Annotated in this window: 59 protein-coding genes (2 of these 59 cut by a window edge); 36 read left to right on the top strand and 23 right to left on the bottom strand. The window is 68.7% G+C overall.

All coding sequences use genetic code 11. The features are described 5' to 3' along the window. Nucleotides 1-834, bottom strand: the 5' end (the start) of a protein-coding gene (locus tag FHS00_RS11885; RefSeq protein WP_183473696.1) for a GcvT family protein. It extends 1,665 nt beyond the left edge of the window; 834 of the gene's 2,499 nt are visible here — the first part of the coding sequence; the start codon lies at nt 832-834; the stop codon falls past the left edge of the window. Between the two features lie 161 nt (nt 835-995). Here FHS00_RS11885 and FHS00_RS11880 point away from each other — a divergent pair, with 161 nt between their 5' ends. From FHS00_RS11880 to FHS00_RS11865, 4 genes are all read left to right on the top strand, one after another. Then, nucleotides 996-1,643, top strand: coding sequence for an alpha/beta hydrolase family protein (locus FHS00_RS11880; protein ID WP_183473693.1), 648 nt, complete (start codon nt 996-998; stop codon nt 1,641-1,643). Between the two features lie 70 nt (nt 1,644-1,713). Further along, nucleotides 1,714-2,571, top strand: coding sequence for a pantoate--beta-alanine ligase (panC, locus tag FHS00_RS11875; protein WP_183473690.1), 858 nt, complete (start codon nt 1,714-1,716; stop codon nt 2,569-2,571). Then, nucleotides 2,568-3,380, top strand: coding sequence for a 3-methyl-2-oxobutanoate hydroxymethyltransferase (gene panB / locus FHS00_RS11870; protein ID WP_183473687.1), 813 nt, complete (start codon nt 2,568-2,570; stop codon nt 3,378-3,380). Before panC ends, panB begins: the two co-directional genes overlap by 4 nt. Before the next feature lie 23 nt (nt 3,381-3,403). Next, nucleotides 3,404-3,964 carry a hypothetical protein gene (locus FHS00_RS11865; protein ID WP_183473684.1) on the top strand — a complete coding sequence of 187 codons (561 nt, stop codon included), beginning with the start codon at nt 3,404-3,406 and terminating at the stop codon, nt 3,962-3,964. 16 nt (nt 3,965-3,980) lie between these two features. On the opposite strand, the gene FHS00_RS11860 is transcribed toward FHS00_RS11865, so the two are convergent. Further along, a complete protein-coding gene (locus FHS00_RS11860; protein WP_183473681.1) occupies nt 3,981-4,181 on the bottom strand; it encodes a hypothetical protein in 201 nt (66 codons plus the stop codon). Between the two features lie 269 nt (nt 4,182-4,450). Between FHS00_RS11860 and FHS00_RS11855 the strand changes: the two genes are divergently transcribed. Next, on the top strand, nt 4,451-5,080 hold the full coding sequence (locus FHS00_RS11855; protein ID WP_183473679.1) for an SH3 domain-containing protein: 630 nt from the start codon (nt 4,451-4,453) through the stop codon (nt 5,078-5,080). 4 nt (nt 5,081-5,084) lie between these two features. After that, nucleotides 5,085-5,960 (top strand): cation diffusion facilitator family transporter, encoded by an 876-nt coding sequence (locus FHS00_RS11850; RefSeq protein ID WP_183473676.1) that lies wholly within the window; start codon nt 5,085-5,087, stop codon nt 5,958-5,960. Between the two features lie 2 nt (nt 5,961-5,962). Here FHS00_RS11850 and FHS00_RS11845 read toward each other — a convergent pair whose 3' ends face one another. After that, on the bottom strand, nt 5,963-6,259 hold the full coding sequence (locus FHS00_RS11845) for a hypothetical protein (protein ID WP_183473777.1): 297 nt from the start codon (nt 6,257-6,259) through the stop codon (nt 5,963-5,965). A 118-nt stretch (nt 6,260-6,377) separates the two neighbouring features. On the opposite strand from FHS00_RS11845, the gene FHS00_RS11840 reads away from it, so the two are divergent. Both FHS00_RS11840 and FHS00_RS11835 read left to right on the top strand, forming a co-directional pair. Continuing rightward, nucleotides 6,378-6,629 (top strand): hypothetical protein, encoded by a 252-nt coding sequence (locus FHS00_RS11840; RefSeq protein WP_183473673.1) that lies wholly within the window; start codon nt 6,378-6,380, stop codon nt 6,627-6,629. A gap of 50 nt (nt 6,630-6,679) precedes the next feature. Beyond that, on the top strand, nt 6,680-7,078 hold the full coding sequence (locus tag FHS00_RS11835; protein ID WP_183473670.1) for a cytidine deaminase: 399 nt from the start codon (nt 6,680-6,682) through the stop codon (nt 7,076-7,078). 108 nt (nt 7,079-7,186) lie between these two features. Here FHS00_RS11835 and FHS00_RS11830 read toward each other — a convergent pair whose 3' ends face one another. The 5 genes from FHS00_RS11830 to FHS00_RS11810 all read right to left on the bottom strand — a co-directional run bounded on the left by FHS00_RS11830 (nt 7,187) and on the right by FHS00_RS11810 (nt 12,936). Then, entirely contained in the window at nt 7,187-9,202 is a 2,016-nt protein-coding gene (locus FHS00_RS11830) for a M3 family metallopeptidase (RefSeq protein ID WP_183473667.1), read from the bottom strand. A 22-nt stretch (nt 9,203-9,224) separates the two neighbouring features. Continuing rightward, complete coding sequence (locus tag FHS00_RS11825) at nt 9,225-10,289, bottom strand: molybdopterin-synthase adenylyltransferase MoeB (protein ID WP_183473663.1); 1,065 nt, start codon at nt 10,287-10,289, stop codon at nt 9,225-9,227. Then, nucleotides 10,286-10,771: a dUTP diphosphatase gene (gene dut, locus FHS00_RS11820; protein WP_183473660.1), complete on the bottom strand. Its 486-nt coding sequence runs from the start codon at nt 10,769-10,771 to the stop codon at nt 10,286-10,288. Before dut ends, FHS00_RS11825 begins: the two co-directional genes overlap by 4 nt. Nucleotides 10,772-10,775: 4 nt before the next feature. Continuing rightward, on the bottom strand, nt 10,776-11,993 hold the full coding sequence (gene coaBC, locus FHS00_RS11815) for a bifunctional phosphopantothenoylcysteine decarboxylase/phosphopantothenate--cysteine ligase CoaBC (RefSeq protein ID WP_183473657.1): 1,218 nt from the start codon (nt 11,991-11,993) through the stop codon (nt 10,776-10,778). Between the two features lie 64 nt (nt 11,994-12,057). After that, the gene (locus tag FHS00_RS11810; RefSeq protein ID WP_183473654.1) at nt 12,058-12,936 is read right to left on the bottom strand and encodes an RNA polymerase factor sigma-32; all 879 of its coding nucleotides are present in this window, start codon (nt 12,934-12,936) and stop codon (nt 12,058-12,060) included. Between the two features lie 108 nt (nt 12,937-13,044). On the opposite strand from FHS00_RS11810, the gene cobU reads away from it, so the two are divergent. The 3 genes from cobU to FHS00_RS11795 all read left to right on the top strand — a co-directional run bounded on the left by cobU (nt 13,045) and on the right by FHS00_RS11795 (nt 15,705). Continuing rightward, the gene (cobU, locus tag FHS00_RS11805; protein WP_183473651.1) at nt 13,045-13,569 is read left to right on the top strand and encodes a bifunctional adenosylcobinamide kinase/adenosylcobinamide-phosphate guanylyltransferase; all 525 of its coding nucleotides are present in this window, start codon (nt 13,045-13,047) and stop codon (nt 13,567-13,569) included. After that, on the top strand, nt 13,566-14,132 hold the full coding sequence (locus FHS00_RS11800; protein ID WP_183473648.1) for a histidine phosphatase family protein: 567 nt from the start codon (nt 13,566-13,568) through the stop codon (nt 14,130-14,132). Before cobU ends, FHS00_RS11800 begins: the two co-directional genes overlap by 4 nt. A 61-nt stretch (nt 14,133-14,193) precedes the next feature. Then, entirely contained in the window at nt 14,194-15,705 is a 1,512-nt protein-coding gene (locus FHS00_RS11795; protein WP_183473645.1) for a YifB family Mg chelatase-like AAA ATPase, read from the top strand. On the opposite strand, the gene gshB is transcribed toward FHS00_RS11795, so the two are convergent. The 3 genes from gshB to rsmI form a co-directional block, all read right to left on the bottom strand. Further along, a complete protein-coding gene (gshB, locus tag FHS00_RS11790) occupies nt 15,702-16,646 on the bottom strand; it encodes a glutathione synthase (RefSeq protein WP_183473642.1) in 945 nt (314 codons plus the stop codon). The two genes, FHS00_RS11795 and gshB, sit on opposite strands and share 4 nt — an antisense overlap. Before the next feature lie 93 nt (nt 16,647-16,739). Further along, the gene (locus tag FHS00_RS11785) at nt 16,740-17,156 is read right to left on the bottom strand and encodes a YraN family protein (protein ID WP_183473639.1); all 417 of its coding nucleotides are present in this window, start codon (nt 17,154-17,156) and stop codon (nt 16,740-16,742) included. A 139-nt stretch (nt 17,157-17,295) separates the two neighbouring features. Continuing rightward, on the bottom strand, nt 17,296-18,183 hold the full coding sequence (gene rsmI / locus FHS00_RS11780) for a 16S rRNA (cytidine(1402)-2'-O)-methyltransferase (protein WP_183473636.1): 888 nt from the start codon (nt 18,181-18,183) through the stop codon (nt 17,296-17,298). Between the two features lie 74 nt (nt 18,184-18,257). Between rsmI and FHS00_RS11775 the strand changes: the two genes are divergently transcribed. Genes FHS00_RS11775 through murJ form a run of 3 tightly spaced genes read left to right on the top strand, consistent with a single transcriptional unit; the run spans nt 18,258 to nt 23,804 of the window. Continuing rightward, nucleotides 18,258-19,442: an ABC transporter substrate-binding protein gene (locus FHS00_RS11775; RefSeq protein WP_183473771.1), complete on the top strand. Its 1,185-nt coding sequence runs from the start codon at nt 18,258-18,260 to the stop codon at nt 19,440-19,442. Continuing rightward, nucleotides 19,402-22,221, top strand: a complete 2,820-nt coding sequence (locus tag FHS00_RS11770) for a [protein-PII] uridylyltransferase (RefSeq protein WP_221188805.1) — start codon at nt 19,402-19,404, stop codon at nt 22,219-22,221. Before FHS00_RS11775 ends, FHS00_RS11770 begins: the two co-directional genes overlap by 41 nt. Then, a complete protein-coding gene (murJ, locus tag FHS00_RS11765) occupies nt 22,218-23,804 on the top strand; it encodes a murein biosynthesis integral membrane protein MurJ (RefSeq protein ID WP_183473633.1) in 1,587 nt (528 codons plus the stop codon). The genes FHS00_RS11770 and murJ overlap by 4 nt, the downstream gene beginning before the upstream one ends. On the opposite strand, the gene FHS00_RS11760 is transcribed toward murJ, so the two are convergent. Next, complete coding sequence (locus tag FHS00_RS11760) at nt 23,801-24,514, bottom strand: rhomboid family intramembrane serine protease (RefSeq protein ID WP_183473630.1); 714 nt, start codon at nt 24,512-24,514, stop codon at nt 23,801-23,803. The genes murJ and FHS00_RS11760 overlap by 4 nt on opposite strands. 78 nt (nt 24,515-24,592) lie before the next feature. On the opposite strand from FHS00_RS11760, the gene trpS reads away from it, so the two are divergent. Next, nucleotides 24,593-25,609, top strand: a complete 1,017-nt coding sequence (gene trpS, locus FHS00_RS11755; protein WP_183473615.1) for a tryptophan--tRNA ligase — start codon at nt 24,593-24,595, stop codon at nt 25,607-25,609. A gap of 228 nt (nt 25,610-25,837) precedes the next feature. On the opposite strand, the gene FHS00_RS11750 is transcribed toward trpS, so the two are convergent. Next, a complete protein-coding gene (locus FHS00_RS11750; protein ID WP_183473612.1) occupies nt 25,838-26,389 on the bottom strand; it encodes a L,D-transpeptidase in 552 nt (183 codons plus the stop codon). Between the two features lie 382 nt (nt 26,390-26,771). Here FHS00_RS11750 and FHS00_RS11745 point away from each other — a divergent pair, with 382 nt between their 5' ends. The 14 genes from FHS00_RS11745 to FHS00_RS11680 all read left to right on the top strand — a co-directional run bounded on the left by FHS00_RS11745 (nt 26,772) and on the right by FHS00_RS11680 (nt 39,485). After that, nucleotides 26,772-27,998, top strand: a complete 1,227-nt coding sequence (locus FHS00_RS11745) for a hypothetical protein (RefSeq protein ID WP_183473608.1) — start codon at nt 26,772-26,774, stop codon at nt 27,996-27,998. Nucleotides 27,999-28,007: 9 nt separating this feature from the next. Further along, on the top strand, nt 28,008-28,463 hold the full coding sequence (locus FHS00_RS11740; RefSeq protein ID WP_183473605.1) for a universal stress protein: 456 nt from the start codon (nt 28,008-28,010) through the stop codon (nt 28,461-28,463). A gap of 81 nt (nt 28,464-28,544) precedes the next feature. Beyond that, nucleotides 28,545-29,114, top strand: a complete 570-nt coding sequence (locus FHS00_RS11735; RefSeq protein WP_183473602.1) for a NifU family protein — start codon at nt 28,545-28,547, stop codon at nt 29,112-29,114. Beyond that, nucleotides 29,114-29,692 carry a tRNA (adenosine(37)-N6)-threonylcarbamoyltransferase complex dimerization subunit type 1 TsaB gene (gene tsaB, locus FHS00_RS11730; RefSeq protein WP_183473599.1) on the top strand — a complete coding sequence of 193 codons (579 nt, stop codon included), beginning with the start codon at nt 29,114-29,116 and terminating at the stop codon, nt 29,690-29,692. The genes FHS00_RS11735 and tsaB overlap by 1 nt, the downstream gene beginning before the upstream one ends. After that, nucleotides 29,689-30,105 (top strand): GNAT family N-acetyltransferase, encoded by a 417-nt coding sequence (locus FHS00_RS11725; protein WP_183473596.1) that lies wholly within the window; start codon nt 29,689-29,691, stop codon nt 30,103-30,105. Before tsaB ends, FHS00_RS11725 begins: the two co-directional genes overlap by 4 nt. A gap of 184 nt (nt 30,106-30,289) precedes the next feature. Beyond that, the gene (locus tag FHS00_RS11720; protein WP_183473593.1) at nt 30,290-31,285 is read left to right on the top strand and encodes a BMP family lipoprotein; all 996 of its coding nucleotides are present in this window, start codon (nt 30,290-30,292) and stop codon (nt 31,283-31,285) included. A 73-nt stretch (nt 31,286-31,358) separates the two neighbouring features. Next, a complete protein-coding gene (locus FHS00_RS11715; protein WP_183473590.1) occupies nt 31,359-32,960 on the top strand; it encodes an ABC transporter ATP-binding protein in 1,602 nt (533 codons plus the stop codon). A 1-nt stretch (nt 32,961) separates the two neighbouring features. Beyond that, nucleotides 32,962-34,083 carry an ABC transporter permease gene (locus tag FHS00_RS11710; RefSeq protein WP_183473587.1) on the top strand — a complete coding sequence of 374 codons (1,122 nt, stop codon included), beginning with the start codon at nt 32,962-32,964 and terminating at the stop codon, nt 34,081-34,083. A gap of 4 nt (nt 34,084-34,087) precedes the next feature. Then, entirely contained in the window at nt 34,088-35,056 is a 969-nt protein-coding gene (locus tag FHS00_RS11705) for an ABC transporter permease (RefSeq protein ID WP_183473584.1), read from the top strand. Continuing rightward, complete coding sequence (locus FHS00_RS11700; protein ID WP_183473582.1) at nt 35,040-35,843, top strand: purine-nucleoside phosphorylase; 804 nt, start codon at nt 35,040-35,042, stop codon at nt 35,841-35,843. The genes FHS00_RS11705 and FHS00_RS11700 overlap by 17 nt, the downstream gene beginning before the upstream one ends. A gap of 87 nt (nt 35,844-35,930) precedes the next feature. Beyond that, a complete protein-coding gene (locus FHS00_RS11695) occupies nt 35,931-36,848 on the top strand; it encodes a sulfite exporter TauE/SafE family protein (RefSeq protein WP_183473578.1) in 918 nt (305 codons plus the stop codon). Further along, nucleotides 36,848-37,597 carry a TIGR02186 family protein gene (locus tag FHS00_RS11690; protein ID WP_425486043.1) on the top strand — a complete coding sequence of 250 codons (750 nt, stop codon included), beginning with the start codon at nt 36,848-36,850 and terminating at the stop codon, nt 37,595-37,597. Before FHS00_RS11695 ends, FHS00_RS11690 begins: the two co-directional genes overlap by 1 nt. Before the next feature lie 97 nt (nt 37,598-37,694). Then, complete coding sequence (locus FHS00_RS11685; RefSeq protein WP_183473572.1) at nt 37,695-37,901, top strand: hypothetical protein; 207 nt, start codon at nt 37,695-37,697, stop codon at nt 37,899-37,901. A gap of 51 nt (nt 37,902-37,952) precedes the next feature. Then, entirely contained in the window at nt 37,953-39,485 is a 1,533-nt protein-coding gene (locus tag FHS00_RS11680; protein ID WP_183473569.1) for an ATP-dependent DNA helicase, read from the top strand. On the opposite strand, the gene FHS00_RS11675 is transcribed toward FHS00_RS11680, so the two are convergent. Further along, complete coding sequence (locus tag FHS00_RS11675; protein WP_183473566.1) at nt 39,460-40,866, bottom strand: 1-acyl-sn-glycerol-3-phosphate acyltransferase; 1,407 nt, start codon at nt 40,864-40,866, stop codon at nt 39,460-39,462. The two genes, FHS00_RS11680 and FHS00_RS11675, sit on opposite strands and share 26 nt — an antisense overlap. Nucleotides 40,867-41,143: 277 nt before the next feature. On the opposite strand from FHS00_RS11675, the gene FHS00_RS11670 reads away from it, so the two are divergent. The 3 genes from FHS00_RS11670 to deoD all read left to right on the top strand — a co-directional run bounded on the left by FHS00_RS11670 (nt 41,144) and on the right by deoD (nt 43,766). Next, the gene (locus tag FHS00_RS11670; RefSeq protein ID WP_183473564.1) at nt 41,144-42,571 is read left to right on the top strand and encodes a methylmalonyl-CoA mutase family protein; all 1,428 of its coding nucleotides are present in this window, start codon (nt 41,144-41,146) and stop codon (nt 42,569-42,571) included. Between the two features lie 111 nt (nt 42,572-42,682). Further along, nucleotides 42,683-43,003 (top strand): H-NS histone family protein, encoded by a 321-nt coding sequence (locus FHS00_RS11665; RefSeq protein WP_183473561.1) that lies wholly within the window; start codon nt 42,683-42,685, stop codon nt 43,001-43,003. Nucleotides 43,004-43,061: 58 nt separating this feature from the next. Next, on the top strand, nt 43,062-43,766 hold the full coding sequence (gene deoD, locus FHS00_RS11660; protein WP_183473558.1) for a purine-nucleoside phosphorylase: 705 nt from the start codon (nt 43,062-43,064) through the stop codon (nt 43,764-43,766). Here the strand turns inward: deoD and FHS00_RS11655 are convergent. The 9 genes from FHS00_RS11655 to FHS00_RS11615 form a co-directional block, all read right to left on the bottom strand. Continuing rightward, nucleotides 43,763-44,608 carry an urea carboxylase-associated family protein gene (locus FHS00_RS11655; RefSeq protein WP_183473555.1) on the bottom strand — a complete coding sequence of 282 codons (846 nt, stop codon included), beginning with the start codon at nt 44,606-44,608 and terminating at the stop codon, nt 43,763-43,765. The two genes, deoD and FHS00_RS11655, sit on opposite strands and share 4 nt — an antisense overlap. Beyond that, nucleotides 44,605-45,384, bottom strand: coding sequence for a succinate dehydrogenase iron-sulfur subunit (locus tag FHS00_RS11650; protein ID WP_183473552.1), 780 nt, complete (start codon nt 45,382-45,384; stop codon nt 44,605-44,607). The genes FHS00_RS11655 and FHS00_RS11650 overlap by 4 nt, the downstream gene beginning before the upstream one ends. Nucleotides 45,385-45,448: 64 nt before the next feature. Next, nucleotides 45,449-45,733, bottom strand: coding sequence for a hypothetical protein (locus FHS00_RS11645; RefSeq protein WP_183473549.1), 285 nt, complete (start codon nt 45,731-45,733; stop codon nt 45,449-45,451). Then, nucleotides 45,733-47,538 (bottom strand): succinate dehydrogenase flavoprotein subunit, encoded by a 1,806-nt coding sequence (gene sdhA / locus FHS00_RS11640; RefSeq protein ID WP_183473546.1) that lies wholly within the window; start codon nt 47,536-47,538, stop codon nt 45,733-45,735. The genes FHS00_RS11645 and sdhA overlap by 1 nt, the downstream gene beginning before the upstream one ends. Before the next feature lie 13 nt (nt 47,539-47,551). Continuing rightward, nucleotides 47,552-47,923 (bottom strand): succinate dehydrogenase, hydrophobic membrane anchor protein, encoded by a 372-nt coding sequence (gene sdhD, locus FHS00_RS11635; RefSeq protein WP_183473543.1) that lies wholly within the window; start codon nt 47,921-47,923, stop codon nt 47,552-47,554. Nucleotides 47,924-47,934: 11 nt separating this feature from the next. Beyond that, a complete protein-coding gene (gene sdhC, locus FHS00_RS11630) occupies nt 47,935-48,318 on the bottom strand; it encodes a succinate dehydrogenase, cytochrome b556 subunit (protein ID WP_183473540.1) in 384 nt (127 codons plus the stop codon). A gap of 234 nt (nt 48,319-48,552) precedes the next feature. Next, nucleotides 48,553-48,756 (bottom strand): DUF1737 domain-containing protein, encoded by a 204-nt coding sequence (locus tag FHS00_RS11625; RefSeq protein ID WP_183473536.1) that lies wholly within the window; start codon nt 48,754-48,756, stop codon nt 48,553-48,555. After that, nucleotides 48,753-49,307: an NnrU family protein gene (locus FHS00_RS11620; protein WP_183473533.1), complete on the bottom strand. Its 555-nt coding sequence runs from the start codon at nt 49,305-49,307 to the stop codon at nt 48,753-48,755. Before FHS00_RS11620 ends, FHS00_RS11625 begins: the two co-directional genes overlap by 4 nt. Next, entirely contained in the window at nt 49,304-50,131 is an 828-nt protein-coding gene (locus FHS00_RS11615) for an HpcH/HpaI aldolase/citrate lyase family protein (protein WP_183473530.1), read from the bottom strand. Before FHS00_RS11615 ends, FHS00_RS11620 begins: the two co-directional genes overlap by 4 nt. 139 nt (nt 50,132-50,270) lie before the next feature. On the opposite strand from FHS00_RS11615, the gene FHS00_RS11610 reads away from it, so the two are divergent. The 4 genes from FHS00_RS11610 to sucC form a co-directional block, all read left to right on the top strand. After that, on the top strand, nt 50,271-50,576 hold the full coding sequence (locus FHS00_RS11610) for a hypothetical protein (protein ID WP_183473527.1): 306 nt from the start codon (nt 50,271-50,273) through the stop codon (nt 50,574-50,576). Between the two features lie 182 nt (nt 50,577-50,758). Continuing rightward, nucleotides 50,759-51,988 carry a PRC-barrel domain-containing protein gene (locus FHS00_RS11605; protein WP_221188804.1) on the top strand — a complete coding sequence of 410 codons (1,230 nt, stop codon included), beginning with the start codon at nt 50,759-50,761 and terminating at the stop codon, nt 51,986-51,988. A gap of 162 nt (nt 51,989-52,150) precedes the next feature. Then, entirely contained in the window at nt 52,151-53,113 is a 963-nt protein-coding gene (gene mdh / locus FHS00_RS11600) for a malate dehydrogenase (protein ID WP_183473521.1), read from the top strand. A 248-nt stretch (nt 53,114-53,361) separates the two neighbouring features. Next, a protein-coding gene (gene sucC, locus FHS00_RS11595) for an ADP-forming succinate--CoA ligase subunit beta (protein WP_183473518.1) crosses the window boundary here: on the top strand, nt 53,362-54,070 show its 5' portion. 485 nt of this gene lie beyond the right edge of the window; the window shows 709 of its 1,194 coding nt (coding positions 1-709); it begins with the start codon at nt 53,362-53,364; its stop codon lies off the right edge, out of view.

Genomic DNA, 54,070 nt, shown 5'->3' with positions numbered 1-54,070 from the left:
CCAGCCGCCGCGCTCTTCGCGCACGTACCACTTGGCGTCGGCGTCGCGCAGAACCGGGTGCTGCTCGTTGGTTTTGCGCCATTCGACCAGTGCCGGGTCGGGCTCGGTGACGATGAACTGGTGTTCAACCGGGATCGCGGGGATCTTGAGGCCCAAAAGCCGCGCGGTGCGCTGCGCGTGGTTGCCGGTGGCGGTGACGACATGCTCCGCGGTGATGACCTGTTGCTCGTCCGAGGGGACGAGGTTGCCGCCCTTCTCGACCATCTTGGTGACGGTTACGCGCCATTCCGAGCCGGTCCACTCGTAGCCGTCGACCTGCCATTTGCGCTCGATCGTGACGCCCCTTTGCCGGGCACCCTTGGCCATCGCCATGGTGACGTCGGCAGGGTTTATGTAGCCGTCGGTGGGGTGGTAGATCGCGCCTTCGAGATCCTCGGTCCGGACCAGCGGCCAGCGCTCCTTGATCTGCGCGGGCGTCATCCATTCGAACGGCACGCCGACCGTCTCTGCCGTCGAGGCATAGAGCATGTATTCGTCCATGCGCGCCTTCGACTGCGCCATGCGCAGGTTGCCCACGACGAAGAAGCCGGCGTCGAGCCCGGTCTCTTCTTCCAACGTCTTGTAGAGCTTGATCGAGTGGTCGTGGATCCAGGTGGTCGCGTAGGACATGTTGAAATAGGGTAGGAGACCGGCCGCGTGCCATGTCGAGCCCGATGTCAGTTCGTCGCGCTCAAGCAGCATCACATCCTGCCAGCCTGCCTTGGCAAGGTGATAGGCGATCGAGGTGCCGATGGCGCCGCCGCCGACGACAAGGGCTTTCACATGGGTCTTCATCGCGCGCACTCCGGACTGGCCTTGCCCGCACCATCGCGCGATTGGCCGCGAAAGCGCGGAGCCGGGCGACATCTCGCGCGCCGAATGCGACAAGCCGCGCCCGGGACTGGACAGGCAGGGGCCGCGCGGCCTGAATGGTCGGACCCGGAGGGAGGACCGCCATGAAGACGCTCGACGTCAGCGAGGCCGCAGGGATCATCGAGAGGATGGATGGCGGGCTGGACGGGCCGGACGTGGTCGAGACCATCGATCTCAAGGGGGTGCAGGCCGCGATGCTCAAGCGCGGGATCCTCTACATCGCCGGCACCAACGAGTTCTCGGACTGGTTCGAGTTCAACTTCGATTTCATCCACGACCGCGCCCCCGACGCGCATGGCTTCCGCATGGCAGCGGGCGACAGCGGCGCGATCTGGCATGCGGGGTTCCTCGAACATGCGCGGATCGTCTACGCCTTCGCCAAGCCGCAGAAGCCCGCCTTCATCATCGGCCATTCGCTGGGCGGCGCCTCGGCGCAGATCGTCGGTGCCTCGCTCGGCGTGCCGAGCCTCTCCTTCGGCAGCCCGCGCACCCATCTGGGGCGCGCGCATTTCGGGCGCGAAGGCTTCGTGCTCAACATCTGCCGCACCGACGACACGCTGTGCCATCTGCCGCCGCGCTTCTTCGGCTTTCGCCATGTCGGCTCGGTGCACTGGCTGAGCCCGCCTGCCGTCGAGGTCGAGGAAGGGCATTCGATCACTAGCTATGCCGAGCTGCTCGAGGCAGGCCCCCTGCCCCCGGGCTTTCCCGAGGCATGGCCGCCAAGCGTCTGAACGCGCGCCCTGAACGGTTGTGAAGCCTCCCGCCCGCCCTTAAAAGACGCGCAGGGTCTGGGAGGACATCATGCATATCTGCCGCTCCATCGCCGCCATCCGCGACGCGGTCGCGGCGTTTCGTGCCGACGGCCACAGCGTCGGGCTGGTGACCACGATGGGCGCGCTGCATGCCGGGCATATGAGCCTGATCGCGGCAGCGCGGCGCGACCATGACCGGGTGGTGGCGACGATCTTCGTCAACCCGACTCAGTTCGGCGACCCCAAGGATCTCGAGACCTATCCCCGCACCGAGGAGGCGGATCTCGCGATGCTCGAAGCGGCGGGCTGCGACGCCGTGCTGATCCCGCGCGCCGAGGAGATCTATCCCGAGGGCGACGAGACCATCGTCGAGACCCGCGACCTTGCCGTCCGGCTGCACGGCGCGGTGCGGCCCGGCCATTTCCGGGGCGTCGCCACGGTCGTCACCAAGCTGTTCAACATCACCCGCCCCGACGCCGCCTATTTCGGCGAGAAGGATTACCAGCAGCTGCAGGTGATCCGCCGCATGACCATCGATCTGCATATGGGCATCGACATCGTCGGCGTGCCGACCATGCGCGAGGCGGACGGTCTGGCCATGTCGTCGCGCAACGTCCGGCTGACGCCCGAGGACCGCGCCGCCGCGGTGGTCCTGAACCGCGCGCTCGACCGGGCGGAGCGGCTCGCGATCGAGCGCGGCAGCCCGGCGCAGATCGAGGCGGCGATCCGCGCCACCATCGCCGACGAGCCGCGCGCCCGGCTCACTGGCCTCGACATCGCCCGGCCGCACGACCTCGCGCCGCTGTCGCAATCGGCCGACACACCGCTGTCGGAACCCGCAGCCATCATGATCTCGGCCCAGTTCGGCGAGGTCCTCTTGATCGATCAGAGGGAGATCGCCCCATGAGCACCCAGACCCAGACGATCCGCCGCACCACCGTGCCGCAGATCGCCCGCCGCAAGGGCGGCGAGCCCATCGTCTCGCTGACCTCCTACCACGCCCATACCGCGGCCATCGTCGACCGGCATGCCGACTTCATCCTCGTGGGCGACAGCCTCGGCATGGTGATGCACGGCATGGAAAGCACGGTCGGCGTTTCGCTCGACCTGATGATCATGCATGGCCGCGCCGTGGTGCGCGGCACCAAGAAGGCGCTGATCGTCGTCGACATGCCCTTCGGCAGCTACGAGGAAAGCCCCGCCATGGCCTTCCGGAACGCCGCCCGGGTGATGAAGGAGACCCAGTGCGGCGCGGTCAAGCTCGAGGGCGGCGCCCGCATGGCCGAAACCATCCGCTTTCTCGTCGAGCGCGGAATCCCGGTGATGGCCCATATCGGCCTGACGCCGCAGTCGAGCCACGTCATGGGCGGCTTCAAGACCCAAGGCCGCGACGAGGAGACCTGGGAGGCGCATCTCGAGGATGCCCGCGCCGTGGCCAAGGCCGGGGCCTTCGCCGTCGTGCTCGAGGGCATGGTCGAGCCGCTGGCCGCCAAGATCACCAAGGCGGTCGACATTCCGACCATCGGGATCGGGGCATCGGCCGAATGCGACGGCCAGATCCTCGTGCTCGAGGACATGCTGGGGCTGAACCCCTGGACCCCGAAATTTGTGAAGGTCTATGGCCAGCTCGGCCCGATGATCGAGGATTCGGTGAAACGCTATGCCGAGGACGTGAAGTCACGCGCCTTTCCCACGGAGGATGAGGTATACCGCTGATATCTCAACCCGAAGGAGCCGACATGCCGAACCGCCGCCACCTGATCGCCCTCGGTCTTGCCGGACTCCTTGCCGCCTGCGGCGCGCCGGATCCGAACCCGCTGTCGCGTGCCGCCCGGTCCGAGCTCCAGCTCGCGGGTATCGAGGTGACGGCCATGGGTGCAGGCTTCGAAAGTGGCGCGGCACGCGACTATACCAGCCGGATCGCCCCCGATCTCGAAGCCGCGCTCAAGCGCGAATTCGCGGATCGGTTGGGACGCGGCGGACAGTGGCGGATGCTGGTCGAGGTTTCGCGCCTCAACCTCGCGGGCGGTACCTCGACGGCGCTGGGCCGAGATCAGTCGCGGCTTTCGGGCGCGGTGCGGGTGCTCGATCCTTCCGGGGCGCTGCGCGCCAGCTACACGATCCAGGTTCTGGCCGGTGAAGCCGCCGAAAGCCGCACCGGCACGCTGGTCGGCGCGGTGGCGAACTCGGCGGGCGGATATTACCGCGAACTGCTGACCGCTTTCGCGCGAGATGCGCGCACGCAGGTGCTGGGCGCGGATCTACCGGGACAGCGGCTGACACGGCGTATCGCCAACTGATCGCGTTGGGGAACGGTCAGAGCTCGATCGGCCCGCCTCGGCGCGGCCGATGACGGTTGCGGGCCAGCGCATGCGAAGCCGCCGCATAGGCACCCAGCGCGCCAAACACCACCATGAGCACCCGCGCGAATGACAGGGTGTCATGCGTGTTGGCGCCCAGGCAGGCGAGTGCCGAGAGCAGCGCGAGCAGGCTGAAGGCGATGGCCCAGTATCTCATATGCGGTCCGTCGGGTTGATCCGTATCGCGCGCCTAACGCCTGTTTCGCCGTGCCGGTTCCCGTTCCGCGCGTCCGATTCGACGCCTGCTCCTCACGCGCGGAGCCCAAGCCGGTCGGCCGTGTCACGGATACGCCATTCGTGAACCGGCTCCGGTGCGGGGCGACTTTTCCCGGCTCCGGCTTCATGGCAATGTCCCCGAACCGGGCGCCCCGCGCGCCTGCCGGGCGCGACGCGCGGTGGCATCGGGACCAGACGGACAAGGCTGACATGACGCATTTCGGACGAATCGTGACGCTGCTCGCGGCCCTCGCGGCGCAACCGGCTTGGGCACAGAGCACGGAGGGCAGCCGACCCCGCCCGCGCCCCGAGGGCCTGGGCGTCGCAACCGCCCCTGCCCCGGCGGCCCCGGCCTCTCCCGAAGCCCCCGCCTCGCCGCCGCCGCGCGAGATCGCGATCCCCGAAGGGCCGACCCGCGGCCCCGAAACCAACCTGCCGCTGCCGCGCTTCGTCTCGCTTTCGACCGATCGCGGCAATGTCCGGCGCGGACCCTCGCTGTCGCATCGCATCGACTGGGTGTTCCTGCGCCGCGACATGCCGTTGCAGGTGACCGCCGAATACGGCCACTGGCGCCGGGTCACCGACCGCGAAGGGGTCGGCGGCTGGATGCATTACGCGATGCTGTCGGGCGTGCGGACGGTGATCGTCGACGCCGAGCTTCTGGATCTGCGCTCCCGTCCGCAGGAAAACGCGACCGTCGTGGCGCAGATCGAAGGGGGCGTGGTGGCCCGGCTGCTCGAATGCCGGCCCGAATGGTGCGAGTTGAGCGCCGGCGGCTACAAGGGCTGGGCTCCCAAGTCGCGGCTCTGGGGGGTTGCCCCGGACGAGCTTCTGGACTGAGCCGGTGACGGCGCGCGGTACGGAAGAGCGGCTGAATCTCTCGGCCGGACTGGCATCCGTCGCGGTGGCGCTGGTGCTGATCGCGGCCAAGCTCTGGGCGCTGTTCCAGACAGGCGCGCTGTCGGTTGCCGCGACCTTGGCGGATTCGGCCCTCGACCTGGCGATGTCGCTCGGCGCGCTCGCGGCAATCGCCTATGCCGCCCGCCCCGCCGATGACGACCACGCCTTCGGCCATACCGCCGCCGAGGACCTCGCGGCGCTGGCCCAGAGCCTGTTCATCCTCGTCTCGGCAGCGCTGATCGGCGGTGCGGCGGCGCATCGCCTGGCCGAGCCTGCCGCGATGCCGGTGCGCGAAGGCGCAGGCATCGCGGTGATGGGGCTGTCGATCGTGCTCACCGTGGCGCTGGTCGGCTGGCAGCGCCACGTCGCCCGCGCCACCGGCAACCGCGTCGTGGCAGCGGATTCGCTGCACTATCTGGGCGATCTGGTCCCGGCGCTGGGGGCGATCGTGGCGCTGTGGACCTCGCGCCGCTTCGGCGTCTCATGGGTCGACCCTGTCGTCGCCATCGGCGCGGCGCTGCTGATGGCGCGTGGTGCATTGGTGATCGGCCGCGCCGCCTGGGACGCGCTGATGGATCGGGCAGTGGATGCCGAAACGGTGGCCGGGATCGAGTCGGTCGCGCGCGGCTTTCCCGGCGTGCGTGGCCATCACGATCTGCGCACGCGCCGCTCGGGCGGGCGGGTCTTCATCAACCTGCATGTCGAGCTCGACGGCGACCAGAGCCTGCACGAGGCGCATGCGATCGGTGCCGCGCTGAAGCGTGCGATCCTCGCACGCTATCCCGGCGCCGACGTCATCATCCACAAGGATCCGGTCTGAGTTCAGTAGCTCGACGGCGGATCGGAGGCCGGGAAGCTTTCGTCCACGGTCTCGTCCTGCAGGTCCCAGCGCCGCGGCGGATCGCGCATTTCCTCGCGCCCGGCCTGGCGCACCGGGCCGCCCTCGTCATGGGCGAAGGCCGCGCCGCCGCCATGATGAGAGGTGCCCTGCATCCGGTCCATGCCCGCTTCGGCCATCCCCCGGATCTCGCCGCGGTAGCGTCGCGCCAGCCAGATCGCGCCGCCCAGCAAAGCCAGCGTCGGCAAGAGCGCAGGCCCGCGCCTCCTGTGATGTCGCATGATGTCTCTCCGGTTGTCGTCCTCGGACGCAAAACGCCTCGGTCTGGACGGCGTTCCGGGAACGCCCTGCCCTCTGCTGACGTTGGACTTGCAGATGCATTTGACCGGAGGCCGCCCGATGTCCGCAAATCCTGATACGCTCGAAGGCCGTCTCCTGGCCCAACGCAAGGTGATCGCCCGGCTGGTGGCCGCCGTCGAGGGCCCGGCAGGTGACGAACTGCGCGAATATATCCGCGATCGCAGCCATATGAGCGCAGCCGAGGAGGACCCCGGCGCCGTGCCCGGCGAGGGTCTGTCGATCGAAGGCGCGCTGGCCGACGAGATGCACCACATCGCCGAAGCCGCCGAGGCGCACCGCAAGGCGACCTGAAGCATCACCGTTTCGCGCGGGATCTGTCCGCCGCTAGTCTGGCAAGGGGAATGGACACTGAGCAGCAGCTATACGCGGCCGCCGTCGATCTGGTGAAGCGTCGCTACCCCACCGGTTGGGGCGGCGCCGCCGCGGTGCGCCTCGAAAGTGGAGACATCGTCACCAGCGTCGCGCCCGATACCGATTTCGACGCCCTGTTCGTCTGCATGGAGCTTAGCGCCTTTCTCGAAGCGCACAAACGCGATCTGAAGGTCACCCATAGCCTCTGCCTGTTTCGCGAGGATGAGACCGCTTCCTTCAACATCCTGTCTCCCTGCGGGATCTGTCAGGAGCGCCTGAGGTTCTGGGGGACCGACGTGCTTGTCGCGGTCACGAACCCGGGCAAAGAATTGTTGTTTCGGCCGCTCGCCGATCTTCAGGCCCATCATTGGTCCGGAGCCTACAGGTGATGACTGCCAAGCTGGATGGGTACGGATCGATACAGCCCCTTGGCAGAGCAGATGTAAAAAGGGGCGCAGAGAACCGCGCCCCTTCCTGCATCTCCTGAGCCACCTTTCTCAGGCCGCCAAGCCCCGCCCGCGCAGCAATGCGTCGACATTCGGCGTGGCGCCACGGAAACGCTCGTAGAGCAGCCCAGCCTCCTCCGAGCCGCCGCGCGACAGCACATGTGCCTCGAGCCGGCGCGCCGTCTCCCGGTCGAAGGGATCGCCTGTCTCGCGGAACGCCTCGAAGGCGTCGGCGTCCATCATCTCCGACCACAGGTAGCTGTAGTAACCGGCGGCATAGCCATCGCCGGCGAAGACATGCGCGAAATGCGGCGTGGCGTGGCGCATGGTGATGGCACGGGGCATGCCGATCTCTTCGAGGATCTCGGCCTGCCGCTGAATCGGATCGGCGGGGGCCGGGCCGCAATGGAACTCCAGATCGACGATGGCGGAGGCGGTCTGCTCGACCGTCGCGAAGCCTTGGTCGAAATTCGCCGCCGCCAGCATCCTGTCCATCAGCGCCTCGGGCATCGGCGCGCCCGTATCCGCATGGAGGGCGAACTCGCGCAGCACCTGGGGCACTTCGAGCCAATGCTCGAACAACTGGCTCGGCAGCTCCACGAAATCGCGCGCGACCGAGGTGCCGGAGACGCTCTCATAGGTCACGTCAGACAGCATCTGGTGCAGCGCGTGGCCGAATTCGTGGAACAGCGTGCGCGCGTCGTCGAATGACAGGAGCGCAGGCTCGCCCGCATCCGGCTTGGCGAAGTTGCAGACGTTGAGGACCAGTGGCCGCACATCGCGCCCGCCCATGCGGTGCTGGTCGCGCATCGTCGTGCACCACGCGCCCGAACGCTTGGAGGGCCGGGCGAACCAGTCGCCGATGAAGACGGCGAGGTGCTCCCCGTTCCGCGACACCTCGAAGGCCCGGCAGTCGGGGTGGTAGAGCGGCGCGTCGATCTCACGCGCCTCGATGCCGAACAGGCGCTGCGCGACCGAGAAGGCCGCCTCGATCATCCGGTCGAGCTGGAGATAGGGCTTGAGCGTGCCGTCATCGATCTCGTGCTCGGCCCGGCGGCGCGCCTCGGCATAGTAGCGCCAATCCCAGGGTTCGAGCGGGCCGTCATGGCCGTCGGCATGCAGCATCTCCTCGTAGATCTGCGCGTCGGCATTGGCCGCGGCCCGGGCGGGCGTCCAGACCGCATGCAGCAATTCGCGCACCGCCTGCGCGTTGCCGGCCATCTCGGTCTCGAGCTTCCACGAGGCGTAGTCGTCGTGGCCCAGAAGCTTCGCCCGCTCCTCGCGCAGCTTCAGCGTTTCGGCGGCAATGGCACGGTTGTCGGTCTCGCCGCCATTCATGCCGCGCGCGGTCCAGGCTTCGAACGCCTTTCGCCGCAGCGCCCGGTCCGGCGAATATTGCAGGAAAGGCACCACCAGCGAGCGGAACAAGGTGATGACCGGCCCCTTGTCGCCCCCCGCCGCCCGCGCGGCGGAGCGCAGCCCCTCGGGCAGATCGGCGAGATCGCCGGGGGAAAGCGGCAGGCTCCAATCGGCCTCGTCCTTGAGCAGGTTCTGCGTGAACTGCGTGCCCAGCACCGAGAGGCGGGCCCGGATCTCAGCCATCCGCTCGGCCTGCGCGCCTTCGAGCCTCGCGCCCGCCCGCACGAACCGGCGATGGGTCAGCATCAGCACCCGCGCCTCCTCATCGCCGAGGTCCAGCGTCTCACGCGCCTGCCACAACGCCTCGATCCGGTCAAACAGCGCGCGGTTGCCGATCACCCAGGACGTGTGGGCCGAGAGCATCGGCGCGAAATCGCGTTGCAGCGCCTGCAGCGCGGGCGAGCTATCGGCGCTGGCCACCGCGTAGAAGGCGCCGAATACCCGGCCCATCGGCTCATCCGCCATCTCCAGCGCGGCGATGGTGTTGGCGAAAGTCGGCGCCTCGGGATCGGCGGCGATGGCCTCGATCGCAGCGCGGGCCTGCGCGATCGCCGCTTCGGCGGCGGGTTTCCAGTGATCGTCCTCGATCCGGTCGAAGGGCGGAAGGCCGAAGGGCGTGTCCCAAGGCTCCAGTAGCGGGTTGGTCATGCGGGTCTCCTTTGCGGGAAACCTATGGGGCGGCGGGCCCCGCTTCCAGCCCCCGCCCACCACAGACCGCGCAGTCCCGGCGCGGCTTCACCCGGATGGTCCGCGTCTCGGCATAGAGCGTGTCGTGGATCAGCAGCCGCCCGGCCAGCGTCTCGCCCGCCCCGGTCAGCCGCTTCACCGCCTCGGCTGCCATCATCGCCCCGACGATGCCCGGCAGCGGCGACAGCACCCCCGCCTCGGCGCAGGAGGGGATGAGCGAGGCGTCGGGCCGCTCGGGAAAGACGCAGGCCCAGCAGGGCGTGCCGCGCGCGGGCTCGTAGAGGGAGATCTGCCCCTCCCACTGGGTGAGCGCGGCGGCGACGAGCGGCTTGGCCCCGGCGACCGCGGCGGCGTTGACGATCTCCCGCGTCGCGAAGTTGTCGGTGCCGTCGAGGACGAGGTCGTAATCCTCGAGCAGATCGTCCGCGATCTCGCTGGTCAGACGCCGCGCATAGGGGCGGATCTCCACATGCGGGTTCTGCGCGCGCAGCTTCTCGGCGGCGGCATGGACCTTGGGCATGCCGATCTGGCCTTCATCGAACAGCACCTGCCGACCGAGATTGCTCAGATCGACCTCGTCGTCATCGATCACGCCGATGGTGCCCACGCCCGAGGCCGCAAGATAGGTCAGTGCCGGACAGCCCAGCCCCCCGGCGCCCACGACAAGCACTCGCGCGCGGCGGAGCGCGCCCTGCCCCGGCCCGCCGATCTCGCGCAGGGTGATGTGGCGGGCGTAGCGGGTGAGTTCGGTTTCGGAAAAGCCCTTGCGCGGGGCCTCTGGTGCCTTGCCGGCGGCAATGCGCGCCTTGATCCGGCGCAGCCCCCGCCCATACAGCCAGACCAGCCCTGCCCAGGCCAGGATCAGCACCCAAAGCGCCGCCTCGCCGCCCAGCGCCTCGCGCAGCGGATGGCCATCGGGCAGCACCAGATGCGCGGCGATCACGCCGGTCATCAGCAGGCCGATCATGTAGAGACGGGCCCGGCGCGGTGCGCCGGTGATCGCACCGATGCCCCACAGCACCGCCGCCATGACGCCGACGAGGATCACGCGACCCCTCCGGTCGAGCCAAAGCCGCCCTGCCCCCGGGCGGTGTCGTCCAGCGCCTCGGCCACCTCGAACGCCGCCAGCACGACGGGCGCCAGCACTGCCTGAGCGATGCGCATGCCATGGGTGACGGTAAAGCTCTCCTGCCCGGCATTCATCACGATGACCCCCAGCGGGCCGCGATAGTCACTGTCGATGGTGCCCGGGCTGTTGGGCAATGTGATGCCGTTCTTGAGCGCCAGCCCGGACCGCGGCCGCAATTGCAGCTCGAAGCCCTCCGGCACCGCGACCCGCAGCCCCGTGGGCACCAGCGCCCTTGCACCAGGCGCAAGAATGATGCCGCCCTCGCGATCGGCGGGCGCGAGATTGGCCACCAGATCGGCCCCGGCGGCGCCGGCGGTCTGGTAGATGGGCAGAGGCAGGGACCGGTCCGCCGTTTCGGTCCAGCACAGCCTCACCCCGATGCGCGATCCCATCGTTACCATTTCCTCAAACGGTCCCGGAGGCGCTCTCGCCGCCGGCGCCGAGCGCCTCGGCCAGCCGCTGCGCGAGCCGCTCGGCCACGGCGCGCTTGGTCATGCGCGGCCACTCCTCGGACCCATCCCGGGTGATCAGCGTCACCGCGTTCTCGGTGCCGCCCATGATCCCGGTGCCCGGCGAGACATCGTTGGCGAGGATCCAGTCGCAGCCCTTGCGCGCCCGCTTGGCGGTGGCGTTGGCGATCACGTCATCGGTCTCGGCGGCAAAGCCCACGACGAGGTCGGGCCGTCCGACCGCCATCCCGGCGATGCGGGCGAGGATGTCGGGGTTCTCGACAAGCCGCAGATCGGGCAGCGCGCCTTCGCGCTTCTTTATCTTGCTGCCCGAGGCCCCCTCGACCCGCCAATCGGCCACGGCCGCGGCAAAGATCGCGGCATCGGCCGGCAGGGCTGCCTCGACCGCCATGCGCATCTGCTCTGCCGTCTCGACCGGCACGATCCGCGCCCCTTCGGGTGGCGGGGCCTCGGCCGGGCCGGAGACGAAGGTGACCCGCGCACCCAGCCGCAGCAATGCCGCCGCGATGGCGCTGCCCTGCGCGCCGGAGGAGCGGTTGGCGATGTAGCGCACCGGGTCGATCGGCTCATGGGTCGGCCCGGAGGTGACGATCACGTGCCGCCCGGCGAGCGGTCGCTCGGCCGGCAGCGCCGCCTCGATCGCGGCGAGGATTGCGGCAGGCTCGGCCAGCCGTCCCGGCCCGTATTCGCCGCAGGCCATCTCGCCCTCGGTCGGCCCCACCACCATGATGCCGTCGCTCTTCAATGTCTCGAGGTTGCGCCGGGTCGCCGGATGCTCCCACATCCGCACGTTCATCGCGGGCGCGATCAGCACCGGCGTATCGGTCGCCAGAAGCAGCGTCGAGGCGAGGTCCGAGGCCCGGCCCTGCGCCATCCGCGCCATCAGGTCCGCGGTGGCCGGCGCCACGACGACGAGATCGGCCACGCGTGACAGCTGGATATGCCCCATCTCGGCCTCGGCGGTGAGGTCGAACAGCGCCTCGTGTACCTTCTTGCCAGCCAGCGCAGACACCGAAAGCGGCGTCACAAATTGTGCCGCGCTCTCGGTCATCACCGGCGTCACCTCGTGGCCCGCCCTGGTGAGAAGCCGGATCAGTTCGAGCGACTTGTAGGCCGCGATACCGCCGCCGATGATCAGGAGGATATGCGACATGGCTTCGCCCCGCGGTTAATGCGGGGCGACCCTAGGCGTTGCCGCGTCCGGGGGCAATCGGCGCTCAGGCGAAGAAGCCACGCACCTCGCGCGACTGACCCTCGAGGCTGCGGCGCATCTTGCCGAAGGCGGCGGCTTCGAGCTGGCGAACCCGCTCCTTGGAGAGGCCGAGCTCGTCGCCGAGGCTTTCCAGCGTGCGCGGCTCGTCGCGCAGCTTGCGCTCGCGGACGATGAACTGCTCGCGCGCATTGAGAGAGGAGAGCGCGACCAGGAGCCATTGCCGCAGCATGTCGGTGTCGTGGCTGTTCTGGACCAGCTCGGCGGCCTGGATGCCGTCGTCCTCGAGCGCTTCGATCCACTCGCGGCCCTCATCCTCGGTCGACTGCGTGGCATTGAGCGAGAAGTCCGAACCGGAGAGCCGCCCTTCCATCATCTCCACATCGGCGAGCGGCACGCCCACCTCCTTGGCGATCATCTTGCGCAGCGTCGCACCGTCGAGTTCGCGGCCCTCGGCGGCGGCCTCGCGCTCGATCCGGGCCTGAACCCGACGCATGTTGAAGAACAGCGATTTTTGCGAGGAGGTCGAGCCGGTGCGCACCATCGACCAGTTGCGCATCACGTAATCCTGGATCGACGCCTTGATCCACCACACCGCATAGGTCGAGAAGCGCACGCCGCGATCGGGGTCGAACTTGTCAGCGGCCTTCATGAGACCCAGCGACGCCTCCTGGATCAGGTCGTTCATCGGCGCGCCGTAACGCCGGAACTTCGACGCCATGGAGATGGCGAGACGCATATAGGCGGTGATCAATCGGTGCAGCGATTTCTCGCATCTCTGGTCGCGCCAGGCATAGGCGAGGCGCAACTCGGTTTCAGCATCTAGGAGTTCTGCCCGCATCGCGTTGCGGGTCATCGACTGGTCCGCAAATCCGTCAAAAGCCATGTCATCGTCCCCGGGACATTAAAGGGTCGGTGCGCTTGCCATGGCCGGGCGGCCTGCTAGTCACCTTTCTGCACCCTTAACGCCGCGCCCTCTCGGAAAGTTTCCCGCATGGCCTTGCAGAAATTGACGTTGGTTCTAGGCGGCGCCGCCTCGGGCAAGTCCGATATCGCCGAAACCCTTGTGTGCAGGAGCGATCGGCCGCGCGTCTACATCGCCACCGCGCAGGCCTTCGACGCGGAAATGCGCGAAAAGATCGCCCGCCATCGCGCCGATCGCGGCCCGGATTGGCGCACAATCGAGACGCCGCTCGACCCGGCTTCGGCAATTTCCAGCGTCTCGGAAGGCGAAATCGCGCTGATCGACTGCGCGACTCTGTGGCTGTCGAACCTGCTTCTGGCCGAGGCTGACATCGCCGCAGAAGAAGCGCGTCTTTTCGCGGCGCTGGACGCCTGCGCCGCCCCGGTGGTCGTCGTGTCCAACGAGGTCGGTGCCGGGATCGTGCCCGACAACGCGCTGGCGCGGCGGTTCCGCGCGCTGCAGGGCGGGTTCAACCGCCGCCTCGCCGCCCGGGCGGACACCGTGATCGGCGTGATGGCCGGGCTGCCCTTTGCGCTCAAGGGAGAGATGCCGTGAGCGGGCTGTGGCTGATCCGGCACGGGCCGACCCATGCCAAGGGCATGTGCGGCTGGTCCGACCTGCCCGCCGACCTGACGGACGAAGCCGCCCTCGCCCGGCTTGCGGCGGGGCTGCCCGAGGCGCGGGTGGTTTCATCGGATCTCGACCGCGCGGTGCGCACAGCCGACGCCCTGGCCGGCGGCCGGCCCCGCCTGCCGCACGCCCCGGAGCTGCGCGAGATGCATTTTGGCGACTGGGAGCTGAGACGTCATGACGAGATCGAGGCCGAGACGCCCGAGCTGATCCGCGCCTTCTGGGACACACCCGGCGATGTGGCGCCGCCCGGCGGTGAAAGCTGGAACGCGCTGCGGATGCGCTGCGACGCCGCGATCGACCGGCTGCACGAGGGGGCCGACCTGATCGTCGTCGCCCATTTCGGCGTGATCCTCACCCAACTGCAGCGCGCGCTGAACTGCAGCGCGCGGGAGGTCTTCGCCCATCGGATCGAGCCGTTGTCGCTCACCCGGATCGAGACTGGCCCGACGGGCTGGCGCCTGCTGGAGGTCAACGCGCTTCCCTGAGCGCGTTAATCCTTTCTCAACCTCCTAGGCCAAGTCTCGAAACGAGCGGGAGGGCAAGGGCATGGTGGCGCGGGCCTACACGGTGGCGTTCGAAGGGGTCGAGGCGCGACTGGTCGAGGTGCAATGCGCAGTGACGGCCGGACTGCCGGGCTTCACCATCGTGGGCCTGCCCGACAAGGCGGTGAGCGAAGCGCGCGAAAGGGTCCGCGCAGCGCTCGCGGCGCTTTCCATCGCGCTCCCGTCCAAGAAGGTGACGGTGAACCTCTCGCCCGCCGACCTGCCCAAGGAGGGCTCGCATTTCGACCTGCCGATCGCGCTGGCCCTGCTCGCGGCGATCGAGGTGCTCCCCGAGGAGGAGGTGGCCGGCACGGTGGCCTTGGGCGAACTGTCGCTCTCGGGCGATCTGGTGCCGGTAATCGGGGCACTGCCCGCCGCGATGGCGGCCGCCGAGGAGGAGCGCCGCCTGCTCTGCCCGGCCGCCTGCGGTGCCGAGGCCGCTTGGGTCGACGCGGTTGAGGTGATCGCCGCGCCCTCGCTCGCCCGCGCGATCCGGCACTTCACCGGCCAGCAGCTCATCGAGCCGGCGCAGGCGGGATTGGCCACCGCCCCGGACAGCCCGCGCGACCTCCGCGACGTGAAGGGGCAGGAACGCGCCAAGCGGGCGCTGGAGATCGCCGCCGCCGGGCGGCATCACCTGCTGCTCGTCGGCACGCCCGGCTCGGGCAAGTCGATGCTGGCCGCCCGGCTGCCCGGCATCCTGCCGCCGCTCTCGCCCGAGGAGGCGCTGGAAACCTCGATGATCCATTCGGTCTCGGGACTGCTGACCGAGGGCGGGATCAGCCGGACGCGTCCGTTCCGGGAGCCGCACCACACCGCCTCGATCGCCGCCATTGCCGGTGGCGGGCGCGGCGCCAAGCCGGGCGAGATCAGCCTTGCCCATAACGGCGTGCTGTTCCTCGACGAGCTGCCGGAGTTTCCGCGCGCCGTGCTGGAAACGCTGCGCCAGCCGATCGAGACCGGCGAGGTCATCGTCGCCCGGGCCAACGCGCATCTGCGCTATCCCTGCCGCTTCCTACTGATCGCCGCCGCCAATCCCTGCCGTTGCGGCTATCTCTCCGATCCGGAACGGGCCTGCGCCCGCGCGCCCGGCTGCGGCGAAGAATATTTGGGCCGCATCTCGGGCCCCCTGATGGATCGCATCGACTTGCGGGTCGAGGTGCCGCCCGTCGCCTTCACCGATCTCGACCTGCCCGCTCCGCCCGAGGGCTCGACCGAGGTCGCGATCCGGGTTCATGCGGCACGCGAGATCCAGACGGCGCGCTTCGCGCAGGGTCCCGCCCGGGTCAATGCCGACGCCGAGGGGCGCCTGTTGGAGGAGATCGCCGCGCCGGATGCCGAGGGGCGCGACCTGCTGCTGCGCGTCGCCGAACGCTTCGGCCTCTCGGTGCGCGGATATCACCGGGTGCTGCGGGTGGCGCGCACCATCGCCGATCTCGACGGCTCCGAGGCCGTCCGCCGACCGCACGTGGCCGAAGCGGTGGGCTACCGGCTCGCGTTGGGACGCGAGGCCTAGCGCTTCGCCTCGATCGCTTCCCAGATCTTGGCGGCGACGTTGATGCCGTCGAAACGCTCCAGCTCCTGGATGCCGGTCGGCGAGGTCACGTTGATCTCGGTTAGCCAGTCGCCGATCACGTCGATGCCGACGAGGATCTGCCCCTTTTCGCGCAGAAGCGGGCCGATCGCGGCGCAGATCTCGCGGTCCCGATCGGTCAGCTCGACCTTTTCGGGCCGCCCGCCGACATGCATGTTGGAGCGGGTCTCGCCCTTGGCCGGCACGCGGTTGATCGCGCCCACGGGCTCGCCATCCACCAGCAGCACGCGCTTGTCGCCCTTGGTCACGGCCGGCAGGAATTTCTGCACGATCAGCGGCTCGCGCGAGATGCCGGTGAACATCTCGTGCAGCGAGGCGAGGTTGCCGTCCTCGGAGTGCAGCTTGAACACCCCCGCGCCGCCATTGCCGTAAAGCGGCTTGAGAATGATGTCGCCATGCCTGTCTCGGAAGGCGCGCAGCGTGGCGAGGTCGCGAGCGATGGCGGTAGGCGGCGTGAGGTCGGGGAAGCTCAGGACCAGCAGCTTTTCGGGGTAGTTGCGAACCCAGAAGGGGTCGTTCACCACCAGCGTGCCGGGGTGGATCATGTCGAGCAGATGGGTGGTCGTGATGTAGCCCATGTCGAACGGAGGGTCCTGCCGAAGCCAGACCACGTCGAAGGTCGAGAGATCGACCTCCTGCTCTTCGCCCAGGCTGTAGTGGTTGCCCTTTTCGCGGCGCAGTTCGAGCGGCCAGCCGCGCGCCGTTACCCGACCTTCCTGAAAGGCGAGCCGGTCGGGCGTGTAGTAGAACAGCTCGTGGCCGCGGGCCTGCGCCTCTTCGCCGATGCGGAAGGTGGTGTCGGCATCGATGTTGACGCTGCCGATCGGGTCCATCTGGAGAGCGACCTTGAGGGGCTTGGGCATGGCGGCGATCTTTCGCTGGGATTGCGGTCCCAGATCCATGCCCGATGCGCGCGCCCTCTGCAATGCACGCGGCCTGTGCCCGGACGCAGGGGATCAGTCGCCGTCGAAGGCTCCCTCGATCACCCGCACCATGCCCTGCCCGTCCACCAGCGCGAGATCGAAACGCATTTCGGTCAGCTGCCCATCGGGCACGGTCCCGCAGAATGCCTCGGCCGAGCGGCGGATACGGCCGATCTGGCTGTTGGTGATCCGGGCAATCGCGGCGTCGAAGCTTCTGGCAGCCTTGACCTCGACGAAGACGAGTCGCCGACCTTCGCGCAGGATCAGGTCGATCTCGCCGCCCCGACCGCGCCAGCGCCGCGCTACGATCACCCGCCCGCTGCGCGCATAGTGTCGCGCGACGCTTTCCTCGGCCGCGAGACCGGAAAGATATCCGCGCCGGCCACGCTCGACGCAGACAGGCGCTTCGCCATCAGTGCATTGGGCCCCCGCAGCATCCGGGCCCTGCATCGACGGCTCGATGCAGGGCTCAGCATCTGTCGCAGGCACCGGACTGGCGAGGTCGAGGGCAAGCTGCCCTTCCCTTTCCTCCTCACGCGATCGCGTCTGACCTAACCGCGCGCGCCGCGCTCTTGGCCGGGAGCCTCCCTCAAGACCCATCTCCATTTGCATCATCCGGCTCCTTCGCCAGGTTCAGCGCCGCCTGATAGACCTCCCGGCGTGGCAGGCCGAGCGCTCCGGCCACCGCCGTCGCCGCATCCTTGATCCGCATGCTGCGCATCGCCTCGCGCAGCGCGGTTTCGAGGTCGCTGCCGGTCACCTCCTCGGTTTCGGCCCGGCCGACCAGCACGACGACCTCTCCCTTGAGTGTGCGTCCCTCGATCTCGGCGCAGACCTCCGCCGCCGTCCCGCGGATGACCTCCTCGAACCGCTTGGTCAGTTCGCGGCACAGCGCCACCTGCCGGTCACTCCCGAGAATATCGCGCAAGGAAGCTAATAATTCGTGAACGCGCTTGGGGCTCTCGTAGAGCACCAGCGTGAAGGGCAGCGCCCTGAGCGCGGCGATCTCGGTCTCCCGCTGGGTCTTGGCCGGCGGCAGAAAACCGGCAAAGGCGAAGCGGTCGGTCGGCAGCCCAGACACTGCCAGCGCCGCCAGCACCGCCGAGGCGCCCGGCGCGGCGAGAACCTTGTGCCCGGCAGCGATCGCGGCGCGGCCCAGCGCATAGCCCGGATCGGCGACCAGAGGCGTGCCGGCCTCGGAAACATAGGCCACCGAGCCGCCGCGCTCGAGCACCGCGAGGATCCGCGCCCGGTCCCCCGCCCCCGAATGGTCGTGATAGGCCAGAAGCGGCCGACCGTTCAGCGGCACACCGTGAATCTCCATCAATTTGCGCAAGGTCCGCGTGTCCTCGGCGGCGAGCGCATCGGCCCCGGCCAGCAGGTCGAGCGCCCTTAGCGTGATGTCTCGCGCCGTTCCGATCGGCGTCGCCACGAAGTGCAGCCCCGGCGGAACCGGTCTCGTTTCGAAATTCGTCACTGGACCGCCGCCCGCCCCGGTTTATGATTGCGTTGGAACCCGCCCCTGCGCCCGTGCCGGAGAAAGTGATGCCCATGTTCGCCCGTTTGCCGCAGCCCCGCAAGGCCGCGGCCCGCCTCGTCGCCCTGTTCTCCATGTTCTGGCTGGCCGCATGCCAGCCGATTGTCGCCACCGGCCCCGTCTCGGACGCCCAGCGCGTCACTGCCGGCGCCCCCGTCAAGGTGGCGCTCCTGGTGCCCGCCGGCTCGTCCTCGCAAGGCGATGCACTGGTTGCCACCAACCTCGAAAACGCCGCCCGCCTCGCCATCGCCGACCTCTCGGACGTCGAGATCGAGATGAAGGTCTATCCCACCGCCGGCGATCCGGGCCGCGCCGCCCAGGCCGCGACCACCGCCGTGGCCGATGGCGCGCAGATCATCCTCGGGCCGCTCTACGCCGAAGCCGCCAACGCCGCCGGCGTGGCGGTGGCGAACCAGGGCATCAACGTCCTCGCTTTCTCGAACAACCCGACCATCGCGGGCGGCAACGTCTTCGTGCTCGGCTCGACCTTTGCCAACACCGCCAACCGGCTGGTGCGCTACGGCATGCGCAACGGCATCCAGCGCTACGCCGTGGCCTATGGCAATGACCTGCAGGGCACGATCGGCCGCGATGCCATCATCAACGCCGTGAACGGCGCCGGCGCTGCCGTGGCCGGGACCCAGGCCTACGAGCTGAGCCAGGCAGGCGTGCAGGCCGCGGCGCCGCGCGTCGCCGAAACGGTCCGCTCGACCGGCGCCACCGGCGTCTTCACCACGGCCGGCGTCAACGCCGACCTGCCGATCCTCGCCACCGCGCTCAACGATGCCGGCATCACGCCGCAGCAGGCCCGGATGCTCGGCCTGACCCGCTGGGACGCGGCGCCGCAGGCGCTGGCGCTGCCGGGGCTGCAGAACGGCCTCTTTGCGGTGCCCGACACCGCGCGCAACCGCGGCTTCGAACAGCGTTACGCCGCGACCTACGGCGCGCAGCCGCACCCGCTCGCCGGGCTTGCCTATGACGGCATCGCCGCCATAGGCGCGCTGGCCGCCACGGGCCGCGCCGACGCGCTGACCCGCAACGCGCTGACCCAGAGCCAGGGCTTCAAGGGCACCTCCGGCATCTTCCGTCTGCTGCCCGACGGCACCAACCAGCGTGGCCTCGCGGTCGCCACGATCCGCAACAACCAGGTGGTTATCCTTGACCCTGCTCCCACAAGCTTCCGCGGAGCCGGCTTCTAGCCCGGCGACGCAGTCCACGACCGAAGCTTTCGACGCGCCGGAAGATCTCATTCTTCCGGCGCGCGACATATTCGACGCCGAGAAGGTCGGGGCTCGTCTCGCCGAGGCGCTCGCCGGAGCCGAGGACGCCATGGCCGCGCGGCGCGCGGTGGTCGGCGTGCTGGCCGAGACCCGCCGCGATGGCCGTGCGGCGATCGCGCGCGCCTTCGCCACACGCCCCTTTGCCGCCCGGCCAGCGACCCGGGCCTATGCTTGGCTCACCGACCGGATCGTCACGGCCTGCTTCGACGCCGCCCGGACGCTGCACCCGCTGCACAACCCGACGGAGGGCGAGCGGCTGTCGCTGATGGGTGTGGGCGGTTACGGCCGCGGCGAGATGGCGCCGCATTCCGACGTCGACCTGCTGTTCCTGACGCCATGGAAGATCACCCCATGGGCCGAGAGCGTCATCGAGACGATGCTCTACATGCTGTGGGACCTGAAGCTGAAGGTCGGCCATGCCAGCCGCACTGTGAAGGACTGCCTGCGGCTGGCCCGCGAGGATTTCACCATCCGCACCAGCCTCGTGGAATGCCGCCGCCTCGCCGGCGACCCGGCGCTGGCCACCAGCCTTCGGGACCGGCTCTGGGCCGAGCTGTTCCGCACCACCGCGCCCGAATTCATCACCGCCAAGCTCGCCGAGCGCGACGCCCGCCATCTCAAGCAGGGCGGCCAGCGCTATGTCGTCGAGCCCAACGTCAAGGAGGGCAAGGGCGGGCTGCGGGACCTGCAGTCGCTCTACTGGATCGGCAAATATGTCTACGGCGTGCAGGACGCGGCCGAGCTCGTCGGGCGCGGCGTCTTCACCGACGAGGAATACGCCGAGTTCGTGCGGGCCGAGGATTTCCTCTGGGCGGTGCGCTGCCACCTGCACCTGATCACCGATCGAGCGATGGACCAGCTCACCTTCGACATGCAGGTCGAGGTGGCCGAGCGGATGGGCTATGCAGATGGCGGCGGCCGGCGCGCGGTCGAGCATTTCATGCAGGACTACTTTCGCCACGCGACCCGGGTGGGCGAACTCACGCGGATCTTCCTGACCGCGCAGGAGGCCACGCATCTGAAATCCGAGCCGATGCTGACCCGGTTGCTGGCGCGACGCAAACGCGCCCGCCCGCCCTACCGCATCGTGCACAACCGGCTCGACGTGGCCGACGAAGCGGCCTTCCTCGCCGATCCGGTGAACCTGCTGCGGATCTTCGACGAGTCCCTGCGCACCGGCCATCTGCTGCATCCGGACGCGATGCGGCTGGTGGCGGCGAACCTACAGCTGATCGATGCCGGCCTGCGCGAGGACCGCGAAGCCAATCGCATCTTCCTCGACCTGCTGATCCGGCGCGGCAACCCCGAGCGGGCGCTGCGGCGGATGAACGAGCTCGGCGTGCTCGCGGCCTTCCTGCCCGAATTCGCGCCGATCGTCGCGATGATGCAGTTCAACATGTATCACCACTACACGGTGGACGAGCACACGATCCAATGCATCTCCACGCTGGCGCAGATCGAGCGCGAGGAGCTGGTCGAGGAGCTGCCGGTAGCCTCCGGCATCCTCAAGGCGGGGGTGAACCGCCGGGTGCTCTACGTCGCGCTGCTGCTGCACGACATCGGCAAGGGCCGCGACGAGGATCACTCCGTGCTGGGGGCGCAGATCTCCCGCCGGGTCTGCCCGCGGCTCGGGCTGTCGAAGAAGGAATCCGAGACCGTCGAATGGCTGGTGCGCCATCACCTGCTGATGTCGGACATGGCGCAGAAACGCGACATCTCCGAGCCGCGCACGGTGCGCGACTTCGCCCGCGCGGTGAAGACCAAGGAGCGGCTCGACCTGCTCTGCGTGCTGACGGTCTGCGACATCCGAGGTGTCGGCCCCGGCACGTGGAACAACTGGAAGGCCATGTTGCTGCGCGGGCTCTACACCGCGACCGAGGAGGCGCTGGCCACCGGGCTCGAGGATCTCAACCGCGGCGCTCGCGAGGCCGAGGCCAAGAAGGCGCTGCGCGATGCGCTGTCGGACTGGCCGCAGCCGGAGCTGCGCGCCGAGACGAGCCGGCATTACGGCCCCTACTGGCAGGGCCTGCCGCTCGACAGCCACCTCACCTTCGCGCATCTGCTGCGCGGGTTGCGCACCGACGAGATCCGCACCGACCTGATGCTCGACGCCGACCGCGACGCGACCCGGGTGAGCTTTGCCACCACGGACCATCCGGGGCTGTTTTCGCGGCTCACCGGGGCCTTGGCACTGGTCGGCGCCAACATCGTCGACGCGCGCACCTATACCGCCAAGGACGGGCTCTGCACCGCCGTCTTCTGGATCCAGGACGCCGAGGGGCATCCTTACGAGGAGGCCCGCCTGCCGCGCCTGGAGCAGATGATCGGCAAGACCCTGCGCGGCGAGGTGGTGGCGCGCGACGCCATCAAGGACCGTGACAAGATCCGCAAGCGCGAGCGCGCCTTCCGCGTGCCGACCTCGATCGCCTTCGACAACGAGGGTTCGGAGATCTTCACCATCATCGAGGTCGACACCCGCGACCGACCCGGTCTGCTCTACGACCTGACCCGGACGCTGGCGGCGGCAAACGTCTATATTTCCTCCGCCGTCATCGCGACATATGGCGAGCAGGCGGTCGATACTTTCTACGTCAAGGACATGTTCGGATTGAAATACCATTCTGAGTCGAAGCAGCGCGCCCTCGAGCGTCGCCTGCGCGAGGCCATCGAAGCGGGCGCACGGAGGGCCGTGTCTTGAAGCCCATCCGCCTGGTGCAGGGCTTTCTCACCGTCGGCATCTGGACCCTGCTGAGCCGGGTCTTCGGCTTCGCCCGCGACATCATGATCGCCGGCTATCTCGGCGCGGGCCCGGTGGCCGAGGCCTTTCTCGTGGCCTTCTCCCTGCCCAACATGTTCCGCCGCTTCTTCGCCGAGGGCGCCTTCAACATGGCCTTCGTGCCGATGTTCTCGAAGAAGGTCGAAGGCGGCGAGGATGCCGAGGCCTTCGCGCAGGAAGCCTGGGTCGGCATGGCCTTCGTGCTGACCGTGTTCACGGTGATCGGCATCGTCGCGATGCCGGGCCTAGTGTTGCTGATGGCCTCGGGCTTTGCCGGGGACGAGCGTTTCGACCTCGCCGTGGAATACGGCCGGTTGGCCTTTCCCTATATCCTGTTCATCTCGCTCGCCGCGCTGGCCTCGGGCGTGCTCAACGCCACGGGCCGCTTCATGGCCGCCGCCGCGGCACCGGTGCTGCTCAACATCGTGTTCATTGTCGCGGTTCTGATCGGCGCGGCGCTCGGGCGCGATCCGTCCGAGAGTCTTGGCCTCGGCATCGACCGGGCACTGGGGCTCCGGGTCGGCGACACGCTGGCGCTGTCGGTGCCCTTCGCGGGCGCGGTGCAGCTCGGTCTCGTCTGGTGGGCGGCCAAGCGCGCGGGCTTCCACCTGCGGCTGGGCTGGCCGCGACTGTCGCCCGACATGCGCAAGCTCTTCGCCATCGCCGCCCCCGCCGCGCTGGCGGGCGGCGTGGTGCAGATCAACCTGCTGGTCGGCCGCCAAGTCGCGAGCTTCTTCGAAGGCGCGGTGGCCTGGCTCAACTATGCCGACCGGCTCTACCAGCTGCCGCTGGGCGTCGTCGGCATCGCCGTCGGCGTGGTGCTGCTGCCGGACCTGTCGCGACGGCTGCGCGCCGGCGACGAGGCGGGTGGTCGCGACGCCTTCAACCGCGCCGCCGAGATGAGCCTCGCGCTCACCATCCCCGCTGCCGTGGCGCTGGTGGTAATCTCGGTGCCGCTGGTCTCGGTGCTGTTCGAACGCGGCGCCTTCACCTCCGATGATACGACGGCGACGGCGCTCACCGTCGTGGTCTATGGCCTCGGCCTGCCCGCCTTCGTTCTGCAAAAGGCGCTGCAGCCGCTGTTTTTCGCGCGCGAGGACACCCGTTCGCCCTTCCGTTACGCGGTGGTGGCGATGTTGGTGAACGTCGTGGTGGCGGTCGGCCTCGCACCGGTCATCGGCTTCATCGCCGCCGCGCTGGGCACGACGCTGGCGGGCTGGGCGATGGTCTGGCTGTTGTGGCGCGGCTCGCGGCAGATGGGTGCAGCGGCGGAATGGGATGAACGCTTCCGCCGCCGGCTATGGCGGATCTGCGGCGCCTCGGCCTTGATGGGGGCGTTGCTCCTGGCCGCGGCGGCGCTGCTGGGGCCGTTCCTCGCCACCGCATCGGTGCGCTACCCGGCCCTGGCGCTGCTGGTGGCGATCGGCATGGCCGGGTATTTCGGCTTCGGCCAGCTCCTCGGGGCGTTCCGGCTGGCCGAGTTTCGTCGGGCGGTGCGGCGCTAGCGCGCCCGCATCCGCGCGAGAAAGCCGCGCGCGCCGCCCGGCGCGAGCAGCGGCGCCAGCGCGATCCCGGCGATGAAACCGGCGGCGTCGGCCACCCATGCGGGGTCGGCGCCGAACAGCAGCCCGAAGACGAGTTGCAGCCCAAGCAGCACCCCGATCAGCCGGAACGCCGCTAGCCGGTTCGACCCGGCCTGCCCAAGCCTGAGCCACATCAGGTAGGTGAAGGCGCCGATCAGCCCGTAGATTGCCGGATAGGCGCCGATCAGCGGGTAGCTCGCCGTCACGAAGAGCCCGAAGCCCACCGCCCCGGCCAGCGTCGTGACGATCAGCAGCAGCGCCAGCGCCACCGGGTGCAGCACCTCGCCGACGAACTTGCCCAGCGCCAGCAGGAGCGCCACGGCAAAGAGCGCATGGGTCAGGCTCATATGCACGAACGGGTAGCTCAGCAGCCGGGCGGCGAGCCCCCAGTCCCAGGCCACCAGCAGGCGATCGAACACGACCGGGGCAAAGCCATGCCCCTCGATCGCAGCGATCCGCCAGCCCACGGCCTGCGGCCCGCCGACGAGGCCGGTGGCACCGAGGCTGAGCGCGGCCTCGATCAATGCCATGACCAGCGCCAGCACGACGATCAGCGGCGGTAGCGAGCCGAACGGCCCCTCGATCGGCGCGTGGTTCGGGTCGGGGCGGTCGTAATAGCCTTGCGGTCGCATCCTTAGGTCCCTTCGGTTGACCTCGACAGGGGGCATGGCTAATCGGAATGCCACCCGGTTTCCAGCAGGACACGCGCCATGACCGACACCACGTTCGCCCCCCGCGTCTTTTCCGGCATCAAGCCCTCGGGGGGTCTGACGCTCGGCAACTATCTGGGGGCCATCAAGCGGTTCGTCGAGATGCAGGGCGGCGAATTCGAAACGCTCTACTGCGTGGTCGACCTGCACGCGATCACCGTCTGGCAGGATCCCGAGGAGCTGCGCCGCGCCACCCGCGAGGTGGCGGCGAGCTATCTCGCCTCGGGCATCGATCCGGAAAAATCGATCCTGTTCAACCAGTCCCGCGTCTCCGCCCATGCCGAGCTGGGCTGGCTGTTCAACTGCGTGGCGCGCGTGGGCTGGATGAACCGGATGACCCAGTTCAAGGAAAAGGCGGGCAAGAACGCCGAGAAGCAATCGCTCGGCCTTTACGCCTACCCGTCGCTGATGGCCGCCGACATCCTCGCCTATCACGCCACCCATGTGCCGGTGGGCGAGGACCAGAAGCAGCATGTGGAGTTGACCCGCGACATCGCGGCGAAGTTCAACCACGACTACAAGACCGATTTCTTCCCGCTCACCAACCCGGTGATCGAGGGGCCGGCGATGCGGGTGATGAACCTGCGCGACGGCACCCAGAAGATGTCGAAGTCGGGCGAGAGTGACATGGAACGCATCAACATGACCGATGATGCCGACGCCATCGCCAAGAAGTTCAAGAAGGCCCGCACCGACCCCGCCCCCCTGCCCGAGAGCGTCGAGGGGCTCGCGGACCGTCCCGAGGCGAAGAACCTCGTCAACATCTATGCCGGGCTGTCGGGCATGACGGCAGAGCAGGTGATCGCCGAGCATGGCGGCGCGGGCTGGGGCCAGTTCAAGCCGGCGCTTGCGGATCTGGCGGTCGAAAAGCTGGCGCCGATCTCTTCCGAGATGGCGCGGCTGATGGACGACCCGGCCGAGATCGACCGGATCATGGAGCGCGGCGCCGAGCGCGCCCGCGCCATCGCCGACCCGATCCTGTCGAAGACCTGCGAGATCATGGGTCTCATCCGCTGAAGATCCTCGGGCAGGGCGCCGCGCGCCCTGCCCTTCCCCTTTCAATACGCAGGGCGGGCCGGACTGATCGGCCAAGAAGCCCATGGCAGGGCTGGACCGCCGATGGCGGGATTTGCGTATTTGAGGAATGGTGAAGGACCAGTGCCGGTCCTTCGGCGGCCGCTGTTCGACGGCCCCGCCGATAGGCGCAGGGAAAGGGGCGGTGTGCCCCTCTCCCGCTTGCCGCGCTCAGATCAGCCGCACTTTGGTGCCGACCTCGGCAAGCGTGTAGAGCTTGGCGATGTGTTCGTTGTAGAGCCCGATGCAGCCGTCGGAGGAGGGCCGCCCGATCTTGCGCGTGTCATGGGTGCCGTGGATCCGGTAATACTGCCACGACAGGTAGAGCGCATGGGTGCCGAGCGGGTTGCCCGGACCGGCGGGCACCACCTTGGGAAGCGAGGGATCGCGCTCGCGCATCGAGGGCGTCGGCGTCCAGGTCGGCCCTTCGACCTTGCGGACCACCTCCGTGTAGCCGAGCTTGGTCAGCTCGGGGCTGACCGGCACCGAGGAGGGGTAGAGGCGATAGGTCTCGCCGTCGCCGCCCCAGTAATGCACCGCCCGGGCCTTGGTGTCGGCGACGATCACACCCACGCCCAGCGCGTCGAAATGGTCGCGCCAATCGATCTTCTGCAGCGCCGAGACGTTGCGCTGCACCGCACCGGGCACGGCGAATGCCGGGGCCGCGAGCGTGGCGAGGCCGGCGGCGCCGGCGACGAGGAAACCGCGTCTGCTACGGGTCATGGGAACTCCTTGCCTGTTTTGTCCAGGTATACCCCCGCCGGGTAACCGAAATTCAACTCACGAGAGCGCGAGGCCCAGACATGTTGCGCCGGTGCCGTACGAATCCTGTGGCCGTCGGAAGGAGTCGTACGGCACCTATGGTCCGGACTGCCCAGGCGCAAGGAATGCCAGCCGGAGACATGGCCCTCTCCCCCTCGGTCAAGCGCTTTTGCGCGGCGTGAGCGCAACGCCGCCGGGAAGGATCTCGGCTGGCGGCGCGGCAGCTCTGGACCCCTGCCGGCCGCCTGCCTAGCCTGCCCGCAGAGCGGAGGATCATGACCATGGCAGGCGCGCGGAAGGCGAGCGCTCTTCAACGGCGCGGTGTGCGGGGCACGGGCGGCTGATGCGGCCCTGGCGTATCCTCGATCGCCTGCTCGCGCTGGTGCCTCCGGTGCTCAGCGCCTTGGCGCTGGTCCTGCTGCTGACGCAGAACCCCTTCGCCACGCCCTATCTCCAGCGCAGCACCGAAGCGGTGGCGCTCGAGTTGCGGGCCGCGCTGGCGCGCGAAGTCACCCCCGAATGGTACATGGCCGAGATGGACCGCGCGCTTCTGGCCGAGGATCTCGACGCGATGCGCATGGTTTCGGCGGTGGGTGGCCGGCACGGCATCGCCCCCTCGCCCGCGCTGCTGGGGCGGATGCAGGCGCTCGAGGCGCAGGAGACCGGGGCGCTCGCGGCGGCGCGCGACTGCGCGGTCTGCGCCGCCGACATCACCGCCTGCCCGCGCGTGGCGCTCCTGGCGATGTGCGGCGTGACGGTCGAGATGACGCCTCTGGGCGATCTGAACGCGCTGCGCCGCGCGGCGCAGACCGCGCTGCGCGGCGAGGAGGTCGACCGCATCGAGGTAGCGCTGGCCGGGGTCGGCCTCGGCGCGACCGGGCTCGTGCTCGCGTCGGGCGGGACCAGCGTCACGGTCAAGGCGGGCGCGACCGCGCTGCGGCTGGCGCGGCGGCTGGGAACGGTGACGGGCCGCTTCGGCGAGGAGCTGCGCGGCATGGCCGATATCGGGCTGCGGCTCGACCGGGTCGACGATCTGGCGCTGGGCCGGGCCCGGCTCGATGAGGTGGCGGACGCGGCGCGGGTGGCGCGGATCGGTGATCTCGCGTCGGATCTGGGCCGGATCGCGGCCAACAGCTCGCTCACCGATGCGGTGCTGATGCTGCGCCATGTCGACGACGCCGACGATGCGCGCCGGCTTGCAAGGCTGTCGGAGGTCGCTGGCCCCGATACGCGCGCCACGCTCGAGATCCTCGGCAAGGGCCGAGCCTTCCGGGCGCTGGTGCGGCTGTCGGATATCGCCATCGGCGCGGCGGCACTGGCATGGCTGCTGGCGGGACAGGTACTCCTACTGCTCGGTGAGCGGATCGGGCGGATGATCCTCGCGCTGCTGCGCGTACCGGTGCGCCAGCGCGCCACCGCTGAGGCACCGCGCCCGCGCCGCGCCGCGCCGGCCGCCGCGATCCGGCCCGAGCCGCCGCTGACCCGGCCCGCGCCTCGGCTGCGCCCCGATCCGCCACTGCGCCGCCCCGTTGCCATGCACCCCGGCCTCGGCCACACTCCGGCCGAATAGGGAGAATTCATGCGCAAGTTCCTCGTGATCCTCGACGACAGTCGCGAATGCCTCAACGCCATGCGCTTCGCGGCGATGCGCGCCGGCAAGACCGGCGGCGGCGTCACCATCCTGTCAGTGATCTCTCCGGACGAGTTCAATCATTGGGTCGGGGTGGGCGAGATCATGCGCGCGGAGGCCCGCGAGCGGATCGAGGTGCATTTCGAGGTCTTCGCCAAGTGGATGCGTGATCGCCAGAACGTCCATCCCACACTCGTGATCCGCGAAGGCGACACCGTGCCCGAGATCCTCGCCCAGATCCGCGAGGATGCCGAGATCGGCGTGCTGGTGTTGGGCGCGGGCTCGGATCGCAAGGGGCCGGGCCCCCTGGTCACCCAACTCACCCGCGAGGCAGGCTCGCTGCCGGTGCCGATCACCATCGTGCCGGGCGACATTTCCAAGGAGCGGCTCGAGGCGATCACCTGAGTGCGATTTAGAATCGTTCCAAACATTGACTTCGCGGGTCCGGAGGCGCATATCGGGGGCCTGCAACGAAAGGTGGCCGCGATGTTCATCCAGACCGAATCCACGCCGAACCCCGCGACGCTCAAGTTCCTGCCGGGGCAGACCGTTCTCGAGATGGGCACCGCCGATTTCCCCTCCGAGGAAGCCGCGCAGTCGAGCCCGCTGGCCAAGCGCATCTTCGCGACCGGCGGCGTGGCGGGCGTGTTCCTCGGCTCGGACTTCGTCACCGTGACCAAGACCGAAACCGTCGAGTGGGACCACATCAAGCCCGCCGTGCTGGGCGCGGTGATGGAGCATTTCCAGTCCGGTGCCCCGGCGATCGATGACGGCACCTCGAACAGCGCCTCGGGCGGTCATGCCGAGCACACCGGCGAAGACGGCGCCATCGTCGAACAGATCAAGGAACTGCTCGACACTCGCGTTCGTCCGGCCGTGGCTCAGGATGGCGGCGACATCACCTTCCACGGCTTCGACCGCGGCATCGTCTACCTGCACATGCAGGGCGCCTGCGCCGGCTGCCCCTCCTCGACCCTGACGCTCAAGATGGGCATCGAGAACCTGCTGCGGCACTACATCCCCGAGGTGGTCGAGGTCCGGCCCGTCGCGGCCTGATGACCCCGCTTCTGGCGATCGACACGTCGGCCGCGCATTGCGCGGCCGCGCTGCTTCTGGGGGACCGGGTCGCGGTCCGAGTCGAGCCGATGGCCAAGGGTCAGGCCGAACGGCTGATGCCGCTGCTCGAAGAGTTGCTCGCGGCCGAGGGCTTCGGCTGGCGCGACCTCGCGGCGATCGGCGTCGGCACCGGTCCGGGCAATTTCACCGGTCTCAGGATCGGCGTTTCGGCGGCGCGCGGGCTGGCGCTGGGGCTGGGCGTCCCGGCAATCGGCGTCTCGGGCTTCGAGGCCGCAGCTCTGGGCCACCCGCGCCCGGTGACCGTCGCCCTGCCCGCCCCGCGCGATCACCTATGGCTTCAGCATCTGACCGAGACCGGCGCCGAGCCGCCCCGCCTCGCCCCGGCCGCGCAGGCGGGAGAAGTCCTGCACGCGCCCGATGCCGAGACACTGGTGCGGGCCATAGCCCAGCTCGCGTGCGAGCGTGCCGGCACGCCGCAGCCGCGCCCCGCCCCGCTCTATGTCCGCCCCGCCGACGCGGCCCCGCCGCGCGATCCCGCGCCGCTGCTCATCGAATGAGCGATCCGCAGGCGCTGGCCGACACCTACGCGGCGGCCTTTCCGGCCGAGCGCGGCTGGAGCGCGGCGGAGTTCTCAGCACTGCTCGCCGCGCCGGGCGCGATCTTCACCGGGGATGCGACCGCCTTCGTGCTGGGCCGCGCGACGCTCGACGAGGCGGAGATCCTGACGCTCGCCACACATCCCGATCACCGCCGCGAGGGCCGGGCGCGCACCGCCCTCGCCGCGTTCCACGCCGCCGCCCATGCCGCGGGGGCCACGACTGCCTTCCTCGAAGTGGCAGAGGACAACGCGGCGGCGCGCGCGCTTTACGAAGCGGCAGGCTATATGCGCGCTGGGCGGCGTCCGGGCTATTATCCCCGGCCTGGGCAGGCGCCCGCTGCCGCGCTGATCCTGCGCCGCCCATTGCGATAGGCTACCCTTGCGTCAGTCGCCCTCGTGGGCGGAACGGCCCGAAACGCCCGGTGACTTGGCGCAAATCAGGGAAAAATCAGTTGACCCCAAAGGGTCGCGCATTGCCTTATCCTGCCATGAGCCGGCGCATGACCGGCACGGCGCATGCCCTTCGGGCGGCGCCAGACCTGACAGGGAGCTATGAATGACCCATCTCGCGAAATTCCTCGGCGCGACCGCCGCGCTCGCCCTTTCCGCTGGCGCGGCGCTGGCCGATCCGGCGCTGATCTTCGATCTCGGCGGCAAGTTCGACAAGTCGTTCAACGAGAGCGCCCATAACGGTGCGACCCGTTGGGCCGAGGAGACCGGCAACTCCTATGCCGAGGTCGAGCTGCAGTCCGACGCCCAGCGCGAGCAGGCGCTGCGCCGCTTCGCCGAAGCCGGCAACAACCCGATCGTCACGGTGGGCTTCTCCTTCATGACCCCGCTCGAAGAAATCGCCGGCGACTACCCGGAGACCAACTTCGTGATCATCGACGGCGTGGTCGATCAGCCCAACGTCCGCTCGGTCGTGTTCAACGAGCACGAGGGCTCCTACCTCGTCGGCCAGATGGCGGCCATGGCTTCCGAGAGCGGCACGATCGGCTTCATCGGCGGCATGGACATCCCGCTGATCCGCAAGTTCGCCTGCGGCTATGCCCAGGGCGCCAAGGCGGTGAACCCCGACATCACCGTGCTGTCGAACATGACCGGCACCACTCCGGCGGCCTGGAACGACCCGGTCAAGGGCTCCGAGCTGACCAAGGCGCAGATCTCCCAAGGCGCCGACGTGGTCTACGCTGCCGCCGGTGGCACCGGGATCGGCGTGCTGCAGACCGCTGCCGACGAGGGCAAGCTGTCGATCGGCGTCGACAGCAACCAGAACTACCTGCAGCCCGGCTCGGTGCTGACCTCGATGGTCAAGCGCGTCGACAACGCCGTCTACGACGCCTTCCAGGCGGGTGAGAACATCGAGACCGGCTTCTACGTGATGGGCGTCGATAACGAGGGCGTCGGCATCGCCGTGGACGAGCACAACGAAGCGCTCGTTACCGAAGAGATGACCGCCGCCGTCGAGGACGCCAAGGCCAAGATCGCCTCGGGCGAGATCGAAGTGCACGACTACATGAGCGACGAAGGCTGCCCCTCGCTCGATTTCTGATCGCCTCACAGGCAGGAAAGAAGGGGCCGCGCCGCGATGCGCGGCCCCGTTTCGCTCCGAAGGACCGAACCGCATGACCGACCAGACCCCCGCGATCGAGCTCAAGGGCATCTCCAAGGCCTTCGGACCGGTGCAAGCCAACAAGGATATCTCGATCCGGGTGATGCCGGGCACGATCCACGGCATCATCGGCGAGAACGGCGCCGGCAAGTCGACGCTGATGTCGATCCTCTATGGCTTCTACAAGGCCGATGCCGGCGAGATCTTCATCAACGGCAAGCATACCGAAATCCCCGACAGCCAGGCCGCGATCCGCGCCGGCATCGGCATGGTGTTCCAGCACTTCAAGCTGGTGCAGAACTTCTCCGTGCTCGAGAACGTGGTGCTGGGCGCCGAGGACGGCGCCTTGCTGCGCCCCTCGCTCGCCAAGGCGCGGCGCGAGCTCAAGGCGCTGGCCGCCGAGTACGAACTCAACATCGATCCCGACGCGAAGATCGAGGATATCGGCGTCGGCATGCAGCAGCGGGTCGAGATCCTGAAGGCGCTCTACCGGCAGGCCGACATCCTGATCCTCGACGAGCCCACGGGCGTGCTGACCCCGGCCGAGGCCGACCACCTGTTCCGCATCCTCAAGGGGCTGCGCGACCAGGGCAAGACGATCATCCTGATCACCCACAAGCTGCGCGAGATCATGGAGATCACCGACACGGTGAGCGTGATGCGCCGCGGCGAGATGACCGCCACCGTCAAGACCGCCGAAACCTCGCCGCCCGAGCTGGCCGAGCTGATGGTCGGGCGCAAGGTGCTGCTGCAGGTCGAGAAGGCCCCCGCCACGCCCGGCAAGACGATCCTCGAGGTCGAGAACCTCCGGGTGATCGACAGCAAGGGCGTCGAGCGGCTGCGCGGCATCGGTCTGGAGATCCGCGCCGGCGAGATCCTCGGCCTCGCCGGGGTCGCCGGAAACGGCCAGTCCGAGCTCCTTGAGGTGCTGGGCGGCTACCGCAAGGCCGAGGGCCGGATCCGTCTCAACGGCGAGGAGATCGACCTCACCGGCCGCAAGTCGGACGCCCGCACCCGCCGCGCGCGCGGCATCGCCCACGTGCCGGAGGACCGGCATCACGAGGGTCTGATCCTCGATTTCGCGGCGTGGGAGAACGTGGCCTTCGGCTATCACGACAAGCCGGAATTCAACAAAGGCATCTTCATGGACAACGCGGCCATCAAGGCCGACGCCGCCGCGAAGATGGAGCGCTTCGACGTGCGCCCGCCGAACCCCAACCTCGCCGCCAAGAACTTCTCGGGCGGCAACCAGCAGAAGATCGTCGTGGCGCGCGAAATCGAGCGCAACCCGGACCTGCTGCTGATCGGCCAGCCGACGCGCGGCGTCGACATCGGCGCGATCGAATTCATCCACCAGCAGATCGTGGCGCTCAGGGACATGGGCAAGGCGGTGCTGCTGGTCTCGGTCGAACTCGACGAGATCATGTCGCTCTCCGACCGCATCGCGGTGATGTTCGACGGCCAGATCATGGGCGAGCGCGTGCCATCCGAGACCGACGAGCGTGAGCTCGGCCTGCTGATGGCCGGCATCACCGACACCGACAAGCCGCACAGCGAGGCCGAGATCGAGGCCAACCTCGCCCGCAAGCGCGCCAGCGCCGCCAAGGAGGCCTGAAATGCAACGTATGCCGCAATGGGCCGACGTGGTGCTGATCCCGCTGATCAGCCTGCTGCTCGCCGCCCTGCTCTCCGCCCTCGTCATCCTCGCCATCGGCGAGAACCCCTGGGCCGCGCTCAAGCTGATGGTCGACGGCTCGATGGGCTCGACCTATGCCTGGGGCTACACGCTCTACTACGCGACCAACTTCATCTTCACCGGCCTCGCCGTGGCGATCGCCATCCATGCGCGGCTGTTCAACATCGGCGGCGAAGGCCAGGCGATGCTGGGGGGCCTGGGCGTGGCATTGGTCGCGCTCTACATTCCCTGGCCGCACTGGACGCTGGCGATCCTCGGCGGCGCCGTGGGCGCCGCGCTGTTCGGCGCGGCCTGGGCCTTCATCCCGGCCTGGCTGCAGGCCAAGCGCGGCAGCCACATCGTGATCACCACGATCATGTTCAACTTCATCGCCGCGGCGCTGCTGAACTACCTGCTGATCGGCGCGCTCAAGCCCTCGGGCTCGATGGAGCCCGCGACCGGCCGCTTCCCCGAGGCCACGCATCTGCCGACCTTCCAGGACATGTTCTCGACCGCCGAGACGGCGCTGTTCCGCGGCGCGCCGGTCAACGTATCCTTCTTCGTGGCGCTTCTCGCCTGCGTCGCGGTCTGGGCGCTGATCTGGCGCACCCGGCTGGGCTACGAGATCCGCGCCTTCGGCCAGTCGGAATCGGCGGCGAAATACGCCGGCATCTCGCCTACCCGGATCATCGTCGTGACCATGCTGATGTCGGGCGGTCTCGCGGGGATGATGGCGATCAACAACGTGATGGGCGAGGCCGAGCGACTGGTCCTGAACGCGGTCGAGGGGGCGGGCTTCATCGGCATCGCCGTGGCGCTGATGGGGCGTAGCCACCCTTTCGGCGTGCTGCTCGCGGCGCTCCTGTTCGGCTTCCTCTATCAGGGCGGCGCGGAACTGGCGCTGTGGACCTCGATCCCGCGCGAGCTGATCGTGGTGATCCAGGCCCTCGTGATCCTCTTCACCGGCGCGCTCGACAACATGGTCCGCATGCCGCTGGAGGCGATGTTCCTGAGGCTGCGGCCTGCGCCGAAGCCCGCCCGCAAGACCGAACCGGCGGAGTGAGCCCATGGATTTCCTGACCCTTCTGCAGGTGCTCGACACCACCATCCGGTTGGCTACGCCGCTGCTTCTGGCCTGTCTCGCGGGCCTGTTCTCCGAGCGCGCGGGCATCTTCGACATCGGCCTCGAGGGCAAGATGCTGGCCTCGGCCTTCCTCTCGGCCGCCGTTGCCGCCGCCACCGGCTCGGTGCTGATAGGCGCCGCGGCGGGGATCGGCGCGGCGCTGTTGCTCTCGGGCATCCACGGCCTCGCCTCGATCACCTTCCGCGGCAACCAGCTGATCTCGGGCGTGGCGATCAACTTCCTCGCCGCCGGCCTGACGGTGGTGATCGCCCAGAGCTGGTTCGGCCAGGGCGGCCGCACGCCGCAGCTGTCGGGCAATGCCCGTTTCGAGACGATCACCCTGCCGCTCGCGGCCGAATTGCGCGACATCCCCATCCTCGGGCCGATCTATGCCGAGCTGATCTCGGGCCACACGCTTCTGGTCTACGTGGCGCTGCTGGCGGTGCCGCTGACCTGGTGGGTGCTGTTCCGAACCCGCTTCGGCCTGCGGCTGCGCGCGGTGGGCGAGAATCCCGCTGCGGTCGACACCGCCGGCGTCTCGGTCGTGGGTCTGCGCTTCGCCGCCGTGGCGATCTGCGGCCTGCTCACCGGCCTCGCGGGCGCCTATCTCTCGACCGGCCTGCAGGCGGGCTTCGTCAAGGACATGACTGCGGGGCGCGGCTACATCGCGCTGGCGGCGCTGATCTTCGCCAAATGGCGGCCGTGGTACGCGCTCGGCGCCTGCCTGCTGTTCGGCTTCCTGCAGGCGCTCGCGTTGCGCCCCGACGTGATCGAGAGCACGATCGGCTTCGAGGTCGGCGTGCAGCTGCTGGACGCCCTTCCCTACATTCTCACGGTGGTGATCCTCGCGGGCTTCGTCGGCCGCGCGATCCCGCCCCGCGCCGGAGGCGAACCCTATGTCAAAGAGCGTTGAACTTGCGGGCCTGATCAAGGCCCGAGCCGGGGCCGAGCCCGTCAAATACGGCCTGATCCTCGGCTCCGGCCTTGGCCATATCGCGGGCGCCGTCGAGGGCGTGACGATCCCCTATGATCAGCTCGCCGGGTTTCCCCATGCGGGCGTCTCGGGCCACAATCCGGTGCTCGCGGTGGGCAACCTCGAAGGTCAGCGGGTCGCCGTCTTCGGCGGCCGCGCCCACTATTACGAGCGCGGCAACCCGAACGAGATGCGGCTGCCGCTCGAGGTGCTCAAGGAACTCGGCGCCGAGGCGGTGATCCTGACCAACGCCGCCGGCTCGCTGCGCGCCGAGATGCCCACCGGCTCGATCATGGCGCTGTCGGACCATATCAACTTCTCCGGCCTGAACCCGCTGATCGGCGAGACGACCGACCGGCGCTTCGTGCCGATGGGCGACGCGCATGACCCTGCCCTGCGCGACCGCCTGCGCGCGGCCGCCGAGGCCGAGGGCGTCGAGATGCATGAGGGCGTCTACGCCTGGTATTCCGGCCCCTCCTTCGAGACCCCGGCCGAGATCCGCGCGATCCGCACGCTGGGGGCCGACGCGGTCGGCATGTCGACCGTGCCGGAGGTGATCCTCGCCCGCTTTCTCGGGATGCGGGCGCTGGCGATCTCGGCGATCACCAACATGGCGGCCGGCATGTCCGACGAGAAGATCGGCCACGAGCACACCAAGGCGATGGCCCCCCTCGGCGCGGCCAAGCTCGAGCAGGTGTTGCGGCGAATGCTGCGCGACGCGGAATAAACACCGCCACGGAACAGTTTCTCCGGCCGGGGGCTTGGAAATCCCGGCCGGGCTTGCGTTAATCGGGCCCATCCGCCGGGAGCCCGCATGCAGCTCTATCTTCCCATCGCCGAGGTTTCGGTCGACATCCTGCTGATCCTCGGCCTGGGCGGGCTGGTCGGGGTGCTGTCCGGCATGTTCGGAGTGGGCGGCGGCTTCCTGATCACGCCGCTTCTTTTCCTCGCCGGCATCCCGCCCGCCGTGGCGGTGGCCACCTCGACCAACCAGATCGTCGCCTCCTCCTTCTCGGCATTGCTCGGCCATCTCAGGCGGCGCACCGTCGACATCGCCATGGGCTCGGTGCTGCTGGCCGGCGGCCTGATCGGCTCGGGCCTGGGCATCATGGTGTTCAACTGGCTCAAGGCGCGCGGCCAAGTCGATCTGTTGGTGGAGCTGAGCTACGTGCTGTTTCTCGGCACCGTCGGCGCGATGATGTTCATCGAAAGCGTGAACGCGCTCCTGCGGGCGCGCCGCCCCGGCGCCCGGCCGAAACGACGCAAGCACTACTGGGCGCACGCGCTGCCCTTGAAGATGAAGTTCCGGGTCTCCGGGCTCTACATCTCGGCCATCCCGCCGCTGATGGTCGGGCTGTCGGTCGGCGTGCTGGCCGCGATCATGGGGGTGGGCGGCGGCTTCGTGATGGTGCCGGCGATGATCTATCTCCTCGGCATGCCCACCAAGGTCGTGATCGGCACCTCGCTGTTCCAGATCATCTTCGTCACCGCCTTCACCACCATGCTGCACGCGGTCACCAACCAGACCGTCGACATCGCGCTGGCGCTGCTGCTGATCGCCGGAGGCGTGATCGGCGCGCAGCTCGGCACCCGGATCGGCGCGCGGATGAAGGCCGAGCAGCTGCGCATCCTGCTGGCGCTCCTGGTGCTGGCGGTCTGCGGGCAGCTCGCGCTCGGCCTCGTGCTGAGGCCGTCGGAGCTATACGTCGTCGAAACGGTGCGCCCGGCATGATCCTGCGTCTCGCGTTCCTGCTGATCGCGCTCGCCCTGCCCGCCCGGGCCGAGGAGATCGTGCTCGGGCTGAGCCAGGACCAAGTGGCGATCACCGCCACATTCGACGGCTCCGACATCCTGATCTTCGGCGCGGTTCGGCGCGAGGCGCCGCCCCCGGAGGCGCCGCCGCTCGAGGTGATCGTCACCGTCTCCGGTCCGCTCGCCCCGGCCACGGTGCGCCGCAAGGAACGCCGGGCCGGCATCTGGGTCAACACCGAGGTCTTCGAGGTCGACGCCGCGCCCTCCTTCTACGCCGTGGCGACCACCGGCCCGCTGGAGGAGATCCTGACCGCCACCGAGGATCTGCGCCACGCCGTGTCGATCCCGCGCGCCATCCGCGCCGTCGGCAACCGCGTCTCGGGTGCGGGCGATTACGTCGCCGCGCTGCTGCGGATCCGCAGCGCGGAGGGCCTCTACCGCTACGAGGAAGGGGCGGTCGACCTTGAGCGCGAGACGCTGTTCCGCACCGCGCTGACGCTGCCCGCCGACCTGGTCGAGGGCAATTACACGACGCGGATCTTCCTGACCCGGGGCGGCGCGGTGGTCGACCGCTACGAGACGGTGATCGGCGTGCAGAAGGTCGGCATCGAGCGCTGGCTCTACAATTTCGCGCAGCAGCAGGCGGCGCTCTACGGGCTGATGGCGCTGGCGCTGGCGGTGCTGGCCGGCTGGGCCGCGTCGCTGGCCTTTGCCGGCTGGCGCCGCTGACCGGTAAAATTCCGGCTATTCCCCGCCTCCCCGCCGCTGCCCCGCCCATGCTAACCTCGCGCCTGGGGGTCCACCGGCGCAGGCGCAAGGAGAACCGATGTCACATCGCTGGATGTTCGACGTGCTGAACGATCTCGAGACCTATGCGATCCGCAACGGCCTGCCCGGGCTGGCGCATCGGCCGTCCGAGGCGGCAGGTCATGCCACGCAGGAGCTGGCGCACCGCGCCCCGCCCGACCGGGGCGACCGGCCCCGGCATCCCGCCCGCCTCCCGGCCAACCGCCCGGCCGGCCACAGGGACTGACCGCCACGGCGCCTCTGGCCCCCGGCTCGCGGCACGGGTAGGGTCGCGCCCATGACGCTTCCCGCCGTGACGTTCTCCTCCGACCAGGCCGAGGCCTGGGATGCCGTGACTCAGGTCCTGCGCCTGAGCGGCATCGATCTCGACGACGAACTGCTGTCGGCGCCGGCCTCCGAAGCGCGCCACGCCATCGCCGTGATCGGCAAGGCAGGCTCCGGCAAGACGCTGCTGCTGGCCGAGCTCACCCGGCGGCTCAAGGAGGCAGGGGTCGACATCGTCTCGGGCGACTGGGAGGGCCGACGCAAGAAGGACCGCCGCACGCTGGCGATCCTCGCCCCGACCAACAAGGCGGCGAGCGTGCTGCGCAATCGCGGCGTGCCGGCGACAACAATCCACCGCATCCTCTACACCCCGGTCTACGATCCGGAATACGAGAAGATCGCCGAATGGCTGGCCGGCGAGGGCGAGCGGCCGAACATCGAGGCGCTCACCGACGAGGCGCTCGATCGCGCGGCGGGCGCCTTCGCCACCCATGGCTCGGTCCCCGCGGCATTGGCAGCGGCCGGTCTCAGAGGCTCGGACTTCATCACCGGCTGGAAACGCCGCGAGGAGCCGCTCGACCTTGGCTTCATCGACGAAAGCTCGATGCTCGACGAAAAGCAGGTCGAGGATCTCAAGGAGATCTTCCCGACGCTGGTGCTGTTCGGCGACCCGGCACAGCTCCCCCCGGTCCAGTCCTCGGGCGGCATGGTGTTCGACACCATGAAGGATGCCGACAAGCACGTGCTGCACCGCATCCACCGGCAGGACGCGGACAACCCGATCCTCGATCTCGCCCACGCGCTGGCCGATCCACAGGTGGATTTCTACGCCTTCGAGCGGATGGTGCGCGAGGCGTCCGAGCGCGACGAGAGGGTGGTCTTCGCGCCGCGTGTGGAATCGGACCTGATGGCCCGCTCCCCGGTGCTGGTCTGGCGCAACGCCACGCGGATCCGGCTGATCCATGCCTTCCGCGCCGCGCATGGCGCGCCAGAGGGCGACCTGCTGCCGGGAGAGCCGCTGATCTGCGACGGCATCGAGCTACCTTTGAAGCACCGCAAGAAGCGGCTCGACCTCGAGGCGCGCGGTCTGATCAAGGGCGCGCAGGTGATCTATATGGGTCCTGGTCGCAAGCCGGGCTTCTCCCGACTGCACGTGATGGGTGCACCCGAGCCGCAGCTCTCCGCCGCCTCGATTGTGCGGATCGAGCAGGAGGGCGATGCCGAGCCCTTCATTCCCTATGCCGCACGGATGGGCGCAACCTTCCTGCACGGTGCCGCCGTCACCATCCACAAGGCCCAGGGCTCGCAGTGGGACACGGTGCAGGTCTTCGCCCCCGACATCGAGATCGCGGCACGCATGGGCCGGGTCGAAGCCGGCCAGCCGTTGTGGAAGCGGCTGGCCTATGTGGCGATCACCCGCGCCGAGCGCGAGCTGCGCTGGGTGGTGCGCTCGATGCTGGCCAAGCCCTCCGAGCCGCTCGGGACCGACGATCTCGTCGCGCCCGCGGTCCCCTTCGAGCTCAGCGCCCCTCAGGCGGCTGGCTGACCGGACCGGCCAGCGCCGTCGGTTCGAAATGATGCGCGATCGAGGCGGCGTAGAAGCCGAGCACTGCCTCGGCGCCCGGCGCCGGACGCAAACCGCCTGCCTCCTCGACCAGCAGCCCGCGCTGCCCGAGCAATTCGAGCGCATCGGCGGTAACCCGTGCGGCGTCGCGGCGCGGCAGGGCGATGCCGCGCGCCTGCAGCATGGCCAGCCGTGCCGCCACCCGGATCTCGATCCGGCCCGGCGGCAGCGGTGCCGCGTCGAGCAGGATCCCCGCCACGAGCGGGACCGGCAGCACCGGCATCACCGCCTCGATCCGGGCCATCATCTCGCGTGCCAGCCGGGCGGTATCCTGCGGCGTCGGCTGCCGATCCCCCAGGAACTCCGCGAGCGACACGGGCCGGCCGAATCCGACCGAGGCCGTGCCGAAACCTTTGAACCGTCCTGTCAGCTGGCGGGCCAGATGCCCCAGCACCACACGCACCAGACGTGAGGGCGGCACCCGGAAGCGGCGATTGCCCGCCCGTGCCGCCCCGATCAGCACCCGATCCTCAAGCACCCGGTCGTAATTGAGCGCCACCGGCACGAAGATCACGTCGCGCCCGTGGCTGCCAAAATCCTCGACGATATGGCCCAGGAGCCCGGTCTTGGCAGAGGCGAGCCGTCCATCGAGGCTCAACCCACCCTCGGGAAAGATTGCCTGCGTCACGCCGCCCGCGGTCGCCATCTGCACGTAGCGCTGCAGCACCCGTCGATAGAGTGCGCCGCGATCGCGCCTGCGGATGAAATAGGCGCCCATCATCCGGATCAGCGGTGTCAGCGGCCAGATCCGTGCCCATTCGCCCACGGCATAGGACAGTGCGGAGGTCCGCGCCGCCAGCCATGTCACCAGCACGTAATCCATGTTGGAGCGATGGTTCATCACGAAGACCACCGCCGCGTCGGGATCGATCGCGTCGATCGCGCTGCGGTCGAACGCCCCCAGCCGGATCCGGTAGAGCGCCCGGCTGAGCCACTGCGCCGCACGGGTTCCGAAGGTGAAATAGGCGGTCGCCGAAAAGGAGGGCACGATCTCGCGCGCGTAATCCCCGGCCAGTTCGAAAGCGACGTTCTCGGGCACCCCGTGGCTCTTGGCGTGCTCGACCACCGCCTGCGCGACCAGCGGGTCGTAGATCAGCCGCTGGATCATGTCGTGGCGGCGGGCCAGCTTGAACGGCTCGATCGGCCGCGCGAGCCGGGTGTTGAGGCGGGCCACGGCCCGCTCCATCCGCTTGCGGAAGAACCAGCGCACCGAGGGGAACAGGAAATGCGATGCGAAGGTGACCGCCGCGAAGAGCAGGATCAGCACCAGCAACCAAAGTGGGATCTCGACGGGACGGAACATGGGCCGACCCTGCCGCAATCGTCGTCGCTGCGGTAGCGCCGGGCGGCCCGATCGGCCCTCGGGCAGGCATCCGCAGCGCAAAGCGATGCGCGCAGAACACGCTGTCGGCCCGACCGGTGAACCCTTGGACCCTTACAAGGTGCCGCGGTCTGGACGCTCGGCCCGCGACGGCCCATCATACGGGCTTCCGCAGAACGCGGCGTTCTATCCCGTGCGGCGCGCGCCGCGGGCCGCTGAGGCCCGGCCGGCCCGCCGCCCCCGCGAACCGGACGAGGCCATGACCCTTCACCGCTCCACGACGCCCCGGACGCCGGGGGCCGCCCCCGCCACCCTGCGGCCCGACCTGCCGAGCCGGGCGGGCTTCGATTCAGATCACCCGCTGGCCGCAGGGCTGGTCGGGGTGGAGGGACCCGCGCTGGCTCATCTTGGCGACCTCGAGGCGCTGTGGCCCGACCGGCTGCCGGACGTGCTGGAGCTTGATGGCGGCGCGGCCGGTCCTTGGCACCTGGCCCTGGTGGCAGCACTGGCCGAACGGCGCGGCGTCGCGCCCCCCCAGGGGGCCCTGCTCCATGACCCGTTGGCGCTGCGCCACGCGGCCGCCGCCCCGGCCTGGTCCGACCGGGCGGCGCTCGGGCTCGGAGCGGATGCGCTGTGCTGGGCCGGACGGCGCCTGCCCGGCCTGCGCGGCGCCCGACTGCGCGTGTCCGCGCTCACCCCCGAAGGGATGGCGCTGACGCTTCGCTCCGGTCTTGCGCTCCTCGCCGCCACGGCGCGGCGCGAGAAGCCCGAGCACCTGCGCGCCGCCGCCTGTGGGATTGACATCGTAATGCCGGCTGACGACGCAGCGGCCCGCGACTGGGGGGCGCTCCTGACGACGCTCTGGCAGGAGCTGGTCGCCGAGCGGCACGGCCCCGGCTTCGCGGCCCGGCCCGACCTCATCCAGTACCGGCACGGTGCCTCGGAAATTGCCCCACCCGGCCCCGACGCGGCGGCGCGACTGCGCGCGGCACTACTGCGCGCCGAAGCCGATGAGCTGCCTTGGCCGGAAACCGATCCTTCTCGCCCGGCCGATGCCGCCCCACCGCTTTCCGAGCCCGATCGCGCGGCAGCGCTGGTTGCTTGGCGACGGCAGCGTGACGGCAATGCGGTGCAGAAGTCGCTGCTGGCGCTGCGCGAAGCTGCCAAGCGCGGCATCAACGTCATGGGCCCCTCGGTGGCCTGCGCCAAGGCGGGGGTGACCACGGGCGAATGGGGAACGGTCATGGCAGGGGCACTGCCCGGCGCCGTAGCAAAGCCCGAACCCGCGCCGCCGTCGGGCGTCACGTTCCTGCTGGCCCGCCCCGGGCTCGACGCGAGGCTGCCGCGCGCCCTGCCCTCCCCCACCGAAGCCCATATCCGTGGGATCGAGCTGCGCGATACCGGGCCACGTCGATTGCCCTCCGATATCGTCGCGGCGGTGCTCGACGATCGCCCCCAGGCGCTGCTGCTGTCCTTGCCCAGTCCGCAATCGGCGCAAATGGCCATCGAAACCCTTGCCGAATTGCGCCGTGCCGGTTTCGGCGCCATGCCGGCGCTCGGTCTGATTGAATTTCAGCTTGACGCACCGCTCGAAAAGGCGCTTGAAGCGGCCGGGCTGCCCTTGAAGCGAGCGCGCAGCTTCGCCAACGGCGGTTTCTTGCAAGAAATTGTGAATTTGGTGACGTGACGAAAAACAAACGTTGCGCTTAATCTATTCTTTTAGATATCTCGTAATTGACGGTTATCCATTACATTGGACCCTCAGAAACCTGTCGATTATCGAATGGAAAGAGAGATCATGGCACAAGACCTGCACGAAATGTCCCGCAAGGAGCTGGAAAAGCTTCGCCGGGATATCGACGAGGCGCTGTCCACCGTGTCGCAACGCGAAAGAAAAGCCGCGCTCGAAGCTGCCGAACGCGCGGCTGCGGAACATGGCTTCTCGCTGGCCGAATTGGCTGAAGCTGCCTCGAAAGGCCGCAAGACCAAAGCCAAGACCCCCGCGAAATATCGCAATCCCGAGGATCCGAGCCAGACCTGGTCCGGCCGTGGCCGCAAGCCGCGCTGGATCAACGAGGCAGAGGCCGCCGGGCGGCCGCTCTCGGATTTCGAGATCTGATTAGACAGGGGCCGGCGTGATCGCCGGCCCTTTCCACGACCATGTCGGAGTTCGCGCAATGAGCACGCATATCGGCGCAGCCCCGGGCGATATCGCCCCGACCGTCTTGATGCCGGGCGATCCGCTGCGAGCGAAATGGGCCGCGGAGAAATTTCTCGATGAGCCGCGCTGCATCAACGAGGTGCGCGGAATGCTGGGGTTCACCGGTAGCTGGCGCGGCCATCCGGTAACGATTCAGGGTTCCGGCATGGGCATGCCGTCGCTCTCGATCTACGCCAATGAACTGATCCGCGAATATGACGCGCAAACCCTTATCCGCATCGGCTCCTGCGGGGCGATGCAGAAGGATATCGGCCTGCGCGACGTGGTGCTCGCGATGACCGCGTCAAGCGTCGGAAACCCGTCACGCGCAATGCTGCGCGAAATTCATTACGCACCCCATGCCGATTGGGGCTTATTGCGCGCCGCGCATGACTCGGCAAATGCACGCGGAACGCGTCTGCATGTCGGCGGCATCTATTCCTCGGATACGTTCTACGACGAGCGACCCGACCTGCACGAACAGATGGTGCGGCACGGCATCCTCGCGGTGGAAATGGAAGCGGCCGAACTCTACACCCTCGCCGCGCGGCATGGGCGCCGGGCGCTGGCGGTGCTGACCGTGTCGGACCACCTCGTCACCGGCGAGGAGCTGCCCGCCATAGAGCGCGAGCAGAGCTTCGGCGAGATGGTCGAAATCGCGCTGGAAGCGGCCTTCGCCTAAATCCCGTGCCCGCCCGCATAGCCGTTGCGCGGCGGGCTCATCCAATCGCCCAGGCTACCGGGGGCCGGGCGCAGCACCGCCATCGACAGCGGATGGCAGGCGGCCTGGTCGCTCGAATGCCCGGCGCCGCAATCGCCGCCCGGGCAGGCGCTCATCACTGCCAGCAGGTCGATCTCAGCGAAAAGATCGAGATGGTCCCCGGCCCGCACCGGGCTCGCCTTCATGAAGTAACGGCCGGTGTCGCGGGTGAAGCCGGTGCACATGAAGAGGTTGAGCACGTCATGCACATGCGGCTCGGCCTCGGCCAGCGATAGCCCCCGATGCGCCGCCAGCGCCCGGGTGAGGTTGGAATGGCAGCAGCGATCGTAATCCCCGCCCGAGAGCAGGTGGTGCGTGTAGGGGTCGCAGCGCGTGCCGATCACGTCATGCACCGAGGCCCCGTCGGCGTCGATGCCGTACCATGACAGGCTGTCGGCGATGATCGTGGCCATCGGACGCAGATGGGGAAAGCACGACCAGAGCCGGTCGCCAGTGCTTACATGGGTGCCGTGCAGGGCCCGGGTCTTGCCGGAGAAGAAGCGCTCGGTGAGGTCATCGCGGGCAAAGAGGTTGAGGTCGCCGACCTGCGGCCCCTCAGGGCAGCCGAGCCGCAGGATCGAGCCGGCCGGGACTTCGATCGCCGCCGCGTCGCGCGGCGGTACAATCACTTCCGCCTCCAGGTGCGCCGAGGCGGCGGCGCGGGCATAGAGCTCCATCGGCGGCGGGGGCAGGCTCCCGTCAGGGTAGACGAGAACCGGGCGCGCCGCCCGGCGCGCATCGGCGTCGGGCGGCGGCTGCGTCATACGGCGCGCTCGACCATCATGTGCTTGATCGACTGGATCGCCTTGGCCGGGTTGAGCCCCTTGGGGCAGGTCTTGGCGCAGTTCATGATGGTGTGGCAGCGGTAGAGCTTGAACTCGTCCTCAAGATCGTCGAGCCGCTCGCCGGTCGCCTCGTCGCGGCTGTCGACGATCCAGCGATAGGCGTGCAGCAGAGCGGCCGGCCCGAGATAGCGGTCGCCGTTCCACCAGTAGGAGGGGCAGGCCGTCGAGCAGGAGGCGCACATGATGCACTCGTAGAGCCCGTCGAGCTTCTTGCGATCCTCGATCGACTGGCGCCATTCCTTGGCCGGGGTGTTGGTCTCGGTCTCGAGCCACGGCTTGATCGAAGCGTGCTGGGCATAGAAATGCGTCAGGTCGGGGATCAGGTCCTTGACCACCGGCATGTGCGGCAGCGGGTAGATCTTGATGTCGCCCTCGACCTCGTCGAGCCCGTAGGTGCAGGCCAGCGTGTTGCGCCCGTCGATGTTCATCGCGCAGGAGCCGCAGATCCCTTCCCGGCAGGAGCGGCGGAAAGTGAGCGTCGGGTCAATCTCGGATTTGATCTTGATCAACGCGTCGAGAATCATCGGACCGCAGCTGTCGACATCGACGAAATAGGTATCGACGCGCGGGTTCTTCCCGTCATCGGGGTTCCAGCGATAGATCTGGACCTTGCGCAGGTTGGTCGCGCCTTCGGGCTTGGGCCAGGTCTTGCCGTGGGTGATGCGGCTGTTCTTCGGAAGGGTGAGCTGGACCATGGTCAGGTCTCCTTGGGGAAAGCGCCGGGGGCCAGGCCCCCGGTCGTCGTCGCATGGATCTGGATCATCTGAGCCGGGGCGGGCGGACCGGCGGCTGGCCGCTACGCGCGACCACGCAGTCCTCGTAGACCTCATAGGGATCGCGACCGCGCAGGTAGTCGTCGGTGACGCCGATCGAGATCCCGGTCGAGAGCCCGCTGCGCGAGTTCGCCCCGACGCTGACGCTGCCAGAGGGCCCCTGCGCCTGCCGCGCCCGCTGCTCGCAGACCCGTGCCGCATCGAGCGGCGACAGCGGGGTCTGCGTGCAGGCGGCCGCGAGAAGCGGCAGCGCGAGAAGCGCGGCGCGCATCAGTAGACCCGCGCCTTGGGCGCGATCTTCTTGAGGTCGATGCCGCCCTCCTCCGCCTTGGTCAGCGGATCCAGATGCACCGGGCGGTAATCGAGCCGCGCCGTGTTGCCCTCGATCCAGGCAAGGGAGTGCTTGCGCCAGTTCTCGTCGTCGCGGTCGGGATAGTCCTCATGCGCATGCGCGCCGCGGCTTTCCTTGCGCGCCTCGGCGGCGGTGATGGTGGCCAGCGCGTTGGGCATCAGGTTGGCCAGCTCCAGCGTCTCCATCAGGTCGGAGTTCCACACCAGGCTGCGGTCGGTGACGTGGATGTCATCCATCTTCGCCGCCGTGTCCTGCATCTTCTTCATGCCTTCCGCGAGCGTCTTGTCGGTGCGGAACACCGCCGCGTCGGCCTGCATGTTGCGCTGCATCTCAAGTCGCAGCTCGGCGGTGGGGACGCCGCCCTTGGCATGGCGCAGGCCGTCGAAACGATCGAAAGCCTTCTCGATCGCTGCCTTGGCCGGAGCCTTCACCGCGGTCGCGGGGTCGACGACTTCGCGCGCGCGGATCGCCGCGGCCCGGCCGAACACCACGAGGTCGATCAGCGAGTTGGAGCCGAGACGGTTGGCGCCGTGAACGCTGGCGCAGCCCGCCTCGCCCACCGCCATCAGGCCCGGCGTCACCGCGTCGGGGTTTTCGGCCGTCGGATTGAGCACCTCGCCCCAGTAGTTCGTCGGGATGCCGCCCATGTTGTAATGCACGGTCGGCAGCACCGGGATCGGCTCTTTCGTGAGGTCGACGCCCGCGAAAATCCGCGCCGATTCCGAGATGCCGGGCAGACGCTCGGCCAGGGTCTCGGGCGGCAGGTGGTTGAGGTGCAGGTGGATGTGATCGCCATCCTTGCCGACGCCGCGGCCCTCGCGGATCTCCATGGTCATGCAGCGCGAGACCACGTCGCGCGAGGCGAGATCCTTGTAGGTCGGCGCGTAGCGCTCCATGAAGCGCTCGCCCTCGGAGTTGGTGAGGTAGCCGCCCTCGCCGCGCGCGCCTTCGGTGATCAGGCAGCCCGCGCCGTAGATGCCGGTCGGATGGAACTGCACGAATTCCATGTCCTGCAGCGGCAGGCCCGCGCGCGCCACCATGCCGCCGCCGTCGCCGGTGCAGGTATGGGCCGAGGTCGCGGAGAAATAGGCGCGGCCATAGCCGCCGGTCGCCAGGACGACCGTCTTGGCGGCGAAGACGTGCATGGTGCCGTCGTCGAGCTTCCACGCCAGAACGCCGCGGCAGGTGCCGTCATCATCCATCAGCAGGTCGATGGCAAAGTACTCGATGTAGAACTCGGCCTTCTGCTTGAGCGACTGGCCGTAAAGCGTGTGCAGGATCGCGTGGCCGGTCCGGTCGGCGGCGGCACAGGTGCGCTGCACCGGCGGGCCTTCGCCATACTCGGTGGTGTGGCCGCCGAAGGGGCGCTGGTAGATCTTGCCCTCTTCGGTGCGCGAGAACGGCACGCCGTAATGCTCGAGCTCGTAGACCGCCTTGGGCGCCTCGCGGGCGAGGTACTCCATGGCGTCGGTGTCACCGAGCCAGTCGGAGCCCTTCACCGTGTCGTACATGTGCCACTGCCAGCTGTCGGGGCCCATGTTGCCCAAGCTGGCGGCGATGCCGCCCTGCGCCGCGACGGTGTGCGAGCGGGTCGGGAAGACCTTGGAGATGCAGGCGGTGCGCAGACCCTGCTCGGCCATGCCGAGCGTGGCGCGCAGGCCCGCGCCGCCGGCGCCGACCACCACCACGTCGTATTCGTGCGTTTCGTATTCGTAGGCTGCCATGAGGGGGCTCCGGTCAGAGGGCGAGGCGGATCAGGGCGAGAACGCCGATCGCGGCCAGGGCATAGGAGAGACAGGTCACGCCGACGATCAGCGCCTTGCGGGTGAAGCCGCGGCTGTAATCCTCGATCATGATCTGCGCGCCGGCGCGGAAGTGCCAGAAGCCGACGATGAAAGTCAGCACGGCGATCGCCGCAGGGATCGGGCGCTGGTAGTAGATCACCACCTCTTCGTAGGTGCCGCCGAGCACCGCGCCGAAGGTAAAGACGAAGAGCGGGATCAGGATCGCCAGCGCCACCGAGGACATGCTCATGCGCCAATGCTGGCGGGTGCCGGAATGCGAGGCGCCGAGGCCATGCGCGCGCTTGCGGTCGGTCAGGTAAGCCATATCGGTGCCCCTCAGAGAACGACGACGGTGAAGATGGTGAGCAGGACCGAGACGATCAGGATGATCTGGCCGAGCAGCTCGGCCTTGTCGATCTCGAGCATCTTCACCTCGTCCCAGATCAGGTGCCGGATGCCCGCCAGCGTGTGGTACCACAGCCCGAGCACCGAGAAGAACATCACCAGATCGCCGAACCAGCTGCGCAGGAAGCCATCGGCCACGGCAAAGCTCTCGGGGCCGGCCGCGGCGGCCGCGAACCACCAGACCACCAGCAGCGCCGTCACGATCAGCGCGTTGCCGGTGATCCGCGTCAGGATCGAGGTCAGCATCGGGATGTGCCAGCGATAGATGGAGATATGCGGCGAAAGCGGGCGGTTGCCCCGGTTCACGTCGGCCATGGCGTCGTCCTTATCTGGCGTGGGGGCCTGCCCATGGGCGGCCCCGGCTGGCATCATCCCTAGCGATTTTGGCCGGGCTGTCACCCGCCACGGCGCCTGAAACCGTGGAAAAATCGCCGCAACGGGCAGGATTCCGCCAAGCGTGATCACAGCCCTCCGCGCCGTGATCACAGCGATAGCGGTAACGGTCGGTCCGCTGCGCTGGCGACCGCGGACCGGCTCAGGCGGCTCGGGTCAGAGTTGGCCGAGCCGGAGATCGGAGGAATATTCGACATCCGCCTCCTTGGTGACGGCCTGCCCGCAGCGCATCACGCCATTGGCGGCGTCATAGGCATAGGTCGGCTCGCCATAGAGCGCCCAACCCTTGGACAGCGCCTCGGTCACCTTGTGACAGAAGGCCGAATTGTCGTCGCCGGTGAGAAAGCGGTAGATCTTCATGACATCGCTCCGAAAGGGTTGGGTCCGATCCAGCCATGCACCAGCGCGATGAGGATGAAAACAGCCACCGCGCCGAGGAGTGCCGCGACCTCGCGCCCGACCGGGGCGGGTGCCGGCGCCACGGCAATCTGGGCCCGGGCGTCGAGCAGTGCCATTTCGGCCACCGCCCAGACCGCCAAGCCGCCAAAGAGCAGGCCGGCTGCCCAATGTGTGTTGACCAGGAGATGCGCTCCGCCCCACAGCGCGACCGCGAGGAGCTGCGGATGGCGCAGCCATGCGGCGGCGCGAGTCTTCATGCCGGACGCGGCGAAGAGATAGACCGCGACCAGCACCATCAGGTTGTTGAGGTGCCATGCCCATGGCGCCGGGGCAAAGCGCGGCGCGGCATCCTGCGCGCCATAGCCTCGGATCATCAGCCACAGCCCCAGCAGCACTGTCACCGCCACCACGCCGCGCGCGGCCCGGCCCAGCCGCGCATGCAGCCCCGGCGCGACCCGGGGCAGGGCATGGGCCCCGCTCCACAGGGCCAGACCGGCAAGCAACTGGATCATCGCCCCTCCTTCGCCGCGACCGCCTCGGCGAGCGCCAGCGTCTCGCGCGCGGTGGCGACATGCAGTGCTTCTACGATCTCGCCATCGACCACGGCCACGCCCTGCCCTTCGTCCTGCGCCGCCTGATAGGCGGCGATCCGGCGCCGCGCGCGGTCGATCTCGGCGGCGTCGGGGGCGAAGGCCGCATTGGCGGCGGCAATCTGCGCCGGGTGGATCAGGCTCTTGCCGTCGAAGCCCATGTCGCGTCCCTGCGCGCATTCGGCGCGCATCCGTTCGGGGTCGTCGAGCGCATTGCACACGCCGTCGATCGCCCGGACACCGGCGGCACGCGCCGCCAGCAGCGTCGTCTGCAGCGCCGCCATGAGCGGCATGCGATCGGGTCGGTCGCGTGCGCCCAGCGCACGCGCGAGATCGTTGGTGCCCATCACCACCCCTTCGAGCCGCGGATGCGTGCAGATCCCGGCGGCGGCGAGAACGCCGGCCAGTGTCTCGATCATCGCCCAGAGCGGGCGGTCGACCCGCGCCGCAACCGCGTCGAGATCAGTGGGCGATCCGACCTTGGGCACCAGCACCCCGGCGCAGGCGATGTCCGCCAATGCCGCCAGATCCGCGTCGCCCCAGGGTGTGTCGAGCCCGTTGATCCGCACCAGTGCGGGCGAGCCTGTCTCGTCGCGCCCGGCCAGCGCCGCCCGGGCCGCAGCCTTGGCGGCGGGTGCGACGGCGTCCTCGAGGTCGAGGATCAGCGCATCGCAGTCGAGATCGACCGCCTTGCGCATCGCGCGGGCGTTCGAGGCGGGAACGTAAAGCATCGAGCGAAACGGCATGTCGGTCCTTGGTCGGCCTGAAATTCGCCTCAGCCTGCCGCGCCCGGTCGCGCGGCGCAACGGTGGCATCGTTAACACCATCTTCGGCGGGTGCGGGGAGACTGCATGGTTCAGGCCCGCCCTATCGAAGGAGATCGCCATGACCCCGGTCAAATTCCTGCTCGCCGCCCTGCCCCTTTGCGCATGGGCGCTGCCTGCCCCTGCCGCACCGCGCTGCGCCCCGCATGACCGGATCGACGCGGAGCTAGCAGAGCGTTTCGGGGAGCATCGACAGGCCATCGCGCTCGATGGTGCCCGGCAGGTGAGGGAGATCTTCGCCTGCGACGATACCGGCGGCTGGACCTTGCTGCTGACCCGCCCCGGCGGGCCCAGCTGCCTGATCGCGGCAGGGCATGCCTTCGAGTGGCTCGACCCGCCGCCACCCGCGGGCGATCCGGCCAGTTGATCAGCGCTCGATGGCTCTCCGAAGTGCCTGATCTGCGCAGGATTCCGCCCGATGGCGGGGATGGAAGAAATATTTGCCAAAGCATGCAACCCAGCCGAACTACGCGGGTTCTCCTGCCAGATATTGGCCGCCGTCGTCCCATTCGGGCGCCGGGCTGCGCCTCAGGACAAAGGTCTGGAAAGATGAAACTGCTTCTTACCACTGCTGCGACGGCGCTCGTCATGGGCTCCGCCGCCTACGCCGAATCCCATGCCATGGCGACCGGTGCCTATGAGGTCTCGGCCGACGACTTCTACGCGTCCAACCTGATGGGCATGCGCATCTATTCCTCCGAGCAGGAGCTCGGTGAGAATGGCGATATGATCAACTTCGAAGAGCAGGAATGGGACGATATCGGCGAGATCAACGACCTGATCATCTCCGAGGACGGCAGCGTCCAGGCGGTGATCATCGGTGTCGGCGGCTTCCTCGGGATCGGCGAGAAGGACGTCGCCATCACCATGGATCAGGTCCGCACCTATGATGACGAGAATGGCGAGCGTTTCCTCGTGGTGAACTCGTCGCAGGAAGCCCTCGAGGCCGCGCCCGCTTTCGAGCGCGCGAAGGTCGAAGGCGCTATGACCGATGACGAGGCCGCCGAGCCGGGCATGGTCGAGCAGACCAGCGCCGCCGCGACCGCTGCCGCCACCGCGACCATGGCCGAAGGTGAGACCGAGGTCGAAGCCGAGGCCGGTGCCGAGCCGGGCAGCGTGACCGCCGAAGTGTCGGACGAGATGTCCGACGCCGCCGAGGATGTCGAGCAGGTCCTCGATGGCGAGCCGAGCGACGAGGCCCAGGACGAGCAGGAAGAGGCCGCCGAGGAGATGGCCGAGGGCGAAGCCGAGGCCGCCGAGGAAATGGCCGAGGGTGACACCGAGGACGCCGCCGAAGCCATGGCCGAGGGCCAGGAAGAGGCCGCCGAGGAAATGTCCGACGCTCAGGAAGAAATGGCCGAGGGCGAGACCGTTCCCGCTGCCGGTGGCACCGCGATGACCGAGATCGAGCGCGAAGGCTACACCACCACCAGCGTCTCCGACCTGTCGACCGACGAGCTGACCGGCGCGACCGTCTATGGCGTCGAGGACGAGAACATCGGCGAGATCGAGGACCTCGTGGCCTCCGACTCCGGTGAGATCAGCCGCGCCGTGATCGGTGTCGGCGGCTTCCTCGGCATCGGCGAGAAGAAGGTCGCCGTGGACTTTGAGGATCTGCAGATCCTGACCAACGAAGACGGCTCCGACATCCGTGTCTACATCAGCGCGACCGAGGACGAGCTGAAGGCGCTGCCGAAATACGAGGCGCCCGAGGAGCAGATGGAGACCGAGGCGGAGATGGAAACCGAGATGGAGACCGAGACCGCGCCCGCGCAGTAACGGCCCATCCTCTCCCCAACGCGGCCGCCCCTCCCCGGGGCGGCCGCTTTCGTTTGCGCAAACATCGTGCAAGCGGCGGCCGGTGGCAGGCCACAGCCTTGCAACGCGGTGCCGCGCGGCTTAGGCAAAGCCTCGCAAACCATTTCTCGACAGGAGCCATTCATGGCCAGACCCAAGATCGCCCTCATCGGCGCCGGTCAGATCGGCGGCACGCTCGCCCATCTCGCCGCGATCAAGGAACTCGGCGATGTCGTGCTGTTCGACATCGCCGAAGGCAGTCCCCAGGGCAAGGCGCTCGACATCGCCGAATCCGGTCCGGCCGAGGGCTTCGACGCCGTGCTCAAGGGCACCAACGACTATGCCGACATCGCCGGCGCCGACGTATGCATCGTCACCGCCGGCGTGCCGCGCAAGCCCGGCATGAGCCGCGACGACCTGCTCGGCATCAACCTCAAGGTCATGAAGTCGGTCGGCGAAGGCATCGCCAAGCACGCCCCCGACGCCTTCGTGATCTGTATCACCAACCCGCTCGACGCGATGGTCTGGGCCCTGCGCGAGTTCTCGGGCCTGCCGCACGAGAAGGTCTGCGGCATGGCTGGCGTGCTCGACAGCGCCCGCTTCCGCCACTTCCTGAGCCTCGAATTCGACGTCTCGATGCGCGACGTCACCGCCTTCGTGCTGGGCGGCCATGGCGACACCATGGTGCCGCTGGCCCGCTACTCCACCGTCGGCGGCATCCCCCTGCCCGACCTGGTGCAGATGGGCTGGACCACCCAGGAAAAGCTCGACGCGATCATCCAGCGCACCCGTGACGGCGGCGCTGAGATCGTCGGCCTACTGAAGACCGGTTCGGCCTTCTACGCCCCGGCGACCAGCGCCATCGAGATGGCCGAAGCCTATCTCAAGGACCAGAAGCGCGTGCTGCCCTGCGCCGCCTATGTCGACGGCGCGCTCGGCCTGAACGGCATGTATGTCGGCGTGCCGACGGTGATCGGCGCCGGCGGCGTCGAGCGGGTCATCGACATCAAGATGAACCGCGAAGAACAGGCGATGTTCGACAAGTCGGTCGAGGCCGTGAAGGGCCTGGTCGAGGCCTGCAAGGGCATCGACTCCAGCCTCGCCTGAACGCAGGCGAAGGAATGCGAGGAAAAGGGTGCCTTCGGGCGCCCTTTTTCATGACGATGTCACGGGCTTGGACACGAGGATCGAATCGCGCCGCCGCGACAGCCGGTCGCAGTTCGCACTCTGTGATCACGCCTTGAAATTGCGTGATCACATATGTCGCTTTTCCTCGGATGCCGCTCCGAAAGCAGTTCTTTCGTACCGATGCCTGTGCTTGAAGGGGCCAAATCACGGCAACCGAGGACCGGTCCATGAACATCCACGAATATCAGGCCAAGGCCCTTCTGCGCAGCTACGGCGCGCCCGTCTCCGACGGACGTCCGGTGATGCGCGCCGAAGAGGCGAAGACAGCGGCAGGCGAACTCGACGGCCCGCTCTGGGTGGTCAAGGCGCAGATCCATGCCGGCGGCCGCGGCAAGGGCCACTTCAAGGAGGCCGACGCCGGCGAGAAGGGCGGCGTCCGTCTCGCCAAGTCCGTCGAGGAGGCGGCCGAGGAAGCCAAGAAGATGCTCGGCCGTACCCTGGTCACGCACCAGACCGGCCCGGCGGGCAAGCAGGTCAACCGCATCTATATCGAGGATGGCTCGGAGATCGAGACCGAGCTCTATCTCGCGCTGCTGGTCGACCGCGCCACCAGCCGCATCTCCTTCGTCTGCTCGACCGAGGGCGGCATGGACATCGAGGAGGTCGCCGCCTCCACGCCCGAGAAGATCCTGAGCTTCTCGGTCGATCCGGCCACCGGCTACCAGCCCTATCACGGCCGCCGCATCGCCTTTGCCCTCGGCCTCAAGGGCCAGCAGGTCAAGCAGTGCGTCAAGCTGATGGACACGCTCTACCGTCTCTTCGTCGAGAAGGACATGGAGATGCTGGAGATCAACCCGCTGATCGTCACCGACAAGGGTGATCTGAAGTGCCTCGACGCCAAGATGGGCTTCGACGGCAACGCGATCTACCGCCACG

Origin of the sequence: Limimaricola variabilis (genome assembly GCF_014195545.1) — a bacterium.
Taxonomy (GTDB): domain Bacteria; phylum Pseudomonadota; class Alphaproteobacteria; order Rhodobacterales; family Rhodobacteraceae; genus Limimaricola; species Limimaricola variabilis.
This window is presented reverse-complemented; position numbering and strand designations above follow the sequence as displayed.

What these genes read in the sequence shown, in the direction of transcription:
- FHS00_RS11880 (WP_183473693.1), top strand. Translation starts at nt 996, where the DNA reads ATGAAGACGCTCGACGTCAGCGAGGCCGCAGGGATCATCGAGAGGATG.
- panC (WP_183473690.1), top strand. Translation starts at nt 1,714, where the DNA reads ATGCATATCTGCCGCTCCATCGCCGCCATCCGCGACGCGGTCGCGGCG.
- panB (WP_183473687.1), top strand. Translation starts at nt 2,568, where the DNA reads ATGAGCACCCAGACCCAGACGATCCGCCGCACCACCGTGCCGCAGATC.
- FHS00_RS11865 (WP_183473684.1), top strand. Translation starts at nt 3,404, where the DNA reads ATGCCGAACCGCCGCCACCTGATCGCCCTCGGTCTTGCCGGACTCCTT.
- FHS00_RS11860 (WP_183473681.1), bottom strand. Translation starts at nt 4,181, where the DNA reads ATGAGATACTGGGCCATCGCCTTCAGCCTGCTCGCGCTGCTCTCGGCA.
- FHS00_RS11855 (WP_183473679.1), top strand. Translation starts at nt 4,451, where the DNA reads ATGACGCATTTCGGACGAATCGTGACGCTGCTCGCGGCCCTCGCGGCG.
- FHS00_RS11845 (WP_183473777.1), bottom strand. Translation starts at nt 6,259, where the DNA reads ATGCGACATCACAGGAGGCGCGGGCCTGCGCTCTTGCCGACGCTGGCT.
- FHS00_RS11840 (WP_183473673.1), top strand. Translation starts at nt 6,378, where the DNA reads ATGTCCGCAAATCCTGATACGCTCGAAGGCCGTCTCCTGGCCCAACGC.
- FHS00_RS11835 (WP_183473670.1), top strand. Translation starts at nt 6,680, where the DNA reads ATGGACACTGAGCAGCAGCTATACGCGGCCGCCGTCGATCTGGTGAAG.
- FHS00_RS11830 (WP_183473667.1), bottom strand. Translation starts at nt 9,202, where the DNA reads ATGACCAACCCGCTACTGGAGCCTTGGGACACGCCCTTCGGCCTTCCG.
- dut (WP_183473660.1), bottom strand. Translation starts at nt 10,771, where the DNA reads ATGGTAACGATGGGATCGCGCATCGGGGTGAGGCTGTGCTGGACCGAA.
- coaBC (WP_183473657.1), bottom strand. Translation starts at nt 11,993, where the DNA reads ATGTCGCATATCCTCCTGATCATCGGCGGCGGTATCGCGGCCTACAAG.
- FHS00_RS11810 (WP_183473654.1), bottom strand. Translation starts at nt 12,936, where the DNA reads ATGGCTTTTGACGGATTTGCGGACCAGTCGATGACCCGCAACGCGATG.
- cobU (WP_183473651.1), top strand. Translation starts at nt 13,045, where the DNA reads ATGGCCTTGCAGAAATTGACGTTGGTTCTAGGCGGCGCCGCCTCGGGC.
- FHS00_RS11795 (WP_183473645.1), top strand. Translation starts at nt 14,194, where the DNA reads ATGGTGGCGCGGGCCTACACGGTGGCGTTCGAAGGGGTCGAGGCGCGA.
- gshB (WP_183473642.1), bottom strand. Translation starts at nt 16,646, where the DNA reads ATGCCCAAGCCCCTCAAGGTCGCTCTCCAGATGGACCCGATCGGCAGC.
- FHS00_RS11785 (WP_183473639.1), bottom strand. Translation starts at nt 17,156, where the DNA reads ATGCAGGGCCCGGATGCTGCGGGGGCCCAATGCACTGATGGCGAAGCG.
- FHS00_RS11775 (WP_183473771.1), top strand. Translation starts at nt 18,258, where the DNA reads ATGTTCGCCCGTTTGCCGCAGCCCCGCAAGGCCGCGGCCCGCCTCGTC.
- FHS00_RS11760 (WP_183473630.1), bottom strand. Translation starts at nt 24,514, where the DNA reads ATGCGACCGCAAGGCTATTACGACCGCCCCGACCCGAACCACGCGCCG.
- trpS (WP_183473615.1), top strand. Translation starts at nt 24,593, where the DNA reads ATGACCGACACCACGTTCGCCCCCCGCGTCTTTTCCGGCATCAAGCCC.
- FHS00_RS11750 (WP_183473612.1), bottom strand. Translation starts at nt 26,389, where the DNA reads ATGACCCGTAGCAGACGCGGTTTCCTCGTCGCCGGCGCCGCCGGCCTC.
- FHS00_RS11745 (WP_183473608.1), top strand. Translation starts at nt 26,772, where the DNA reads ATGCGGCCCTGGCGTATCCTCGATCGCCTGCTCGCGCTGGTGCCTCCG.
- FHS00_RS11740 (WP_183473605.1), top strand. Translation starts at nt 28,008, where the DNA reads ATGCGCAAGTTCCTCGTGATCCTCGACGACAGTCGCGAATGCCTCAAC.
- FHS00_RS11735 (WP_183473602.1), top strand. Translation starts at nt 28,545, where the DNA reads ATGTTCATCCAGACCGAATCCACGCCGAACCCCGCGACGCTCAAGTTC.
- tsaB (WP_183473599.1), top strand. Translation starts at nt 29,114, where the DNA reads ATGACCCCGCTTCTGGCGATCGACACGTCGGCCGCGCATTGCGCGGCC.
- FHS00_RS11725 (WP_183473596.1), top strand. Translation starts at nt 29,689, where the DNA reads ATGAGCGATCCGCAGGCGCTGGCCGACACCTACGCGGCGGCCTTTCCG.
- FHS00_RS11720 (WP_183473593.1), top strand. Translation starts at nt 30,290, where the DNA reads ATGACCCATCTCGCGAAATTCCTCGGCGCGACCGCCGCGCTCGCCCTT.
- FHS00_RS11715 (WP_183473590.1), top strand. Translation starts at nt 31,359, where the DNA reads ATGACCGACCAGACCCCCGCGATCGAGCTCAAGGGCATCTCCAAGGCC.
- FHS00_RS11710 (WP_183473587.1), top strand. Translation starts at nt 32,962, where the DNA reads ATGCAACGTATGCCGCAATGGGCCGACGTGGTGCTGATCCCGCTGATC.
- FHS00_RS11705 (WP_183473584.1), top strand. Translation starts at nt 34,088, where the DNA reads ATGGATTTCCTGACCCTTCTGCAGGTGCTCGACACCACCATCCGGTTG.
- FHS00_RS11700 (WP_183473582.1), top strand. Translation starts at nt 35,040, where the DNA reads ATGTCAAAGAGCGTTGAACTTGCGGGCCTGATCAAGGCCCGAGCCGGG.
- FHS00_RS11695 (WP_183473578.1), top strand. Translation starts at nt 35,931, where the DNA reads ATGCAGCTCTATCTTCCCATCGCCGAGGTTTCGGTCGACATCCTGCTG.
- FHS00_RS11685 (WP_183473572.1), top strand. Translation starts at nt 37,695, where the DNA reads ATGTCACATCGCTGGATGTTCGACGTGCTGAACGATCTCGAGACCTAT.
- FHS00_RS11680 (WP_183473569.1), top strand. Translation starts at nt 37,953, where the DNA reads ATGACGCTTCCCGCCGTGACGTTCTCCTCCGACCAGGCCGAGGCCTGG.
- FHS00_RS11675 (WP_183473566.1), bottom strand. Translation starts at nt 40,866, where the DNA reads ATGTTCCGTCCCGTCGAGATCCCACTTTGGTTGCTGGTGCTGATCCTG.
- FHS00_RS11670 (WP_183473564.1), top strand. Translation starts at nt 41,144, where the DNA reads ATGACCCTTCACCGCTCCACGACGCCCCGGACGCCGGGGGCCGCCCCC.
- FHS00_RS11665 (WP_183473561.1), top strand. Translation starts at nt 42,683, where the DNA reads ATGGCACAAGACCTGCACGAAATGTCCCGCAAGGAGCTGGAAAAGCTT.
- deoD (WP_183473558.1), top strand. Translation starts at nt 43,062, where the DNA reads ATGAGCACGCATATCGGCGCAGCCCCGGGCGATATCGCCCCGACCGTC.
- FHS00_RS11655 (WP_183473555.1), bottom strand. Translation starts at nt 44,608, where the DNA reads ATGACGCAGCCGCCGCCCGACGCCGATGCGCGCCGGGCGGCGCGCCCG.
- FHS00_RS11650 (WP_183473552.1), bottom strand. Translation starts at nt 45,384, where the DNA reads ATGGTCCAGCTCACCCTTCCGAAGAACAGCCGCATCACCCACGGCAAG.
- FHS00_RS11645 (WP_183473549.1), bottom strand. Translation starts at nt 45,733, where the DNA reads ATGCGCGCCGCGCTTCTCGCGCTGCCGCTTCTCGCGGCCGCCTGCACG.
- sdhA (WP_183473546.1), bottom strand. Translation starts at nt 47,538, where the DNA reads ATGGCAGCCTACGAATACGAAACGCACGAATACGACGTGGTGGTGGTC.
- sdhD (WP_183473543.1), bottom strand. Translation starts at nt 47,923, where the DNA reads ATGGCTTACCTGACCGACCGCAAGCGCGCGCATGGCCTCGGCGCCTCG.
- sdhC (WP_183473540.1), bottom strand. Translation starts at nt 48,318, where the DNA reads ATGGCCGACGTGAACCGGGGCAACCGCCCGCTTTCGCCGCATATCTCC.
- FHS00_RS11625 (WP_183473536.1), bottom strand. Translation starts at nt 48,756, where the DNA reads ATGAAGATCTACCGCTTTCTCACCGGCGACGACAATTCGGCCTTCTGT.
- FHS00_RS11620 (WP_183473533.1), bottom strand. Translation starts at nt 49,307, where the DNA reads ATGATCCAGTTGCTTGCCGGTCTGGCCCTGTGGAGCGGGGCCCATGCC.
- FHS00_RS11615 (WP_183473530.1), bottom strand. Translation starts at nt 50,131, where the DNA reads ATGCCGTTTCGCTCGATGCTTTACGTTCCCGCCTCGAACGCCCGCGCG.
- FHS00_RS11610 (WP_183473527.1), top strand. Translation starts at nt 50,271, where the DNA reads ATGACCCCGGTCAAATTCCTGCTCGCCGCCCTGCCCCTTTGCGCATGG.
- FHS00_RS11605 (WP_221188804.1), top strand. Translation starts at nt 50,759, where the DNA reads ATGAAACTGCTTCTTACCACTGCTGCGACGGCGCTCGTCATGGGCTCC.
- mdh (WP_183473521.1), top strand. Translation starts at nt 52,151, where the DNA reads ATGGCCAGACCCAAGATCGCCCTCATCGGCGCCGGTCAGATCGGCGGC.